58 protein-coding genes (2 of these 58 running past the window's edge) are annotated in these 55,383 nt (G+C 71.7%); 29 read left to right on the top strand and 29 right to left on the bottom strand.

Going from position 1 to position 55,383, the window contains the following annotated elements:
* On the top strand, positions 1-360 hold the 3' portion of the coding sequence (locus DVA86_RS26805; protein ID WP_208882113.1) for a gluconokinase. 168 nt of this gene lie to the left of the window's left edge; the window shows 360 of its 528 coding nt (coding positions 169-528); the start codon falls outside the window, past its left edge; its stop codon occupies positions 358-360.
* 29 nt (positions 361-389) lie between these two features.
* On the opposite strand, the gene DVA86_RS26800 is transcribed toward DVA86_RS26805, so the two are convergent.
* Both DVA86_RS26800 and DVA86_RS26795 read right to left on the bottom strand, forming a co-directional pair.
* Positions 390-890 (bottom strand): NUDIX domain-containing protein, encoded by a 501-nt coding sequence (locus tag DVA86_RS26800; RefSeq protein WP_208882111.1) that lies wholly within the window; start codon positions 888-890, stop codon positions 390-392.
* A 35-nt stretch (positions 891-925) separates the two neighbouring features.
* A complete protein-coding gene (locus tag DVA86_RS26795) occupies positions 926-2,281 on the bottom strand; it encodes an NsdA family TPR-like regulatory protein (protein ID WP_208882109.1) in 1,356 nt (451 codons plus the stop codon).
* A gap of 214 nt (positions 2,282-2,495) precedes the next feature.
* Between DVA86_RS26795 and DVA86_RS26790 the strand changes: the two genes are divergently transcribed.
* From DVA86_RS26790 to DVA86_RS26770, 5 genes are all read left to right on the top strand, one after another.
* Positions 2,496-3,245 carry a hypothetical protein gene (locus tag DVA86_RS26790; RefSeq protein WP_208882107.1) on the top strand — a complete coding sequence of 250 codons (750 nt, stop codon included), beginning with the start codon at positions 2,496-2,498 and terminating at the stop codon, positions 3,243-3,245.
* 70 nt (positions 3,246-3,315) lie between these two features.
* Complete coding sequence (locus DVA86_RS26785) at positions 3,316-4,227, top strand: phosphotransferase family protein (protein WP_208882106.1); 912 nt, start codon at positions 3,316-3,318, stop codon at positions 4,225-4,227.
* Positions 4,228-4,959, top strand: a complete 732-nt coding sequence (locus DVA86_RS26780) for a class I SAM-dependent methyltransferase (RefSeq protein ID WP_208882104.1) — start codon at positions 4,228-4,230, stop codon at positions 4,957-4,959.
* Positions 4,960-4,991: 32 nt separating this feature from the next.
* Positions 4,992-5,570, top strand: a complete 579-nt coding sequence (locus tag DVA86_RS26775; protein WP_208882102.1) for an HAD domain-containing protein — start codon at positions 4,992-4,994, stop codon at positions 5,568-5,570.
* A 20-nt stretch (positions 5,571-5,590) separates the two neighbouring features.
* Positions 5,591-5,869 (top strand): hypothetical protein, encoded by a 279-nt coding sequence (locus DVA86_RS26770; protein WP_208885633.1) that lies wholly within the window; start codon positions 5,591-5,593, stop codon positions 5,867-5,869.
* Between the two features lie 35 nt (positions 5,870-5,904).
* On the opposite strand, the gene DVA86_RS26765 is transcribed toward DVA86_RS26770, so the two are convergent.
* The 4 genes from DVA86_RS26765 to DVA86_RS26750 form a co-directional block, all read right to left on the bottom strand.
* Positions 5,905-6,177: a DUF397 domain-containing protein gene (locus tag DVA86_RS26765; RefSeq protein WP_208882100.1), complete on the bottom strand. Its 273-nt coding sequence runs from the start codon at positions 6,175-6,177 to the stop codon at positions 5,905-5,907.
* Positions 6,140-6,982: a helix-turn-helix domain-containing protein gene (locus tag DVA86_RS26760; protein WP_208882098.1), complete on the bottom strand. Its 843-nt coding sequence runs from the start codon at positions 6,980-6,982 to the stop codon at positions 6,140-6,142. Before DVA86_RS26760 ends, DVA86_RS26765 begins: the two co-directional genes overlap by 38 nt.
* Positions 6,983-7,094: 112 nt before the next feature.
* Entirely contained in the window at positions 7,095-7,247 is a 153-nt protein-coding gene (locus tag DVA86_RS26755) for an SCO1431 family membrane protein (protein WP_208882096.1), read from the bottom strand.
* Between the two features lie 180 nt (positions 7,248-7,427).
* Positions 7,428-8,945 (bottom strand): FAD-dependent monooxygenase, encoded by a 1,518-nt coding sequence (locus tag DVA86_RS26750; RefSeq protein WP_208882094.1) that lies wholly within the window; start codon positions 8,943-8,945, stop codon positions 7,428-7,430.
* A 38-nt stretch (positions 8,946-8,983) separates the two neighbouring features.
* On the opposite strand from DVA86_RS26750, the gene DVA86_RS26745 reads away from it, so the two are divergent.
* On the top strand, positions 8,984-9,691 hold the full coding sequence (locus DVA86_RS26745) for a TetR/AcrR family transcriptional regulator C-terminal domain-containing protein (RefSeq protein ID WP_245997210.1): 708 nt from the start codon (positions 8,984-8,986) through the stop codon (positions 9,689-9,691).
* 33 nt (positions 9,692-9,724) lie between these two features.
* Here the strand turns inward: DVA86_RS26745 and DVA86_RS26740 are convergent, their stop codons facing one another.
* Genes DVA86_RS26740 through DVA86_RS26730 form a run of 3 tightly spaced genes read right to left on the bottom strand, consistent with a single transcriptional unit; the run spans position 9,725 to position 13,265 of the window.
* Positions 9,725-10,924 carry an acyltransferase family protein gene (locus DVA86_RS26740; protein WP_245997208.1) on the bottom strand — a complete coding sequence of 400 codons (1,200 nt, stop codon included), beginning with the start codon at positions 10,922-10,924 and terminating at the stop codon, positions 9,725-9,727.
* The gene (locus tag DVA86_RS26735) at positions 10,921-12,288 is read right to left on the bottom strand and encodes a polysialyltransferase family glycosyltransferase (protein WP_208882090.1); all 1,368 of its coding nucleotides are present in this window, start codon (positions 12,286-12,288) and stop codon (positions 10,921-10,923) included. Before DVA86_RS26735 ends, DVA86_RS26740 begins: the two co-directional genes overlap by 4 nt.
* Entirely contained in the window at positions 12,288-13,265 is a 978-nt protein-coding gene (locus DVA86_RS26730) for a glycosyltransferase family 2 protein (protein ID WP_208882088.1), read from the bottom strand. The genes DVA86_RS26735 and DVA86_RS26730 overlap by 1 nt, the downstream gene beginning before the upstream one ends.
* Before the next feature lie 232 nt (positions 13,266-13,497).
* Here DVA86_RS26730 and DVA86_RS26725 point away from each other — a divergent pair, with 232 nt between their 5' ends.
* From DVA86_RS26725 to DVA86_RS26700, 6 genes are all read left to right on the top strand, one after another.
* Positions 13,498-14,985, top strand: coding sequence for a DUF6716 putative glycosyltransferase (locus DVA86_RS26725; protein ID WP_208885215.1), 1,488 nt, complete (start codon positions 13,498-13,500; stop codon positions 14,983-14,985).
* Entirely contained in the window at positions 14,982-16,421 is a 1,440-nt protein-coding gene (locus DVA86_RS26720; protein WP_245997206.1) for an acylneuraminate cytidylyltransferase, read from the top strand. The genes DVA86_RS26725 and DVA86_RS26720 overlap by 4 nt, the downstream gene beginning before the upstream one ends.
* 44 nt (positions 16,422-16,465) lie before the next feature.
* Positions 16,466-17,422 (top strand): N-acetylneuraminate synthase family protein, encoded by a 957-nt coding sequence (locus tag DVA86_RS26715; protein WP_208882086.1) that lies wholly within the window; start codon positions 16,466-16,468, stop codon positions 17,420-17,422.
* Positions 17,423-17,435: 13 nt separating this feature from the next.
* Complete coding sequence (locus DVA86_RS26710; RefSeq protein WP_425470933.1) at positions 17,436-18,617, top strand: hypothetical protein; 1,182 nt, start codon at positions 17,436-17,438, stop codon at positions 18,615-18,617.
* 664 nt (positions 18,618-19,281) lie between these two features.
* On the top strand, positions 19,282-20,505 hold the full coding sequence (locus DVA86_RS26705) for a sensor histidine kinase (RefSeq protein WP_208882082.1): 1,224 nt from the start codon (positions 19,282-19,284) through the stop codon (positions 20,503-20,505).
* Between the two features lie 131 nt (positions 20,506-20,636).
* A complete protein-coding gene (locus DVA86_RS26700) occupies positions 20,637-21,317 on the top strand; it encodes a response regulator (protein WP_208882080.1) in 681 nt (226 codons plus the stop codon).
* A 37-nt stretch (positions 21,318-21,354) separates the two neighbouring features.
* Here DVA86_RS26700 and DVA86_RS26695 read toward each other — a convergent pair whose 3' ends face one another.
* Complete coding sequence (locus tag DVA86_RS26695) at positions 21,355-22,473, bottom strand: DUF5937 family protein (RefSeq protein WP_208882078.1); 1,119 nt, start codon at positions 22,471-22,473, stop codon at positions 21,355-21,357.
* Positions 22,474-22,620: 147 nt separating this feature from the next.
* Between DVA86_RS26695 and DVA86_RS26690 the strand changes: the two genes are divergently transcribed.
* The gene (locus DVA86_RS26690; protein ID WP_208885631.1) at positions 22,621-22,932 is read left to right on the top strand and encodes a hypothetical protein; all 312 of its coding nucleotides are present in this window, start codon (positions 22,621-22,623) and stop codon (positions 22,930-22,932) included.
* A gap of 56 nt (positions 22,933-22,988) precedes the next feature.
* On the opposite strand, the gene DVA86_RS26685 is transcribed toward DVA86_RS26690, so the two are convergent.
* From DVA86_RS26685 to DVA86_RS26665, 5 genes are all read right to left on the bottom strand, one after another.
* Positions 22,989-24,125, bottom strand: a complete 1,137-nt coding sequence (locus tag DVA86_RS26685; protein WP_208882076.1) for a threonine aldolase family protein — start codon at positions 24,123-24,125, stop codon at positions 22,989-22,991.
* On the bottom strand, positions 24,125-25,327 hold the full coding sequence (locus DVA86_RS26680) for a hypothetical protein (protein WP_208882074.1): 1,203 nt from the start codon (positions 25,325-25,327) through the stop codon (positions 24,125-24,127). The genes DVA86_RS26685 and DVA86_RS26680 overlap by 1 nt, the downstream gene beginning before the upstream one ends.
* An 83-nt stretch (positions 25,328-25,410) precedes the next feature.
* A complete protein-coding gene (locus DVA86_RS26675) occupies positions 25,411-26,391 on the bottom strand; it encodes an ABC transporter substrate-binding protein (protein ID WP_208882072.1) in 981 nt (326 codons plus the stop codon).
* A 54-nt stretch (positions 26,392-26,445) separates the two neighbouring features.
* On the bottom strand, positions 26,446-27,216 hold the full coding sequence (locus tag DVA86_RS26670; RefSeq protein ID WP_245997204.1) for an ABC transporter permease: 771 nt from the start codon (positions 27,214-27,216) through the stop codon (positions 26,446-26,448).
* A complete protein-coding gene (locus DVA86_RS26665; RefSeq protein WP_208882070.1) occupies positions 27,213-27,896 on the bottom strand; it encodes an ABC transporter permease in 684 nt (227 codons plus the stop codon). The genes DVA86_RS26670 and DVA86_RS26665 overlap by 4 nt, the downstream gene beginning before the upstream one ends.
* Before the next feature lie 66 nt (positions 27,897-27,962).
* Between DVA86_RS26665 and DVA86_RS26660 the strand changes: the two genes are divergently transcribed.
* Complete coding sequence (locus DVA86_RS26660; RefSeq protein WP_208882068.1) at positions 27,963-29,084, top strand: ABC transporter ATP-binding protein; 1,122 nt, start codon at positions 27,963-27,965, stop codon at positions 29,082-29,084.
* 55 nt (positions 29,085-29,139) lie between these two features.
* Here DVA86_RS26660 and DVA86_RS26655 read toward each other — a convergent pair whose 3' ends face one another.
* From DVA86_RS26655 to folB, 4 genes are all read right to left on the bottom strand, one after another.
* Positions 29,140-30,498 (bottom strand): dihydrolipoyl dehydrogenase family protein, encoded by a 1,359-nt coding sequence (locus DVA86_RS26655; protein ID WP_208882066.1) that lies wholly within the window; start codon positions 30,496-30,498, stop codon positions 29,140-29,142.
* Between the two features lie 143 nt (positions 30,499-30,641).
* A complete protein-coding gene (locus DVA86_RS26650) occupies positions 30,642-31,130 on the bottom strand; it encodes a DUF3180 domain-containing protein (protein ID WP_208882064.1) in 489 nt (162 codons plus the stop codon).
* Positions 31,131-31,142: 12 nt separating this feature from the next.
* Positions 31,143-31,742, bottom strand: a complete 600-nt coding sequence (folK, locus tag DVA86_RS26645; protein WP_208882062.1) for a 2-amino-4-hydroxy-6-hydroxymethyldihydropteridine diphosphokinase — start codon at positions 31,740-31,742, stop codon at positions 31,143-31,145.
* Positions 31,739-32,098 (bottom strand): dihydroneopterin aldolase, encoded by a 360-nt coding sequence (gene folB, locus DVA86_RS26640; protein WP_208882060.1) that lies wholly within the window; start codon positions 32,096-32,098, stop codon positions 31,739-31,741. Before folB ends, folK begins: the two co-directional genes overlap by 4 nt.
* 490 nt (positions 32,099-32,588) lie before the next feature.
* On the opposite strand from folB, the gene folP reads away from it, so the two are divergent.
* Positions 32,589-33,461 (top strand): dihydropteroate synthase, encoded by an 873-nt coding sequence (gene folP, locus DVA86_RS26635; RefSeq protein ID WP_208882058.1) that lies wholly within the window; start codon positions 32,589-32,591, stop codon positions 33,459-33,461.
* Positions 33,458-33,913 carry a nuclear transport factor 2 family protein gene (locus tag DVA86_RS26630; protein WP_208882056.1) on the top strand — a complete coding sequence of 152 codons (456 nt, stop codon included), beginning with the start codon at positions 33,458-33,460 and terminating at the stop codon, positions 33,911-33,913. The genes folP and DVA86_RS26630 overlap by 4 nt, the downstream gene beginning before the upstream one ends.
* 284 nt (positions 33,914-34,197) lie before the next feature.
* Here the strand turns inward: DVA86_RS26630 and DVA86_RS26625 are convergent, their stop codons facing one another.
* Positions 34,198-34,926, bottom strand: a complete 729-nt coding sequence (locus DVA86_RS26625) for a thioesterase II family protein (protein WP_208885210.1) — start codon at positions 34,924-34,926, stop codon at positions 34,198-34,200.
* A 418-nt stretch (positions 34,927-35,344) separates the two neighbouring features.
* Here DVA86_RS26625 and DVA86_RS26620 point away from each other — a divergent pair, with 418 nt between their 5' ends.
* The 6 genes from DVA86_RS26620 (at position 35,345) to DVA86_RS26595 (ending at position 39,848) form a co-directional block, all read left to right on the top strand.
* A complete protein-coding gene (locus tag DVA86_RS26620) occupies positions 35,345-35,569 on the top strand; it encodes a hypothetical protein (RefSeq protein WP_208882054.1) in 225 nt (74 codons plus the stop codon).
* Positions 35,566-36,120 (top strand): hypothetical protein, encoded by a 555-nt coding sequence (locus tag DVA86_RS26615; protein WP_208882052.1) that lies wholly within the window; start codon positions 35,566-35,568, stop codon positions 36,118-36,120. The genes DVA86_RS26620 and DVA86_RS26615 overlap by 4 nt, the downstream gene beginning before the upstream one ends.
* 339 nt (positions 36,121-36,459) lie before the next feature.
* Positions 36,460-38,391, top strand: a complete 1,932-nt coding sequence (locus DVA86_RS26610) for an ATP-binding protein (protein WP_208882050.1) — start codon at positions 36,460-36,462, stop codon at positions 38,389-38,391.
* Complete coding sequence (locus DVA86_RS26605; protein WP_208882049.1) at positions 38,388-38,801, top strand: roadblock/LC7 domain-containing protein; 414 nt, start codon at positions 38,388-38,390, stop codon at positions 38,799-38,801. Before DVA86_RS26610 ends, DVA86_RS26605 begins: the two co-directional genes overlap by 4 nt.
* Positions 38,798-39,154 carry a DUF742 domain-containing protein gene (locus DVA86_RS26600; RefSeq protein ID WP_208882047.1) on the top strand — a complete coding sequence of 119 codons (357 nt, stop codon included), beginning with the start codon at positions 38,798-38,800 and terminating at the stop codon, positions 39,152-39,154. Before DVA86_RS26605 ends, DVA86_RS26600 begins: the two co-directional genes overlap by 4 nt.
* Before the next feature lie 124 nt (positions 39,155-39,278).
* Complete coding sequence (locus DVA86_RS26595) at positions 39,279-39,848, top strand: GTP-binding protein (protein ID WP_208885209.1); 570 nt, start codon at positions 39,279-39,281, stop codon at positions 39,846-39,848.
* Here the strand turns inward: DVA86_RS26595 and folE are convergent.
* The 6 genes from folE to dacB form a co-directional block, all read right to left on the bottom strand.
* Positions 39,835-40,440, bottom strand: coding sequence for a GTP cyclohydrolase I FolE (folE, locus tag DVA86_RS26590; protein ID WP_208882045.1), 606 nt, complete (start codon positions 40,438-40,440; stop codon positions 39,835-39,837). The two genes, DVA86_RS26595 and folE, sit on opposite strands and share 14 nt — an antisense overlap.
* A 127-nt stretch (positions 40,441-40,567) precedes the next feature.
* On the bottom strand, positions 40,568-42,601 hold the full coding sequence (ftsH, locus tag DVA86_RS26585; RefSeq protein ID WP_208882043.1) for an ATP-dependent zinc metalloprotease FtsH: 2,034 nt from the start codon (positions 42,599-42,601) through the stop codon (positions 40,568-40,570).
* A gap of 216 nt (positions 42,602-42,817) precedes the next feature.
* Positions 42,818-43,357: a hypoxanthine phosphoribosyltransferase gene (hpt, locus tag DVA86_RS26580; protein ID WP_208885208.1), complete on the bottom strand. Its 540-nt coding sequence runs from the start codon at positions 43,355-43,357 to the stop codon at positions 42,818-42,820.
* A 53-nt stretch (positions 43,358-43,410) separates the two neighbouring features.
* The gene (gene tilS, locus DVA86_RS26575; RefSeq protein WP_208882042.1) at positions 43,411-44,430 is read right to left on the bottom strand and encodes a tRNA lysidine(34) synthetase TilS; all 1,020 of its coding nucleotides are present in this window, start codon (positions 44,428-44,430) and stop codon (positions 43,411-43,413) included.
* Between the two features lie 143 nt (positions 44,431-44,573).
* A complete protein-coding gene (locus DVA86_RS26570) occupies positions 44,574-45,731 on the bottom strand; it encodes a zinc-dependent metalloprotease (RefSeq protein ID WP_208882040.1) in 1,158 nt (385 codons plus the stop codon).
* Between the two features lie 97 nt (positions 45,732-45,828).
* Positions 45,829-47,310: a D-alanyl-D-alanine carboxypeptidase/D-alanyl-D-alanine endopeptidase gene (gene dacB, locus DVA86_RS26565; RefSeq protein WP_208882038.1), complete on the bottom strand. Its 1,482-nt coding sequence runs from the start codon at positions 47,308-47,310 to the stop codon at positions 45,829-45,831.
* 110 nt (positions 47,311-47,420) lie between these two features.
* Between dacB and DVA86_RS26560 the strand changes: the two genes are divergently transcribed.
* On the top strand, positions 47,421-48,272 hold the full coding sequence (locus DVA86_RS26560) for a hypothetical protein (protein ID WP_208882037.1): 852 nt from the start codon (positions 47,421-47,423) through the stop codon (positions 48,270-48,272).
* A gap of 122 nt (positions 48,273-48,394) precedes the next feature.
* On the top strand, positions 48,395-49,192 hold the full coding sequence (locus DVA86_RS26555) for an FHA domain-containing protein (protein WP_208882035.1): 798 nt from the start codon (positions 48,395-48,397) through the stop codon (positions 49,190-49,192).
* A gap of 42 nt (positions 49,193-49,234) precedes the next feature.
* Here the strand turns inward: DVA86_RS26555 and DVA86_RS26550 are convergent, their stop codons facing one another.
* The gene (locus tag DVA86_RS26550; protein WP_208882033.1) at positions 49,235-49,768 is read right to left on the bottom strand and encodes a MarR family winged helix-turn-helix transcriptional regulator; all 534 of its coding nucleotides are present in this window, start codon (positions 49,766-49,768) and stop codon (positions 49,235-49,237) included.
* Between the two features lie 116 nt (positions 49,769-49,884).
* Here DVA86_RS26550 and DVA86_RS26545 point away from each other — a divergent pair, with 116 nt between their 5' ends.
* The 4 genes from DVA86_RS26545 (at position 49,885) to DVA86_RS26530 (ending at position 54,327) form a co-directional block, all read left to right on the top strand.
* Positions 49,885-50,958: a substrate-binding domain-containing protein gene (locus DVA86_RS26545; protein ID WP_222623370.1), complete on the top strand. Its 1,074-nt coding sequence runs from the start codon at positions 49,885-49,887 to the stop codon at positions 50,956-50,958.
* 174 nt (positions 50,959-51,132) lie between these two features.
* Complete coding sequence (locus tag DVA86_RS26540) at positions 51,133-51,765, top strand: AmiS/UreI family transporter (RefSeq protein ID WP_208882031.1); 633 nt, start codon at positions 51,133-51,135, stop codon at positions 51,763-51,765.
* A gap of 93 nt (positions 51,766-51,858) precedes the next feature.
* Positions 51,859-52,896, top strand: coding sequence for an aliphatic amidase (locus DVA86_RS26535; RefSeq protein ID WP_208882029.1), 1,038 nt, complete (start codon positions 51,859-51,861; stop codon positions 52,894-52,896).
* Positions 52,897-53,073: 177 nt separating this feature from the next.
* Entirely contained in the window at positions 53,074-54,327 is a 1,254-nt protein-coding gene (locus DVA86_RS26530; RefSeq protein WP_222623369.1) for an AAA family ATPase, read from the top strand.
* Between the two features lie 171 nt (positions 54,328-54,498).
* Here DVA86_RS26530 and DVA86_RS26525 read toward each other — a convergent pair whose 3' ends face one another.
* Both DVA86_RS26525 and DVA86_RS26520 read right to left on the bottom strand, forming a co-directional pair.
* Positions 54,499-55,206, bottom strand: coding sequence for a hypothetical protein (locus tag DVA86_RS26525; protein ID WP_208882027.1), 708 nt, complete (start codon positions 55,204-55,206; stop codon positions 54,499-54,501).
* Positions 55,190-55,383, bottom strand: the final stretch of a protein-coding gene (locus DVA86_RS26520) for an RNA polymerase sigma factor (protein WP_208882025.1). The gene runs 361 nt beyond the window's last position; the window shows 194 of its 555 coding nt (coding positions 362-555); its start codon lies off the right edge, out of view; its stop codon occupies positions 55,190-55,192. Before DVA86_RS26520 ends, DVA86_RS26525 begins: the two co-directional genes overlap by 17 nt.

Here is a 55,383-nt window from a genome sequence, read left to right as displayed (position 1 = left end):
GACCGCGTGCCGTGGCTCGACGCCATCGGGGCGTGGGCCCGCGGCCGTACGGACCGCGGGCTGGGCGGCGTCGTGAGCTGCTCGGCGCTCAAGCGCCAGTACCGCGACCGGCTCCGCTCCGCCGAACCCGGGCTGTACTTCCTGCATCTCACCGGCTCCCGCGAACTCGTCGCCGAGCGGCTGGCGGGGCGGCGCGGGCACTTCATGCCGAGCGGGCTGCTGGACTCGCAGTTCGCCGACCTGGAGCCGCTGGAGGCGGACGAGAACGGCGCCGCGCTGCCCATCGACGCGGACCCGCGCGCGCTCGCGGAGCGCGCGGTGGCGCTGCTGCGGACGGCCGCCCGTGTGTCAGAAGATTAATCTTCGACAGCTAAAGGAGCGGTCGGGGCCTACTGCCAACCGTTCAACGAGACCTCGGTCCCACCCGTGAGGTAGTTACGCAGGGCACTTGCCGTGGTCTTCACGAAGTTCTCCGGGATGGCGTCGACGTCGACCCAGCGCACCTGCGCGTGCTTGCGCGGTTCGCGATTCTCGGGTTCGCCGGTCCACTCATGGGCGGCGAAGATGACGGTGAGGAAGCCCTTCGGTGCCTCCACGCCCCAGGCGCCGTGGATGATGTGGGCAACCTTCAGGGATTCGGGCTTGACCGTCAGCCCCGTCTCCTCGTACAGCTCTCGGACCGCCGTCTCCGTGATCGGCTCACCGGGATCGCTCTTGCCGACAGGGAGGTCCCACATGCCCTGGGCGAACTTGGCGTTCTCGCTGCGCTGGAGGAGGACTACCCGGTTGGTGTCTTTGTCGTGGACGATGACGGCGGCGACCAGCAGGGTCATGGATTCCAGGGCGGGCTTGAGGGCTTTGGGCTGGTCCTCGGTGTTCGGCTGAGCCACGTCGCGTCCCTTCGTCGGCCAGGTTGGTGGCGATGCTATGCCAGTGCTTCGCGTGCACGGCGGGCGAGTTCGGCGGTACCGGGTACCTTGCGCCGCTGGTAGATGGCGAGGGGTGACCTCATCGCGGTGATCGCCTTGCGGGTGCGGTCGGAGGTCATGCCGTCCATGAGCGTCAGCGCTTGGGACCAGGCGGCGACTGCCTCGTCGGCGCGGGCCTGGGCGGCGAGGCTGTCGCCGAGGTCGGCGTAGGTAAGGGCATGGACACGCTTGTACTTCTCCGGGTCCCAGCGTGTCAGCGCGTCCCGGTGCTGTTGTTCGGTGCCTACGTGGTCGGCAAGGTCGGTGAGGGTGCGGGCGGTGTGGCTGGCGACGGTGCCGGGCGCTGGTCCGCTGACGCGGGAGTAGCTGGGCTGCGGGCCGTCGTCGCGAAGCAGGGCGTCTTCTGCGGCCAGCAGGGCACGGGCGGCTGCGGGTTTCGCACCGACGGCGGCGAAGGCGCGGGCGTGGGTGATGTGGAGCAGGGCTTCGGTCTGGCCGTCGATGTGGCCGATTCCCTGGGACAGGGCGGCTTCGGCCAGATCTACGCAGTGGTGCGGCTGCTTGAGGCTGAGTGATTGGTGGGCGAGGGCGCGCATCATCCAGGCGGCGTGGCCATGGGGGTCGGCTTCGCAGGCGAGCTGATAGCCGACCTGGTAGTAGCGCTGCGCCGCGCCCTCCTGGCCGAGGTCGTGGTGCTTCCATCCGGCGAGGTAGGCGAGTTCCGCTACGGCGGCGAAGGCTGCTCGGCGTAGTGGCTCGGAGGGGAATCGCCCCCGGAGCATGGGCGCGGCAGTGTCGGCGAGGTAGGCGGTGACGGTGGTCAGGCCGTGGCCACCGCCGAGGCGTTCATCGGCAGCGCTGAACGTGGCGGTGATCTGGCGTACGACCTCTACCTCTTCCAGGCCGATCGCGGCCGTGCCCGTGCGGGCGCGCAGCATGCGCGTCGTGGCCTCATGGTCGTAGGCGAGCGGCATGGCGACGCCGGCGGTCGTGAAGGCGGCCAGCGCGAGAAAGCGGCGGCGCTCGACATCGGCGCGGCCCAGGTCCGTGACCGTCAGAACCGGGTCGTGGTCCTCGGCTTGTTCGCTACCGGGTGCGCTCAGACCGATCTCGGCCTGAGTGACGACGCGCCCTGCACGACGGGAGAGCGCCTCGGCGAGGTATCCGCCGGTCCGGCCGGTGGGCTGGCGGGCACCGCCCACCCAGTGGGAGATGGCCGACTTGTTCGTCTGAAGGAACTCGCCGTTCTCGGCAGCGACGCGTCGTACGTCCTTCGCCAACGCCTCGTACGTGCAGCCGACCGCGTCGATGGTCTCGCGCAGGCGCCAGTTGGGTTCCCTCTGGGCTGCCACGTTGGCCTCCGTTCCGGGGGCTGTAAACCGCGTATACGGCGTCAACTGCCTCTCACCGTACCCACTGTGTGTGACGAAGGGTTCACTGAAGTACAGCCGCCCGGAATTGCTCGGCACGCTCCAGGCTCCCCCGCCGATCCTGGCGGCTTCCCGAAGAATCCTGCAACGACACCGGGTTCGGGCATTCGTATGCCCGAACAGAGACGGAGACACGGTGACCACCATCGACACCACGGCCATCACGGTCGAACTGCCCGAGGCGTTAGACGAGCGCTGGAGCCGACTGCCCGGCATGCACGTCGACGGCCGGCGCCTCACCATCGATCCCGCCGGCTACTTCTTCCGCTTCGAGTCCAGCACGTGGCTCGTCGCCGACTGGGAGCTGGTCAAGGCCCAGCTCCTGGACGTGGAGGAGACCACGGAGAGCGCCGTCGAGCAGCTCGCGCTCGACTTCATCAAGACTCACGCCGAGTCCACATCGGACGCGGCCAGGGTGCTTCGCACCGCCTACGGGGTGTACTCGTACCTGTTCCGCGACGAGCACCTCGCCAGCCTCGGCCTCCCGCAGATCACCTCCGGCCATCTGCAGATGCTGCGGGAGGCGGCGACGCTGATGGCGCTGAACAAGGTCGAGCTGGACGGGCACATCTCCAACGTCGGCCCCTGCTGGTTCTTCCCGGCCGCCACTTCCGTCGTCTTCGATCTGGACGATGAGACGGGGGGCATGCTCGACGAGGTCTACCACGGCGGCTGGTTCAACGAGCATCGCCGCATTGAGTCCATCAAGGCCCACGCCGCCCTCGGCGGACGGCTCGTGCACGGCTGCCAGTCCGTGCCGGACCAGTCCGGCGGCGTCGTGGCGCCCTACGGTGCCTCGATGGCCGCCTTCCGCGACGACCTCGCGGCCTTCAAGGCCGGATGGATCAAGCAGGTCTACACCCACCGCGTGAGCGATCCCACGTAACCCCCGACCAGGTGTCCGGGGCGGGCTGCCCCCTCGCCCGCCCCGGACACCACCGCACTGGAGCCTTCTGATGGACACGAATCTCAACGCCGAACTCCTGGACAGCTTGCTCACCATCTCCGGCCAACCCGCCCCGGCCCGTGAGGAGGTGCGTGTGTGGTCCATGTCCGGAGTCGAACGCCTGACCTTCCCCGACGGAACTACGGCGATCTTCAAGTACGCCAAGAAGCCGTTCGACTGCGAGGACCAAGCGCTGCGACTGGCGCACAATCTCGGCGTCCCCGTCCCGCAGGTCCTCGCCTCCGCCGTACAAGATGGCTGGCTGGGGATGCTGCTGGAAGACCTTGGCTCTCCCATCCGTGATGCTGAAGACCTCGACGGTGCCGCCGCAGCCGTGGTCCTGCACCACACCCGTAGCGCGGCCTCCCTGCCCGTCCTCGACCAGCAGGGGCTGCGTGCACTGCCGGGCCGTGCGCTCGACCACCTCGGCCAGCTCCGCAAAGAAGAGCGCTGGCAGGACGCGCACGACATCGAGGACGCTCTCGACGGGATCGCCCAGGCCGCCGATGCTCGTGCGGCGGGTACGACCGTGGCGCCCTTCGGCTGGGTGCACTCCGAGTTCCACCCCACCAGCCTCCACATCGGCCGGAGCGGTTGGCGCCTGCTGGACTTCGCCCGCGCCTTCACCGGCCCCGGCCTGCTCGACCTCGCGAGCTGGCACGGCACCCTCGACGCCCCCGACCCCGTACGTCTGCGCGCCTTTCTGGAGTCGTACGTGACAGAAGGCGGTACACCCGACGCCCTCGCCGAGCGGGCCGGGCTCGCGGCCGAGAAGTGGGCGCTGGGCTGGCACCGGATCTGGGCCGTGGAGTGGTTCATGGAGCAGGCCATCCGCTGGATCAACGAGCCGACTACGGACCCGGCGTACATCAAGGTCGTACGCCGCCACCTCACCGACGCCTTCCAGCTCCTGGAGGTGTAGATGCTCGCCCAGACCACCCCGTGGTACGCCCACGCCCTCCAACGCACTGCGGCCGGTCCGGCTGAACCGCTGCCCGTACCGGCCCGCATGGAGTGGACCACACGGCCAGGCAGCGGCCCCGGTGCCGAGATCCTCGGTCCCGACTTGGGTCGCAAGCGGGTGCTGGAACTCGGCTGCGGCCCCGGACACAACGCCGCCTGCCTAGCCGCCCTTCCCCAAGTTCTCGGCTCCGCTCGAGCAGGGGAGACCCCAACCGGAGCGCGGGTCACCGGCGTCGACCTGGTCGGCCTCCAGGTCCGCCGGGCCCGATCCCACTACGGACGCCTGGCCAACCTCACCTTCGTCGCCGGCCACGCCCTGCACTACCTCCAGGCTTCCGACCAGCCCTTTGACGCGATCTACTCGGTCTTCGGCGCCGTCGGCCTCGTCGCCCCCGAACTCCTGCTCCCTGGCATCGCGCACCACCTCAAGCCGGGCTGCCCGCTCGTCTTCTCGGTGCCTCACCCCTTGCGCGCCGGTAGGAGCCCTTCCGCCGACGACCGGCCCCGTCGCGACTCCGTCATCCTGCCTGATCGCCGCCGTCTGCCCCTCGTCCGGTGGGACTTCAACGCAGACCGCTGGGAGAAGCACCTCAATCGGGCGGGTCTCTGGCTCGCCTCGGCCCAGGAATTCCACGACGCCCACCAGAACCGCTGGCCCACCACCCTGCTGATCACCGCACGCAAGCTCTGACACCAGCCCCTGGCTTTCCCACGGAGGAACCGATGCGCGTGCCCTATCTTCTCCTCGACATCGATGGCGTCCTCATACCATTCCCCGACGACACAGGGACCGGCCCAGCCAGCCACGCCCACCACGATGTCGTCCCCTCCCATCGGGCCCCGGACGACCCGGTGACGATCTGGCTCAACTCCGCCCACGGCCCTCTGCTCATGGACGTAATCCGCACCGGCCTAGTCACTCCCATCTGGTGCACGAGCTGGCGCCAAGACGCCGCCACCCTGATAGGCCCCCTCCTCGGACTCCCGCCCTTCCCTCACGTCGATCTCCCGCGCCCACAGATCACCACCAGCCATCCCAACGGCTACCTGTGGAAACGCGACCACGTCGACGCCTGGCTCGGCGACGCCCCCGCCGCCTGGATCGACGACGACTTCACCAGCCTCGACCACGAATGGGCCGCGGAACGCGCCGCTCGCGGCTCGGCGACTCTCCTCATCCAGCCCGACCCGCACGTCGGCCTGCGGGCTGAACACCTGGTCGAGGTGCCTGCGTGGGTGGAACGGTTGCCTGGCCAACCCACGCTGGGGTCCGCCACTTCAAGCGGATTCTCAGCCGCATGAAGCACATGGGGGACCCTTGGATGGAGCCAGCAGCGGTCCCTTCGCTATCGACGGCGCCTTCGTTCTTCGCCCCCTGCCCACGCGCGTGGCATGAGCGTCTGAGCGCTTCGCGCGCGGGCTGCCTGCGCGCGCTTGCCGGGCTCCTCGTCTCGCCCCAGGTGACAGAGGATCTCGAAGACGCGCTCGCGATTGCCGAGCGCGAGCGGCGCAAAGCGGTCGGCAGGCTGGGGGAGGGCGTGTCGCACGAAGAGGTCGGCCGTCTGCTGGGGCTGGTCACGCACGTCGGCCGCACCGCCTAGGCGGTGCGGCCGGGTGGCCGGGTTTCGTGCGCGCGTTACGCGGTCGCGGCGGTGCGGACGAAGGCGGCGAACGCCTCCGGGGACACCGTGAGGTGCGGGCCGTCCGGGACCTTGGAGTCCCGGATGCCTATCGCTCCGGCGGCGGGCAGCGTCGCGATCTCGACGCAGGCGCCGTTGTCGTTGTTGCTGCGACTCGACTTGCGCCAGGCGGTGGCGCCGAGCGTGGCGCACTCGATGCACATGCCGTTGTCGTTGTTGCTGTAGCTGGACTTACGCCAGCGGGTCGTCTGTTCTGGGGCAGGGGTCATAGCGCTCCTCCAGTACGCGAGCGATAAGCCGCGCCGAGTCCTCGATGGAGAGTGCTGCGGCTCGTAGCAGATCGTAACGTAGGGAGTGCTCTGCGAACTCCTCTGTATTTGCGGTGGGTTGGGCGCCGCAGCCACCGCCGTAGACGATGCTGGGCTGGTCCACGTAGGAGAGGAGCTGGAATTCCCCGTGCAGCCCCGCCATGGCTCCGGTGCTGAAGGGGAGCACCTGGATCTGCACGCGCCGGGTGCCCACGTAGCTCAGCAGATGCGTCAGTTGCTCCCGCATTACTTCCGGGCCGCCGACCTCGTGGTGGAGCACTGCCTCGTTCAGCACCACCCAGAACAGCGGGGGTTGGTCGCGGGTGAGGACGTGCTGCCGGGCCATCCACGCCTCAAGCCGCGTGTCCAGGTCGTCGTGGTCGAGCACGCCGAGGACGGCCCGTGCGTACGCCTCCGTCTGGAGCAGTCCGTGCACCAACTGCGGTTCGTAGGCGTAGATCTGGGTCGCCGCTGCCTGTACCTCGGCCACCTGCCGATGACTGCGCGGTAACCGGCTGCGGCTCACGAGCGGCCACAGCCGCAGCAGGGAGCCGTTGGCGTCCAGCGCCCTGTCGGCCCGTTCGATGAAGTCCTTGGTCGGGTTCCGGTCCGCCGTCTCGATCTGGCCGATCAGCGAGCCGGTGCAGTAGAGCCGCTCACCGAGCTGGTCGAGGGTCAGTCCTGCCTCTCTGCGGAGGCGGCGCAGCTCACTGCCGAAGTAGTGGAGGGGCGAGGCCCCGGGGTCGAGTTGCTTGATGTTGGCCACAGGGACCCCCTGATGTCACAGACGTCACAGCGTGTGCCGTTGTCATCACGCCTGTAGCCCAGGGTATTTGACTGATTACAGTTGCCGCGTGCGGATGACCGAACCCGCCGGGCTACATCAACCCGAGCCGGGTGACCAGCACGGCGACGAGCACCAGCAGCGTCCACCCGAGGGCGTGCTCCAGCAGCTCGCGGTGCCCGTCGTCGTCGGGTCCGCCGGTGCGGGTGAGCGGGGCCGTCATCCTGGCCGCGAGCGTGTGGGTCATGGTCGTTCCTCGTGCTCCGTGGTGCGTGCGACGGTCTGCGGGCATACGGGTCCACGGCCGCTGCCGTCCCGGTTCGCCCCACCTTGCGCAACGGGCCGCCCCGGCGACCAGCCGTCGGCCCGCTTTGTGACCCTTCCCACGTGATACGCGGGCCCTTCGTCGGCCCCGTGCCGCGCCCGCTCAAGGGCGGAGCGTGTAGCCCGCCACCTCGGCCGGGTCCTCCGTGGCCAGCCCCACGTAGCCGTCAGGGCGGATCAGGAAGAGCGCCGGGCGGGTGCCGTACGCCTCGCGGGCGTGCGGCTCGGTCATCGTGACCGCGTACGTGCGGACCGGCAGCGGCACCGCGGGCACGGCGCCGTCGGCGGGCGCACCGCCCACGGCGAGCAGCGTGCAGTGCGGGCCGCGGAACGCGTCGAAGAGGCGCAGCGGCGTCCCGTCCGGCAGCGCGCACTCCGCGTCCGGGGCGCGGTCGCCCGCGCGCAGCGTGCCGTCCGGCGTGCCGCGAGTGTCCCGGCTGAGCGGTCCGGTGCGGTAGCCGAGGTCCAGCTGGAGCACCTCCCGGCCGCGCCGCCGCCCCTCCTCGCGGCCCGCGTCGGCGGCCCGGTGCAGCCGGGTGCTGAGGCCGAGGACGTCGGCGGCCACCTCGACGCGTTCGCGCTCGTACGAGTCGAGCAGCGCCTCCTCGGTGCCGGGGTCGGCGAGCGCCGCGGCCAGCTTCCAGCCCAGGTTGTAGGCGTCCTGGACGCTGGTGTTCAGCCCCTGCCCGCCCATGGGGGAGTGGATGTGCGCCGCGTCGCCCGCGAGCAGGACGCGGCCGTCCCGGAACCGGTCGGCCAGCGCGGCCCGCGCCACGAACGTGGACGCCCAGCTCAGGTCCCGTACGGCGGACGCGTCGAGCGGGGTCCGCTCCGCGACGAGCCGCCGTACGTCCGCCAGGCCGGTGCCCGGCCCGCCGGGCCCGCCCGGGTGCCCGTTCTCCCCGAGCTTCGCCGAGATCTGGAACTGGTCCGTCCCCGCGAGCGGGCAGAGGGCGATGCCGCCGCCCGGCGCCTTCGGCCACATGTGCCAGTGCTCGCGCGACAGTCCTTCGACGCGTGCGTCGGCGACCAACATCGGCTCGGTGGCGACCGTCTCGCCCGTCATGCCGATGCCGAGGAGCCCGCGTACGGTGCTGCGTCCGCCGTCGGCGGCGACGAGCCAGCGCGACCGTACGGACTCGCCGTTGCCCAGCCGGGCCGTGACGCCGGACTCGTCCTGGGCCAGCTCCGTCAGCGCGGTGCCGAAGAGTACGTCGCCGCCGAGCTCGCGCAGCCCCTCGTACAGCACCCGCTGGGTGCGCCACTGCGGCAGCATCACGCCCTCCGGATACGGGACGCCGGGCACGGGGCCGGGCGAGCGGACGGCCATGTCGTGCTCGCCGAGCTGACGGTCGTCCTCCCAGGTCATCACGCGCGGATAGGGGCCGCCCGCGGCGAGTACGCGGTCGATGACGCCGAGGTCGTCGAAGACCTCCAGGGTGCGGGGCTGGAGGCCCTTGCCGCGCGAGCCGGGGAACAGCCCGTCGGCGCGCTCGACGAGCAGCGCGGGCACGCCGCGGCGTGCGAGGTCGACGGCGAGGGTGAGCCCGGTCGGTCCGGCTCCGACGATGAGCACGGCGGGGCCGGAACCAGCGTCCTTAACGTTGTTAAGTGAGGTCATGCCGGAAGCATTGCTTTAACGGTGTTAAATTGTCAAGCGTGGACGATGAGAAGAAGACCGGGAAGCGCGGGAAGGCCGCGCCCGCGCGCAGACCGCCGCTCGACCGCGCCCATGTCGTGGACACCGCGCTCCGGCTGCTGAACGAGGTCGGCCTGGAGGGGCTCACGCTGCGCCGCATCGCCAAGGAGCTGGACGTCCAGGCCCCTGCGCTGTACTGGCACTTCACCGGCAAGCAGGCACTGCTGGACGAGATGGCCACCGCCATGTTCCGCACCGTTGCGGCGTCTGCACCGTCCGAGGAAGACGTCGGCGCGGACGGAACCGGCTGGCAGCAGCGGCTGACCGGGATGCAACGGGCGCTGCGGCGCGGGCTGCTGGCGTACCGCGACGGCGCGAAGGTCTTCGGCGGCACCCGCTTCACGGACTTCGGGCACGCCGCGCTGCAGGAGTCGTACCTGCGCACGCTCGTCGCCGCGGGCTTCACGCCGAGCGCCGCAGCCCGCGCGCTCTCCCTCGCGTTCGCCTTCACGCTCGGCTTCGTCACCGAGGAGCAGGGCGTGTACCCCGTGCCGGGCGAGCGGCGCGAGGGGTACGACGTGGCGGCGCGCGCCGAACGCATCGGCGCGGAGCACCCGTTGGCGGCTCAGGCCGGCGGTGACCTGTTCCTGAACTACGAGGAGCGTTTCGAGGAAGGCCTGGAGGTGCTCGTGGCGGGCATCGAGGCGAAGCTGCTGCCGAAACGCTGAACGGGGACGCCGGTCAGGGGTGTCCGGCCGCCGCTATCGCCCGAAGGCCTTCCTGAGCCGCGGCGTGAGCGGCTGTTCCACCAGGCGGTGCAGCAGCCAGGCCAGGATCAGCAGGCCGATGACCGTCAGCGGCAGGACCGCCCACGACGGCAGCCCGAAGTGCCGGTGCAGGAAGCGGACCGCGACCCAGCCGAGGTGCTCGTGCACCAGGTAGAACGGGTACGTGAGCGCGCCCGCGACCGTCAGCCAGCGCCAGTTGGCCCACTGGAAGCGGCCGAGGGCGATCGCGGCCACCAGCACGTAGCCGACCGTGACGACGGCGATGATGCCGAGCGAACTGCGGTACGCGAAGCCCGCGTCGGCGGCCGGGCGCCAGAGGCCGGCGACGGCGTAGTGCTGGCCGAGCAGCCAGCTGCTGATCACGATGGCCCAGGCCGTCGCGTCGTGCCCGAAGCGGTGCACCAGGTACAGGCCGACGCCGCCGATGAAGAACGGCGCGTACTCCGGCATGACGGCCAGCTTCAGCGGCTCCCAGCCCGACGCCTGCGCGAGCACCCCGGCCATCGTCCAGCCCGCGCAGAAGAACACGACGCGCTGCCGGGTGGCGCCGGGGATGACCACGAAGAGGGCGAAGAGCAGGTAGAACCGCATCTCGACCCAGAGCGTCCAGCAGACGCCCAGGACCCGGTCGGAGCCGACCGGCTCCTGGAGCATGGTGAGGTTCACCAGCATGTCGCTGGGCGACACCGCCTCGAAGATCACCCAGGGCAGGGCGAAGACGAGGGTGACGAGCACGACGGCGGCCCAGTACGCGGGCATCAGCCGGGCGATGCGGGAGGCGGTGAACGCGCGCAGGCTGCGGCCCCAGCCGCTCATGCAGATCACGAAGCCGCTGATCACGAAGAAGATGTGGACGCCCAGGCAGCCGTACGCGAAGAGCTGCGACATGGACGGGAACTGCACCGCCGGGGAGCTGCCCCAGGCGGCGGATATCTCGCCGCTGCGCCCGCCGAGGTGGTACGCGGCGACCATCAGCGCCGCGATCAGCCGCAGCCCGTCCAGGGCGCGCAGCCGGGCGGGTGCCGCTTTCCTCGGCGCGGGGACGACGGTGTGCGCCCCGGCCCGGGGAGCCGCGGCGCCCGCCGTCGCGGGCTTCATGGGTGCCGCGGGCGGCAGCGCTCCGGGCATGTTCGCGACGGTGCCGGAGCCCGCCGCGGCTATCGGTGCGCTCATCCCAGCGTGCCGCGCTTGATGGCGCGTGCGCGGCGGGCGACCCTGCGCACCACGGCGTTGCGGGGCAGGAACGACAGCTGCGACGGCACGGCGCCGGGCAGCCCCAGTGCGGTCAGTCTGCGGCGCTTGAAGTACGGCCAGGTGCGCTCGTTCAGCTTCGTCGAGAGAAAGCGTTCCGCTTCCGGCCGCAGATCCGGATAGATCTGCGCCTGCATGCAGAAGCCCACCGTCCGCACCAGCCCCGTCAGTTCGCTGCTCACCCGCTCCGCGTCCGGCGCCCGCCAGGACTCGACGGCGGCCGGGTCGTCGAGGTCCGGGAGGAGCGCGTCCACGAGCGTGACGGGGACGCGGTTGCTGTTCTGGTACGGCTTCAGCCGCTCCAGCAGCAGATCCGTGCCCGTACGGGCGACCCGCAGCCCGTAGAACGCCGACGCCGTCATGAGCGCCGTCGAGAAGCAGCCGACGACGAGCGCGGGGCGCAGCCGCTCGTACAGCACCTCGGCGAGCACCGGGTCGTCCAGCACGGTGAGTTCGACGCCCAGCTCCCCGGCCTCCTTCTCCAGTACGCGGGAGTGCCGCGCGGGCGCGACCGGGTGCGGCTTGAACACCACGCGGCGGTGGCCGAGGGCGACGGCGCCGCGCAGCATCCGTACGTGCAGCCGCTCCTCCTCGTCGGCGGACAGGATGTCGAGCGCCGACATGTACTGCCCGAGCAGCAGCGCCGGCGGCGGGCTCTTCGCGGCGCGCGCGGTGACGGACGGCGGTACGTCGGCGGTCAGTTCGGCCAGTACGGCCTTGAATGCGCTGGTCGGCACGGTCTCCGGGGCGACCCCGAACTCCGTGAGCAGCAGCGGCCGCAGCCCCGGCAGCAGGTCGAGATGGAGTACGCGGCGCACCCGGGTGCCGACGAGCGGGTCCAGCTTGTTGCGGGTCGGGCCGTAGCTCATCAGCCCGTCCGCGTACACGTCGACCGGCGCCTCGGGGAACATCTGGCACAGCGCGAGCGCCGGGTTGACCTGGATGGACTCGACGATCAGCTCGACCGGGTCCTGGTGCGGCTCGCCGAGGCCCCACAGCAGCCGCAGGTGGCGCTCCCACAGCGGCACGTCGTCGGCGCGCGGCGACCAGCCGCCGGGGTGGAACGGGCGGATGGCGTCGTTCCAGGACAGCACGCGGTCGAACCGGTCGCGCAGCCGCTCGAAGCCGGCCATCTTGTCGAGCGAGGGCGAGGTCTCGGGCGTGGCCGCGTTGTTGCTCACCAGGAGCACGCGGCGGTCCGCGGCGTCGAAGCAGCCCGCGTCCAGGGCGGCGGCCACGGTGGCCGCGCCGTAGAGGGACGAGGCGAAGAAGATCTGCGTACGCATCAGGCCGCGGCCTCCCCGGCGTTCACCGGGCGCCTGCGCAGCCGGCGCAGGCGGGACGCGCGCTGCACGTCCATCGAGTCGAGCGCTTCGGTGAGCACGTCGGCGGGCAGCCGCTTCAGTGCCGCGGCGCTCATCTGGCGCAGCTTGCGTGCCACTTGCGGTTCGAACCTTCCGCTGCTCAGGTGGTGGGAAATGATCGCGCAGTACGTGCGTACGGCCTTCTGCAGCAGCCGGTCCGCCTCCGCGTCCCGCGAGGTCTCCTCGACGACCTGGTCGAAGGCGCGGATGAAGTCGAGCTGCCGCACGTCGCCGATCTGGGTCAGCGAGGAGGCCACGCCGCGGCGGTAGAAGACGCCCAGCAGGCCGACCACGGCGAACGACTTCGCCTCCCGGTGCAGCCGCCAGATCCACGGCCGGTCCTCGGCGGTGCGCAGGCCGTGAGTGAAGTGCAGCAGGCCCTCGTCGAGCAGCCTGCGGTGGTAGATGCCCGCCCAGGCGTACGCGTAGTCGACGGAGGTCGTGCGGTCCGCGGGCAGGATGGCGTCGCGGGGGTTCAGGGCGACGCCGCGGCGGCCGTGCGGGACGCGGGAGAGCGTACGGGCGCGTGCTGTGCACTGGACGTGATCGGTGCGGACGAAGTCGCAGTCCAGCTCCTCGATGGCGGCGAGGAGTTCGCGGTAGTACCCGGGGGCGAGCCAGTCGTCACCGTCGAGGAAGGTGATGAATTCGCCGCTCGCCGCGTCCAGCCCGGTGTTACGGGCGGTGGCGAGGCCGCCGTTCTCTTCGTGCCGCACCCGCACCGCACCCGGAATTTCGCGCTCGGCGCGCTCCAGGATTTCCGGTGTCCCGTCGGTCGAACAGTCGTCGACGAGAATGAATTCGAAGTCTGCGCGTGTGTTGGCACGCAGACTTCTGAGGGTGTCGGGCGCATAGGACTGCACGTTGTAAAACGGCACGATGACGGAGAGCTTGACCACCCGCGAGACATTAGGTGGCCGACTGGCATCCGTCTTGACCTGCGGAGTACGCGGAGGTGAACACGGCGTGGCGGAATGGTTAACCCATCGCTCTCGCAAGGTGGTTGGCCGGACGTCGATCCGCTGTTAACCGTCTGTTGTATTTGCGTTGGGCCGGGAATCGAAATGCCTTCCTAGCGTCAGTGACGTGCCATCTCGTACTCCTGCCCCCTCCTCTCCTGTCCGGGTCGCCGTGCTCGCGGACTCCGACACTCGCTGGAAATGGGGCGTGCTCACCGCGCGTCGCCTCGTCCCGGAAGCCCGGATCGAGGGGCTGCTGCTGCGCGGCCGCGCCACCCCGACCCCGCGGCAGCTGGCGGAGGTGGGAGTCGAGGTCGACTCGGTACGCGAGGTGACGGGGACGCACTTCGTCCGTACGGCCTCCCGCGACGCGTACGACGTGGTGGTCCTCTCCTGCGTGGGCGGCGCCGTGCAGGCCATGGTGCACGGGCTGGCCGCCGCCGCACGGCAGACCGCCGCACCGCAGGAGCCGCCCGGGCGGCCGGAGGAGGCCGGGGCGCGCAGACCCGTGCTCGTCACCGGCTACGTGGGGATCGTCTACGAGAAGCTGGCCGACGGCCTGCTGCTCCGGCACGGCGCCGACGTGGTGCTCGCCAACTCCCGTTACGACGCCGAGCGGTTCCGCGCGGTGTACGAGGGTGTCGGCGCGGACAGCCGGAGCGTCGTCGAGTGTGCCCTGCCGTTCCTGGGCGGGACCGGGGCGTCGCAGGGAGGGCCGCGTCCGGGCGGGGGGCCGGACGCGGCGGACGGCGCGAGCGCCGGAGCCGCCGGGGACGCCCGGGAGGGTGCGGACGGCGCGGAGGGAGCGGACGCCGCGGACGGCGCCGGACCCCGCCCGTACACCGTGGTGTTCGCCGTCCAGCCGTCCGTGCCCGACAACCGCACCGACCGCGCGTACCTGCTGCGCCGCGCCGTCGAGCACGCCCGGCTGCACCCGGACCGCGAGGTGCTGATCAAGCTCCGCAGCAAGCCGGGCGAGCACACCACGCACATCGAGGAAGAGCCGTACCAGAAGCTCGCCGAACGCCTCCCCGGCGGCCTCCCGGCCAACTGCCGCCTTGTCTACGGCCACATGGGCGAGGTCCTCGACCGTACGGACCTGCTGGTCACCGTCAGCTCCACGGCCGCCCTCGAGTCCCTGCACCGCGCGGTGCCCACCGCCGTGCTCACCGACCTCGGCGTCCGCGAGGCGCTCGGCAACCACCACTTCCTCGGCTCCGGCTGCCTCACCTCCTGGGACCAGCTGGACGCCGGTGAGCTGCCCAAGGCCGACCCGGAGTGGACGGCGCGACAGGGCGTGTGCCCGGCCGACGGCACGACCGGGGGCACGACCGGGGGCACGACCGGCGGCAGCACGCCGTACGAGACCGCCTTCGACGCCGCCCGCGACCGCGTCGCCGCCCTGGTCGCGCGCGACAGCCTGCCGCTGCCCACGCCGTACTACACGCCGACCACCGCGCCCGGCTACCTGCCGCGGGTCCTCGCCCGGTACGGCTTTGCGCCCGACGGCACCCCGCTGCCCGGCGCCGCCGGCTCGGCGGAGGAGGCGACCGGGGTGCGCCGGGCCGTACGGAACGCCGTACGCGAGGCGGCGCGCGGCGCGTACCGGCACGGCGTCCAGCGCGTCGCCCCGGTGATCCGCCGCATGGGGGAGCTGTGAGCACGTCCGATGACCAGGCCGAACCGGCCACGCAGGCCGAAGCGGCCACGAAGGGAACCGAGATGGCACACCCGGAGCCGACGGCGCAGCAGCACCACACGGCAGCCGCACAGCGGCCGGGCGCGCACCGTACGGACGCGCACCGTACGGACGTCGGCGCGCGCCGCGTGCTCGCCGTGATCCCCGCGCGCGGCGGCTCGAAGGGCGTGCCCGCCAAGAACCTCGCCGAGGTCGGCGGCGTGCCGCTGGTGTCCCGCGCCGTACGGGCGTGCCGCGCGGCGCGGCTGGTCACGCACGTCGCCGTCTCCACCGACGACTCCGCGATCGCCGCCGCGGCGCGCGCCGCGGGCGCCGAGATCGTGGAGCGCCCGGACGACATCGCGGGCGACCTGGCCACCAGCGAGGCCGCCGTCCTGCACGCGATGGACACCCACGAGGCCCGGCACGGCCACCCCGTGGACGCGGTGCTGCTGGTGCAGTGCACCAGCCCGTTCATCGCGGCCGAGGACATCGAGGGCGTCACGGCGGCGGTCGTCGAGGGCGGCGCGGACAGCGCGCTCACGGTGGCGGCGTTCCACGGCTTCGTGTGGCGCGAGGGCGACCCGGCGGAGGCACAGGCGGAGAGCGTGACGGCCGCCGCCCGTACGGAGGCCGGCGCGGTCCGTACGGACGCGGGTGGCGCCCGTACGGAGGCCGGCGCGCACGGCGTCAACCACGACAAGTCGTTCCGCCCGCGCCGCCAGGACCGCCCGCAGGACTTCCTCGAGACGGGCGCCGCGTACGCCATGGACGGCCCCGGGTTCCGCAAGGCCGGACACCGCTTCTTCGGCCGCACCGAGGCCGTCCGTACGGACCCTGCCCGCGTGCTGGAGATCGACGACCCGCACGACCTCGCCCGTGCCCGCGCCCTCGCGCCGCTCCTCGACACGGGCTCCGACACGACCGCGCCGGCCGCGCCGCGACCCACCCGCGCCGACATCGACGCGGTCGTACTCGACTTCGACGGCACCCAGACCGACGACAGGGTGCTCGTCGACTCCGACGGACGGGAGCTGGTCGCCGTGCACCGCGGCGACGGCCTCGGCATCGCGGCGCTCCGCCGCGACGAGCTGAAGCTGCTGATCCTGTCCACGGAGCAGAACCCGGTCGTCGCCGCACGTGCGCACAAGCTCAAGATCCCCGTGCTGCACGGCATCGACCGGAAAGACCTCGCACTGCGGCACTGGTGCGAGGAGCAGGGCATCGCGCCGGAGCGCGTGCTCTACGTCGGGAACGACGTCAACGACCTCCCGTGCTTCGGCCTCGTCGGCTGGCCCGTCGCGGTCGCGAGCGCACACGACGTCGTACGCGGCGCAGCCCGCGCGGTCACCTCCGCACCCGGTGGTGCGGGCGCGATCCGCGAGATCGCCTCGTGGATCCTCGGCCCCTCCCTCTAACCCCCCAGCCCTCAGCTCCTCTAGCAGAAAGAACCCCTCTCATCATGACTTCCAGCCACCGCCTCCGGACCCTGGGCGACAAGACCGCCGGACCCGGCCAGCCCGTCTACGTCACCGGTGAGATCGGCATCAACCACAACGGCGAACTCGAGAACGCCTTCAAGCTGATCGACGCCGCCGCCGAAGCGGGCTGCGACGCGGTCAAGTTCCAGAAGCGCACACCCGAGATCTGCACCCCGCGCGACCAGTGGGACATCGAGCGCGACACCCCCTGGGGCCGGATGACGTACATCGACTACCGGCACCGCGTCGAGTTCGACGAGGACGGCTACCGCGCCATCGACGAGCACTGCCGCAAGGCGGGCATCCACTGGTTCGCGTCGCCGTGGGACACCGAGGCGGTCGCGTTCCTGGAGAAGTTCGACCTGCCGGCGCACAAGGTGGCCTCCGCGTCGCTCACGGACGACGAGCTGCTGCGCGCCATGCGCGCCACCGGCCGTACGGTCATCCTCTCCACCGGCATGTCGACGCCGAAGCAGATCCGGCACGCAGTCGAGGTGCTCGGCAGCGAGAACATCCTGCTGTGCCACGCCACTTCGACGTACCCGGCCAAGGCCGAGGAGCTCAACCTGCGCATGATCCACACGCTGCAGGCCGAGTTCCCGAACGTGCCGATCGGCTACAGCGGTCACGAGACCGGTCTGCAGACGACCCTCGCCGCCGTCGCGCTCGGCGCCACCTTCGTCGAGCGGCACATCACCCTCGACCGCGCCATGTGGGGCTCCGACCAGGCCGCCTCCGTCGAACCGCAGGGCCTCCAGCGGCTGGTGCGCGACATCCGCACCATCGAGGAGTCCCTCGGCGACGGCGTGAAGAAGGTCTACGACAGCGAGCTGGCCCCGATGAAGAAGCTGCGCCGCGTCAAGGGCGTCATCGCGGAGGCCGAGACGGAGGGCCAGGGCGACGGCCAGGACGCCGCGCGCGAGCCCGCGACCGTCTGATACGGCCGACGCGTTGAGCCACGCCGACACACCCCCCGAGCCGGACCCGGCCGCGCCGCGCGCCCGCGCGCGCCGCGCCGGTCCGGCCCGCGGGGACGGTCGCGCCGCAGCGACACTCGCGTTCGTGGAGAGCCCGGTCCAGCTGCTGAACGTACTGGAGTGGGCGCACACGGACGCCACAGCGGGGGACGGGCCGGGGGAGCCCACCGCCTCCGCCGGGACGTCCGGTGAATTCGACCCGCTCGACTCGCTCGATCTCGTGGTGCTGCCGCCGAACGACCCGATGACCCGCGGCCAGCTGCGCCGCATGGCCGAACTCGCCCGCGACGAAGGGCACTCCGTGCAGTGGGCGGAGGCGCGCGGCGGCGCCGCCGCGCCCGTCAAGACCATCGCATCGCTCGCCCGGCCGCTGCGCCGCGCGTCCCGGATCGTCATCGGCGACCCGTTCTCGCGCTACGTACAGCTGCTGCTCAACCTCACCGCCGCCCGTACGGTCGTGGTGGTCGACGACGGCACCGCCACCATGGAGTTCGTCGCCCAGCTCGCACGCGGCGAACGCCTCACCCGCTGGCACCGCAAGGGCGTCGGCGGCCCCGCCGCCGTGCTGTACGCGCCCGTCTCGCACCGCGCGCGCCGCCGGCTCACGCCGGGGGAGGGGCGGCGGGTCGAGGTGTTCAGCTCCATGCCGGTGGACGAGACCGTCACCGAACTCGGCGTCACCGTCACGGCGAACGACTTCGCCTGGACCCGCGCCCGCTTCGGCCCGCCCCGCCTCACCCGCGGCACCGACCTGGTCGGCACGTCGCTGGTGGAGACGGGAGTGGTCGACATAGAGCGCTATCTGGAGGCCGTCACCCGGCTCGCCCGCACCCACGGCGCCACCCGCTACTTCGCGCACCGGCGCGAGAGCACCGAGAAGCTGCACCGGGTCGCGGGCGAGGCCGCCCTGGAGGTCGTACGCCCGGACCTGCCGCTCGAACTCGTCGCCAGGCGCGGCCCGATCGGGCACACGATCCTCAGCTTCCCCTCGACCGTCGTGCACACGCTGCCGCTCGCACTGGCCGGCACCGAGGTGAAGGTCGCCGTGTGCGACGTGGACCCGGCGTGGCTCACGGAACAGGCGTCACCCCGGGCACAGGGCTTCCTCTCGGGTGTCACGGGCACGGCCCGCGCGGCGCACCGCCTGCCGTCGTGAGGGAGCCGTACGCGTACGTGGTGGGCTAGCGCCTGTCGTCAAAGTCCCGCCTTGCCCACGACGCCCTGCACGCACATCTTCCCCCTGGGCCTTGACGGCCCGGGAGGTGCCCCCTGCGTTGTCGCACCGCCCGAGTAGCCCACTACGAGGACGGCACTCCGCCTTGCAGCTGCACGCACCGGACGCCGTGGGCACCGCCTTCGGCGGACGGCGCTACTTTGACGACAGGCCCTAGTCTTCTGAGTCGGGAATTCCGTTCAGATGTGTAGGGTTGCCTGGTGGCGCGTATTGGGCGGCCGAAGGCCGAGTTGATTCTGTCGGAGGAGGAGCGGGCGGCACTGGAGGGGTGGGTGCGGCGCCGTTCCACGCCGCAGGCATGGGCCGCTCCCGTTTCTTTTTTTTACTGTTCCGCCCTCCGTCGCTGTCCACACCTAACCCTTCGTCGGCGGCGTCCGATGTGTTGACGGGACAGGTCTCCGCTTGTGTCCCCGCCCGCGCCACCGTCCTCGTCCACGCCGACACCGTACGGGCTGTGCGCCCCAGGTCGGCGGCCGGATCCCGGGCTTCGAGGGCCGGGCCTCCACCTTGGGGAGTATGTGAAGGGTCCACGGATCGGCCGTCCGGTTGACCCTTGAACGTACCCGGCGTGCATACGCTGGGTGACGTGCACCGCATCTATGACTTCATCCGCAGACATCCGACCTGGGTGGACAGCTTCTGGGCCGTCCTGCTCCTGGCGATGTCCGCGGTGTGGATCATCGCGAGCACCCAGGCGGACTTCGAAGGCGAGGCGCTGGGCACGAAGGAGCAGGTCGCGGCGGTGCCGGTCGCGGTGGCGCTGAGCCTCGTCATCGCCCTGCGCCGCATAGCGCCCGAGAAGATGCTGCTGTTGTCCTGCGGCGCCGGGGTCGCACAGCTCATCGCGAACGTGCAGGTGTTCATCGGGAACTTCGCCTTCCTGGTGATCATCTTCACCGTCGCCTCCCGCAACGTGCAGTGGGCGTCCCGGCTCGCCCTCGCCGGCGCGTGCGTCGCCCCGACCATCGCCGGTCTCCGCTGGCCCAGCCCGAACCAGAACGCCGTCGAGGACGTGCTCAGCACCGTCCTGCTGACCGCCTGCTTCGTGCTCGCGTGGGTCCTCGGCGACTCGATGCGCACCCGGCGGGCGTACTACCACGAGCTGGAGGAGCGCGCCGCCCGGCTGGAGAAGGAGCGGGAGGCGCAGGCCAAGGTCGCCGTCGCCGCCGAGCGCGCCCGGATAGCGCGCGAGCTGCACGACGTCGTCGCGCACAACGTCTCGGTGATGGTCGTCCAGGCCGACGGCGCCGCGTACGTCCTGGACGCGGCGCCCGACCAGGCCAGACAGGCGCTCGAGACGATCTCGGGCACGGGCCGGCAGGCGCTCGCCGAGATGCGCCGGCTGCTCGGGGTGCTGCGCACCGGCGAGCAGTCCAAGGAGAGCGGCGAGTACGTGCCGCAGCCCGGCGTGGAGCAGCTGGCCGACCTGGTCGACCAGGTGCGGGGCACGGGCCTCACGGTCGCGTTCAAGATCCAGGGCACCCCGCGCCCGCTGCCCAGCAGCGTCGAGCTGACCGCGTACCGCATCGTGCAGGAGGCGCTCACCAACACCCGTAAGCACGGCGGCCCGCACGTCGGCGCGAACGTGCAGCTGACGTACGGCGACGGCGAGTTGGCGCTGCTCGCCGAGGACGACGGGCGGGGCGCACAGCGCGACCTGTACGAGGACGGCGGCATGGACGGCCTCGGACACGGCCTGATCGGCATGCGGGAGCGGGTCGGGATGGTCGGCGGAAACCTGGAGGCGGGGCCGAGACCGGGCGGTGGCTTTCGGATCAGCGCGGTGCTGCCGCTGAAGAGCGTGCACTGACCCCCGGCACCTCGAACGCCGGCAGCGGTCGGCAGCCGCACAGATCAGCAGCCGCACAGAACCGAGACGGCCCGGACCGGGGGTCGCAGACTCGCAGATTCGCAGAGAACCGAGAGAGGCAGGCCCACCGCATGTCCATCCGCGTGATGCTCGTCGACGACCAGGCGCTGCTGCGCACCGGATTCCGCATGGTGCTGGCGGCGCAGCCGGACATGGAGGTCGTCGCCGAAGCCGGGGACGGGCTGGAGGCGCTGGACATCCTGCGTGCCAAGACCGTGGACGTCGTCCTGATGGACGTCCGGATGCCGAATCTGGACGGGGTGGAGGCCACCCGCCGCATCTGCGAGGGCGGCGAGGGCGGCCCGGGGCAGCCGAAGGTGCTCATCCTCACCACCTTCGACCTGGACGAGTACGCGTTCACCGCGCTCAAGGCGGGCGCCAGCGGCTTCATGCTGAAGGACGTGCCGCCCAGCGAACTGCTCACCGCCATCCGCGCCGTGCACAGCGGTGACGCGGTGGTCGCGCCGAGCACCACCCGGCGGCTCATCGACCGCTTCTCGACGGTGCTGCCCGCGACCAACCCGGAGCCGCTCAGCCACGGGCTGGAACGGCTGACGGAGCGGGAACGGGAGGTGCTGACCTTCGTCGCGCAGGGGCTGTCCAACGGCGAGATCGCCGCTCAGCTGGTCCTGTCGGAAGCCACCGTGAAGACCCACGTCGGACGCATCCTGACCAAGCTGGAGCTGCGCGACCGGGTGCAGGCCGTCGTTCTCGCGTACGAGACGGGGCTGGTGCGCGCGGGCGGCCGCTGACCCGGCGGACGGGCGCTGCGCGGGCGGGCGGCGCGGCTCAGCGCAGGATGCCCTCCAGGAAGTCGCTGCCCAGCCGCGCCGCGACCGTCAGGTCCAGCTGGTGGAGCACGTACCGGCCGCGCCTGCGGGTCGTGATCAGCCCGGCCTTCTTCAGCACCGCCAGATGCCGCGAGACCTCCGGCGCGCTCACCCCTTCCGCTTCCGCCAGCTCCCCGGTGGTGTACGGCGCGCGGGCCAGGAAGCGGGCGAGGCGCATCCGCATCGGGTGGGCGAGGGCCTCCAGCCGCAGCTGTACGAGCTGCACCGAGGCGGGCCGGGACAGTTCGGGCGAGGCGACGGGGTAGAGCACGACGGGCCGCCAGCGCTGCGCGTCCAGCACGAGCAGGTGCGGCCAGCCCATCGAGCTGGGCACGAAGGTGATGCCGGGCCCGACGTCCGGGTCCAGCGCGGTGGCCTGCCCCTCGCTCAGCTTGTCCACGCGGATACGGCGGCCGTCCCCGTCCAGGGTCAGCGCGGACGAGACCGCGGCCAGCGCGTCCGCGAGCCCCTTTCGCTGCAGCAGCTCCGTCTTGTGCCGCGCGTCGGCGGCCAGCTGGCCGCGCAGCCGCTGCCAGGTGTCGGCGAAGAACGCCTGGTCGCAGTCCTCGAAGAGGCGGCGTATCCAGGCGCGTACGGCGGGCGGGTCGGCCAGCAGCCGGCGCGTGTACTGCTCCTGGCGCGGCCCGCGTGCCGCGGCCATCTCCAGGGCGCGCCTCCGCTCGCGCTCGTCGGCGAGCGGCGAGGGGCCGCCGGAGCGGTACGCGGCGGAGCAGCTGAACTCCAGCGCGGCCGAGACGAACCGTTCGTCGTCCAGCCGGTCCATGAGGTCCAGTTCCTCGGCGAGCGTCGCGCCGGGCTGGCCGCCATGACCGCGTACGCCCGCCGCCGGCAGCATGACGTCGGAGAACGTGGGGCTCCACAGGAAGTCCGCCTCGTGCAGTCGGTCCGCCAGCTCCGGCTTGAGCGCCGCCGACGTCGCGGTCGTCCAGCCGTGCAGACCGGGGTGGTGCCCCGGCTCCGCGAGCGCGTGCAGGGCCATCCCCAGCTCCGCCAGCGGGGAAGGGCTGAAGACGATGCGCTCGTGGGGCAGGCCCGTGATGTCGATATCGACGCTCATGCGGCCATTCTGCCGGTGCGTACGCGGGGTGCCGCCTCGTTTGACTGCCTCCGTCAATCGGTGCGACGAGCCACCGGGGCCCGGCGCACGGTGGGGAAAAGCCGCAGGCCGTCCGGCCGCGGCAGCCGTCCACACCGGGAGAGCACCATGAGCGTGTCCCAGCAGTACGCACTCGACGTCCACCGCGCGGCGCAGCACGGCACCCCGCCGCCGCCCGCACCCGGCACGCACGACTGGCGGACCGTACGCGAGCTGCGCGAGGCGCATCTGGAGTCGCGGCGCGTACGGGTGCGGGCACCGCGCCCGCCGCGTCGGCGTCCGTTGCGGCGCGCGGCCGGTGTGCTGCGGGCGCTCCGGGCGCTCCGGTTGCTGCGTGCGCCCCGGCAGAACGGGGGCAGGGGCCCGGCGGAGGGCGGGCCCCTGCCCCACTGCGGCGGCTCGCAGGCACAGTGCTCCTGACGGTCGGCCGTGCTGTACGCGTGGGTCGCCGCCGACGACGCCGGAGACAGCCGGTGTCAGCGGACGCGGGCCATGAACTCCCGTACCGCTTCCGCGACGTCCTCCGCCGTCCAGGACAGGCCGGGTGCGCCCACCGTCACCTCGGTGACGGCGACACCGGGCGGCCCGGCGTCCGACCAGGTCCGGAACAGACCCGTCCCGGTCTCCTCCGCGGCCCGCACGGACGCCTCGGTCAGCACCTCCGCGTCGTACGGCAGCCACACCAGGAACTGGTGCGTGTGCGGCTCCTCCGGCCGGATACGGGACCAGGGCGCGGCTCCGCCCCCGAACGCCTCGCGCAGCGCGACCGCGACGACCTTCGCGTGTGCCACGTACTGCGGCAGCCGCGGCAGTTCGCGGTCCAGGCCGACCAGGGCGGACAGCGCGGCGGGCCACTGCTGGAACAGCTGCCCGCCGTACCGGTGCCGCCAGGCCGTCGCCTCCTCGACCAGCGCCGCCGAACCGGCCAGCGCGGCCCCGGACAGGCCGCCCAGCGACTTGTAGAACGACACGTACACGCTGTCCGCGAGCGCCGCGATCTCCGGCAGGCCGCGCCCGTAGAACGCGGTGCACTCCCACAGCCGCGCGCCGTCGAAGTGGACGACGGCGTCCCGTTCGCGTGCGGCCTCGACCGTCGCGGTCAGTTCGTCCCAGTCGGGCAGGACGAAGCCCGCCTCGCGCAGCGGCAGTTCGAGGGCGAGCGTGCCGAACGGCTCCGCCACCTCGCGTACTTCGTCCTCCGTCGGATTGCGCGCCTCGCCGGTCGTGTGCACGACGCGCAGCCCGGTGAGCTGGGTGAGGGCGTCCCGTTCCCACTGCTCGGGGTGGGCGAGCGGGTGCATCGCGACCGTACGGCTGCCCGTACGCTCCGCCCAGCAGCGCAGCGCCACCTGCTGGGCCATGGTCCCGGTGGGGAAGAAGGCGGCGGCCTCGGTGCCGAGCAGACCGGCGGTGCGGCGCTCCAGCTCGGCGACGACGCCGTCGCCGTACATGTCGGTCCACTCGCCCAGGTCGTACGACTCCGGGGCCTCGTCCGCCAGCCTGGCCAGCCGCTGGGCGAGGGTGCCGGAGACGGGGCCGTCGGCGAGCTTCCGTTCGGCACCGGCCCACGCGGCGACGCGCCGCCGGGCAGCGGCGTCCTGGTCGTCGGCCATCAGGAGATCGCGCTCCGCAGCTCCGTGATGTCGAGGGCCTCGGCGTCGTCCTGCTGACCGAGGTCGATGACCTTGCCCGCCTGGTGGTGGGCGGTCGTACGGCTGGGGGCGGGGACGCCGGGGCCGTGGGCGGCGGGGCCGGTCTCCGGGCCGGACTCGTGGGACGGGTCGGACTCGCCGTCTACCGGGCCGGTGTCGGCGCCGGGTCCGGGGTCCGGCTCCGCGACGGTCTCAGGGGCGCGTTCCGCTTCCGGCTCCGGCCCGGGTTCCGCTTCCGGCTCCGGTTCCGCTTCCGCATCCGCCTCCGGCTTGGCCCGGTCCGCGGGCCCGGCGGGCGCGGCTTCGCCCTCCCGCCCCGCACCGGCAGCGGCGCCGCCGGAGGACGGCCGCGGGTCGCGCTTGGCCGCGCCGAAGAAGTCGAACCGCCCGCTGTCGCCGCTCCGCGGCTGCCGCGGCAGCCCGCCGGCGGGCACGAAGGGGCTCGCCGCCGCGCCGGGGCGCCGGGCGGCCCGTTCGGCCTCGACGCGCTCGGCCTCGGCCCGCGCCGCCTCGGCGGCTTCCGCCTCCGCCTCCGCCTCCGCCTCGGCTCGCAGCTCCTGCTGCCGCTCCGCGTTCCGCTTGAGGTGCTTCAGCGCCTCTTTCGCCTGCAGGTACGTGAGCGGGGTGGGCGCCCCGGACGCCTTGCGGTGGTCGGCCGCGCCCGCCGTCAGAGCCCGTGCGGGCTCGCCGGACTCCAGCTCCAGCAGCCGCCTGCCCTCCAGCGCGCTGGCCCGCCCGGCCTCCGCGTGCGCGTACCGGCGCAGCAGCGCCGCGTGCTCCGTACGCAGCCGGGCCAGCTCCGCGCGCTTGGCGTGCAGCTTGGTCTCCAGGCGCGTACGCATCTCGCGGGACTCCTCGAGGTCCCCCTCCAGGTCGGCCTGCCGCTCCTCGGCGCGCCACTCGACGCTCGCCTGCCGCGCCTTCAGTTCCGCGACGCGGCGGCCCGCGCCCCGGTCCCATGTCCGGGCGAGCACGGCACCCGCCACGCCGGTCAGCGCCGCCGCGGCGGCGAGGCCGCGCAGTACGAGCGTGTCCGCGTCGCCGAAACCGGGATCGCATATCAGCCAGGTCGCGCCCGCGAAGACCAGCCCGGCGGCCCCGACGGCGACCGGGGGCAGGAGCCGGTGCAGAGACGGCGAATGGCGATGGCGTCCACGTGGCATGGCCTGAAATTTACCGTGTGTGCCCCGTTCCGCGACAGCGTGCAAAGGCATTGTTACTCCCCCTCAATGCTCCGAGGGTGCGGTCAGTCGTCCAGCAGACCCTTCGACTTCAGGTACTCCTCCGCTGCGGCCTCGGGCTTCTCCCGCTCGGAATCCACCTTCCGGTTGAGACTCATCAAGTCGTCTGTCGTGAGCACACGCGTGAGCTTGTTGAGCGCAACGGCGATGCCCTTGTCCCCGGCGTCCTTGACGTTGACGACTGGCAGCACGTTGTCGGCGTTCTGCAGCTTCTTGTCATCCTCCAGAGCGACCAGGCCGAAGTCCTGGAGGGTGGCGTCGGTCGTCGTGGTCAACAGCATCTGGTCAGTGCCGTTCTTCACCGCCTGCTTGGCCTGGACCGTCCCCACTCCCTTGGGATCGACGGACGTGATGTCGATGCCATACGTCTCGCGCAGGCCGGGTCGGCAGAAGCGGCGTTCCTCGCATTCGTCACCGGCTGCGAGCCGGACCTCGACGTCTTTCGCGCCCAGGTCCGACAGTGTCTTGAGGTCGTGTTTGGCCGCGAACTTCTTGGTCACCGCGAAAGCGTTCTGGTCCACCGCCGCGCCGTGCTCCAGCACCTGCAGTCCCCGTGGTTCAGCCAGCTTCCGCAGGGCGGCCACCGTGCTATCCGCGTCGCTGGACGCAACCGGGTTCTCCGCGGCTTCGTCGGCCCCGTTAGTCTTCGCGTTGAGGAACTCGGCGAGAGTCGCCGCGTACTCCGGTACGACGTCGATCTGGCCCTTTTCGAGGGCGGGCTCATACAGTTCGCGGTTGTTGAGCGTCTGAATCGAGGTGCCGTAGCCCGCGTCGGACAGCACCTTCGCGTAAAGGTTCGCCAGAATCTTCGATTCTGTGAACCCGGCCGTCCCGATGGTCAGTGATCCCTTGCCATCGCCGTCCGAGGCACCGCCGCCCTCCTCCTCCAGACTGCCCCCGCAGCCGACGAGGCCGACGGACAGCGCAGCCACAGTGCTGACCACCAGGACTGCACGCACCCCGCAGCGCCTACGGGTGGAGTTCATTCGAGAGTTCACAGCTTCACCACCCAGGCGTTCGAGTACGACAAGCAGACATGTTCACACCGGCTTTCTCTCACTGACGGGCAGCGCTCCAGCTTCGTTGTATGTCGACGGTCCTTGTCCAGCCCTGCGCCAGCGGCGCTCCGCCTTCGTCCGCCTCCGCGCCGGGTCGAACACTTGGCTTACCGCCACCAGCACGCCCTCCGCCGCCAGCGCCAGCATCGCGACCAGCGCCGCACCCGCCACCACCTGCGCGGTGTCATACGTGCGGAAACCGGCAGTGATGATGCGTCCCAGCCCCCCACCGCCGGGCAGCGCGGCCAGTGTCGCCGTCGCCACGACCTGAACCACCGCGGAACGTATCCCCGTCATGATCAGCGGGAAGGCGAGCGGCAGTTCAACCCTCCGCAGCAAGTGCCACCCGGACATGCCCATCCCGCGTGCGGCCTCTACCACGTCGTGATCGACCTCCCGCACACCGACATAGGCGTTCGTCAGCAATGGCGGGACTGCGAACAGGACGAGGGCGATGATCGTGGGCCAGTCACCGTGTTCGCCCAGGGGACTCAGCGTGAGCAGCACCAGCACGGCGAAGGTCGGTACAGCCCGGCCGATGTTGGAGATATTGATGGCGAGCGCCCCGCCACGGCCGATGTGACCGAGCCATGCCGCGGCCGGTAGGGCGATCGCGCACGCCAGGCCCAGGCTGGTCGACGTGAGGACCAGGTGCTCCGCGATGCGCTGCCACGCCCCGTTCTCACCGGACCAGTTGGAGCCGGTGGACAGCCACTGCCATAGTGCCGGGATCGTCTCCCAGGAGGAACTCAAAGTACCTTCCCCCGTCCTGCGCGGTGCCGCGACCACGGTGTGATCAGCCACTGCAAACCGAGCAGGAGTAGATCGGCCAGCACGGCCAGCACCACGCAAATCGCCGAGGCGGTGAGCACCTCGGCTTTGAAGAAGTTCTCCATGCCGCTGTAGATGAGGTTCCCCAGGCCGCCGTAGCCGACGATGGCGCCGACTGTGGTGAGCGAGATCGCTGACACCGTCGCGATGCGCACCCCCGCCATCAGGGCGGGCAGCAACAGCGGCAGCTCTACGCCCAGGAGCAGCTGACGCGGCCCATAGCCCATCCCGCGGGCGGCCTCCCGTACTTCTTCCGGCACAGCCTCGAAACCGGCGATGAGATTACGGACCAGCACGGTCAGGGAGTAGAGCACGAGCCCCGTGACCACGATCCCGGCCGAGATGCCGAAGACGGGCAGCAGCAGGGCGAACATCGCCAGAGAGGGGATCGTATACAGGACCGTGGTTAGCCCCAACACCGGTCCCGCACCCCAGCGCCGCGCGGCCAGCGCCAGCGGGAAGGCCACGACGAGCCCCAGGACGACGGACGAGAAGGCGATCCCGACATGCTGGACGACCGCGTCGAGCAACTCGTACCTCCGGCTGCGGACGTACTCGCCGCAGATCCAGTCGTTGGCCGCCAGGCACCCCGTCGCGGTCACTGGTCCCCGTCCATCGCGTCACGTGATCGTTCTCGATAACCTATCGAACACCTGCCATCATGGAGTGTGATTCGTTTCGAACAGGTCAGCAAGCGCTACCGTGACGGCTCCATGGCCGTGAACGATCTCACCTTCGACGTGGCAGAGGGCGAGTTGGTCACGCTGGTCGGTCCGTCCGGGTGCGGGAAGACCACAACGGTCAAACTGACGAACCGCCTGATCGAGCCGTCGAGCGGCCGGATTTTCCTCGACGGTGACGACATCGCGACGGTCGATCCCGTCACGCTGCGCCGCCGGATCGGCTACGTAATCCAACAAGTCGGCCTCTTCCCGCACAAGACAGTCCTGGAGAACACGGCCACCGTTCCGCACCTGCTGGGCTGGCGGCGCGAGGAGAGCCGGGCGCGCGCCGCCGAACTGCTCGAGCTGGTGGGCCTGGACCCCTCAGCGCACGGCAGCCGCTATCCCGACCAACTCTCGGGCGGTCAGCGGCAACGTGTCGGCGTCGCACGCGCACTCGCCGCCGATCCCCCGGTGCTGCTCATGGACGAGCCGTTCGGCGCCGTGGACCCGCTCGTACGGGAGCACCTTCAGAACGAGTTCCTGAGGTTGCAGGAAGTCATGCGAAAGACGGTCCTCTTCGTCACTCACGACATCGAGGAGGCTGTACGCCTCGCAGACCGGATGGCCGTTTTCGGGAACGGCCGAATCGAACAGTTCGACCCGCCCGCCAAGGTGCTGGACGCACCGGCCACACCGTACGTGGCCGAGTTTGTCGGAGCGGACCGCGGACTGAAGCGACTCTCGGTGACGCCGATACAGCGGACAGACTTGGAGCAGCCGCCGACGGTCCGTCTCGACGACCAGCCGGACACCGCGGCGACGCGCATGCACGTGAGCGACGCACGCTGGGCCGTTGTGCTGGACGACGAGGGCGAGTTGCACGGCTGGGTATCGGCCGAGTCGCTCGCTTCGGTGCCGCCGGACGAAGACGCCACCGTGGAGCGGTACACACGGCGGATGACCGCGTGGCTTCCCCTGGAAGCCACGCTCAAGCAAGCCTTCAGCACCATGCTTCAGCACGACGCGGGATGGATAGCCGTATTGGACGGCGACCTCTTCGCGGGCGTCCTCACGCCCGCCGCGCTCCACGAGGCGCTGCGACGCTCCGTCGAAGAGCATTCGTAACGACGACGTTCCGGGGGGTGCCGTCCGCAGGGGCAGCTCATCGGAGTCGCGCCGGTCATAGATTGAGGCGTTCGGCTGCCTTGAGATACGCCTCGCTGTAGGTGGGGAACTGGGCGATGCCGTCGAGAAGGGTGCCGACGGGGATCTGGGCCCGGATGGCGAGTGCGGCCTGGTGGATCCACTCGCCGGCGAGCGGTGCGGTGGCCCAGGCGCCGACCAGCACGCGCCGGTCACGGTCGGCGAGCAGGCCGAGGGTGCCCGTGGGTTCCGTTTCGAAGGTCCAAGGGCGGGCGAGTGAGGCGGTGAGATCGAGTTCGCTGGTGACCAGATCGATGCCCTGCTCCGCGGCCTGGGCGGTGGTCAGGCCGACGGCGGCGATCTCCGGTTGGGCGAAGACGACGCGGGGGATGGCGGTGTAGTCGGCGCGGCGCGGCGTGCCGAGGATGGTGTCGGCCACTACCCGGGCCTGGTACTGGGCGACGTGTGTGAACAAGGCGGTTCCGGTGACGTCTCCGAGCGCCCACAGGCCGTCGTCAGTGACACGGCAGTGCTCATCGATCTCCAGGGCTCCGCGATCGTTGACCTGGACGCCCACGGTGTCGAGACCCAGTCCGGTGGTGTGGGGGCCTCGGCCGGCGCCCAGGACGATCACGTCAGTGCGCACGCTGCCCCCGTCGTCCAGTTCGACGACGGTGTCGTGGCCTTCCCGGCGGACGGCGGTGGCCTGACAGCCGAGGCGCAGGTCGATCCCGTCCTTGCCAAGCCGGTCGGCGACCAGCTCGCTCAGGCGGGGTTCCTCGCGGTCCAGCAGGCGCGGGCCGCGTTGGACGAGGGTGACGTGGGTGCCCATGTGCGCGAGGAACTGACCCAGTTCCACGCCGACCGCGCTACCGCCGACCATCACTGCACGCCGGGGAATCTCCCGCAGCGTGGTGGCCTCCCGGTTGGTCCACACCTCCGCGCCGTCCAGGCCGTCGATGGGTGGGCGCAGCGCCCGTGATCCGGTGGCGATCACAAGGTGCTCAGCGGTCAACTGCTGTCCACCCGCCTCGATGCGCCAGGGGTTGCGTCCGGTGACCCGTGCACTGTCTTTGATCACGGTGACGCCCTGCCTGCGGTAACCGTCGACCTGGGCGGCGTCGTCGAGGTGGCGGATCATGTAGTTGCGGTGATCGCGCAGAGCCGGCCAGTCCAAGTTGGGTGCGGACAAGCCGGCGGCGCCCGCGGCTTCGGCGCGGGCCTCGACCGAGCGCAGCAGAGTCTTGGAGGGGATGCAGGCCCAGTAGGCGCATTCGCCGCCGATGAGTTCGCGTTCGACCAGGGCTGCCCGCAGGCCGCCCGCGGCGAGGCGGGATACGGCGGTCTCGCCGCCAGGGCCGGCTCCGATGACGACCGCGTCGAGATCCGTGAGCACGATGGCTTCCTTTCCCTCGGGGCGGAGGGGGTCAGAGGGTGCGGACGACAATGCCGCGGGCCCACCCTGCCTCGGTCACCGCGGCCACCTCGGCACCGAAGTCGCGACAGGCGGGGAAACCCCGTAGGCGGGTGAAGCGGCCACTACGCCGTGGCCGCCGTCGGGTTGTCGTCGTCCTCGTCGTCCGGGAGTTTGCACACCCGTTCCAGGAAGACCGCCGCCGCTATCACCGCGATGCCCGTCAGGACGGACAGGCCCGCGTACAGGGACTGCTCACGGCGGGCCGGCAGGTCGAGGTCGTTGAGCAGCAGGAACAGGCCCGTGCCGCCGTACATGCCGGACACCAGGGCCGCCACGAGGGCGCTCGCCTGGCCGAAGACGACCGCGCGGGCGGCCATCATCGGCTCGACACCCTTCGCCCCCGGCACCCGCTCGCGCTGGGCCTTGAGCCGCGAGCGCAGGGACAGCGCGGTCGCGAGCAGCACGGTGGCGATCACCGCCAGCACGATCGGTGCCGCGACGGGCACGCTCGGCAGCGCGTCGAGGGCGTCGAGCATCCGGGCGCCCGCCCAGGACAGGACTCCGGCCACGCCGAAGAGCCCGGCCAGCGTCCTGATTCGCAGTTGTCTCACGAGTCACCAACGTTAGTCGGGCATGCTCAGTTCCAGGTCCGCGCGTGGGGAGACGCCGGTATGGCCGACCTTCGCCAGCAGGTCGGCCACCGGGCCGCGGCCCGGGACCTCCGCGGCCGGGTCGATGTCGTGCCACGGCACGAGCACGAAGGCCCGCTCGTGCGCGCGCGGGTGCGGCAGCGTGAGGGTGGGGTCGTCGGAGACGACGTCCTGGTACGCCACGATGTCCACGTCGATCGTGCGCGGCTCGTACGGCTGGGTGCCGCGGACCCGGTCGAGAGCCTCCTCGATGGCGTGCCCGCGCTCCAGCAGGGAGGACGGCGGCAGCGTGGTCTTCACCAGGACGACCGCGTTGAAGTACGACGGCTGGCTCTCCGGCTCGACTCCCCACGGCACCGTCTCGTACACAGGTGAGACCGCCTTCACCCGCAGCCCCGGGGTGTCCGCGAGCGCGTCCACCGCGCTCTGCAGGCGTTCCATCCTGTCGCCGAGGTTGCTGCCGAGCGCGATCACCGCGCGCTGCGGGTTGTGCAGGGTCGTATCGGCCGCGTCCACCTTGTGCACCACGGAAGCGGGCACCGGCTGTACGGTCGGGTCGCTGTTCGGTGTCATGCGCGGCTCCGCTTGATAGTGATGGTCACGTCGTCGAAGGGGACGGTGATCGGGGCGTCCGGCTTGTGGACGACCACCTCCACCTCCCGTACCGCCGCGTGCGCGAGACAGGTGTCGGCGATGCGCTGTGCGAGGGTCTCGATCAGGTCGACGGGCTCGCCCGCCACGACCGCCACGACCTCTTCCGCCACGACGCCGTAGTGCACGGTCCTGGCGAGGTCGTCGCCGTCCGCGGCGGGCCGCGTGTCCAGGCCCAGGTCGAGGTCCACGATGAAGGTCTGTCCCTCTTCGCGTTCCCGCTCGAACACGCCGTGATGCCCGCGTGCCCTCAGGCCGCGCAGTGCGACGCGGTCCACGCGGCATCACTCCCGTCCATCGTCCTTGCCGGGCCGTACTGGTCCGCACGGTCCGTGCCGATCCCTGCTTGGTCCTTGCTGGTCTGTACCGGCTCTGTACTGGTCTGTACTGGGCCTTGCTGGTCTGTACGGCCTGTGCCTTTCCCGGTCGCGGGCCGCCCGCCCGGCGCGCCCGCGGGCACGCCGACCTGTCGAATCTACCTGCGGGCACCGACAGCCCCCGCCCCCGGGGGGGCGTCCGCGGACCGCCTCCGGGCGCCGCGCGCGGTGCGCCCGTACGGCCGCCACGCGCGCCGCCTCCGGCTGCGGTCCCCGCCGCTTACCCGCAACCGTCCGGCGGCACTCCCCCATTCCCGTACGGCCCGTTCCCGTACGGGTGGCCGCGCGACGCGGACATGCCGGAGGGGGCTCGAAGGGGTGGGCGGCGGCGCCTCGCGCTGACGCGGTGGCCGGGCCGTACGCGTGGCGGCTCGGCACTACGCTGGACCACATGAGTGCGTTGCGCGGCCGGGTCGCCGGTCTGCCGGACCAGGACCGGTGCGCGGTGATGGGCGTGGTGAACGTCACGCCCGACTCGTTCTCCGACGGAGGCCGGTGGTTCGATGCCGAAGCCGCGATCAAGCACGGCCTGGATCTGGCCGTGCAGGGGGCCGATCTGGTCGATGTGGGCGGCGAGTCCACGCGGCCGGGCGCCGCCCGGGTGGACGAGGCGGAGGAGTTGCGCCGGGTGCTGCCGGTCGTACGCGGGCTGGCGGGCGACGGCGTGCCCGTCAGCGTCGACACGATGCGGGCCCGCGTCGCCGAACAGGCCCTCGCCGCGGGCGCGATGCTGGTCAACGACGTGAGCGGCGGGCTGTCCGACCCCGACATGGTGCCGACCGTCGCCGCGGCCGGAGTGCCGTTCGTGGTGATGCACTGGCGCGGGCAGTCGATCGACATGAACAACCGCGCGTCCTACGACGACGTCGTCCCCGAGGTCGTCGACGAACTGCGCGCCTCCCTGGAACGCGCCGTCGCGGGCGGCATCGCCCCGGAGCGGATCATCGTGGACCCCGGCCTCGGCTTCGCCAAGCGCGCCGAACACGACCTGGCGCTGCTCGCCGCGCTGCCGCGGCTGCGCGCCGAACTGGGCCGGCCGCTGCTGGTGGCCGCCTCCCGCAAGCGGTTCCTCGGCCGCATCCTGGCCACTCCGGAGGACGCGGCTCCGCCGCCCGCGCGGGAACGGGACGCGGCCACGGCCGCGGTCTCCGCGCTGGCCGCGCGGGACGGCGCGTGGGCGGTGCGGGTGCACGAGGTACGCGCGAGCGCGGACGCCGTACGGGTCGCCCGCGCCGTCGAGGGCGCCACCGGGGGAGCCGCGTGAGCGGGGCCCGTACGGACGTCGAGGCGGTGGAGGCGGCGAACACCGCGCTCTACGAGGCGGTCGAACGCGGCGACCTGGACGCCATGGGTGACCTGTGGCTGGACGACGGGGTGAGCGTCGTCCACCCGGGCTGGCCGGTGCTCACGGGGCGCGGCGAGGTGCTGCGTTCGTACGCGCTGATCATGGCGAACACGGACTACATCCAGTTCTTCCTGACCGACGTGGAGGTCGCCGTACAGGGCGACACCGCGCTGGTCAGCTGCACCGAGAACATCCTGAGCGGCGGCCCGGCCGAGGAGGACGGCTCGGTGGGGCCACTGGTGGGCGGCCTGGTGGTGGCGACCAACCTGTTCCGCCGGGTGGAGGACGGGAGTTGGAAGGTGTGGTCGCACCACGGGTCGCCGGTCCTGGTGGAGGGCGAGGAGGAGGACGGCGAGGAGGAGGAGCTCTGAGCCGCGCTCCGCTCCAGTCCGTTTCGGCCGCCCCGCCAAGCCCGTCCGGCGTTTGAGGACGGGCTTGGCGGGGCGGCCACCGCTCCCAACCCCTCCGACAGCCGAGAACGGACCGGAGCGGCCACTCACTCCAGCCCGTCCGGCGTTTCAGGACGGACCCGAGCGGCCACGGTCCGCCCCGGGCCGACATACCGCGGCCCAGCGCGCCAACACCCCGCCCAGGGCCGTACTCACACGCGGACGGGCTGGAGGTGGCCGTGGAGGGCCACGTCGCCTCGCGGCGGTCATCTCCACCACTCCCTGACGTGTGCAGAAGCGGTCCTCGCGGTGGCGCGGGACCGGCAGCCGGAACTGTCCGCCGTGTGCCGCTCCCAGGCACGCGCCTCGTCGGGCGTCACCTTCGGGTCGTCGTCCCCGATCAGCGTGACGATGGGGCAGCCGAGCGGCGGCTGCTCGGGGCGGTGCCGGTACGTCTCGACGGCGCGGTAGTCGCCGCGTATCGCGGGCAGGATCATGCGCAGCAGCTCCTCGTTGGCGAGGATCTCCGCGTCGGTGCCGCTGAGCTCCTTCATCTCGTCGATGAGGCCCTCGTCGTCGCGCAGATGAACGTTCTCGTCGCAATACGTCGAGGGTGCGCGCCGTCCCGAGGCGAACAGGCCGAGCGGAACGATGCCGCGCTGCTCGATCCGGGCCGCGGCCTCGTAGGCCGGCATGGCGCCCATGCTGTGACCGAAGAGCGTGAGCGGGCGGTCGGCCCAGCCGGTCAGCTCCTCGGCGACCAGGTCCGCGAGGGTGTGGATGCTGTCCACGGACGGCTCGGCGCGGCGGTCCTGCCGTCCGGGGTACTGGATGGCCAGCACGTCCACTTCCGGTGCCATCTCCTTGGCGACGGGGAAGCAGAACGACGCGGAGCCGCCCGCGTGCGGAAAGCAGACGAGCCGCGTGGGGACTTCGGGCGCGGGCCGGAAACGCCGGGCCCAGACGTTGGATTGCGTTGCTGTTCCGGCGGGAATCGAGGGGGAGTTGTGGCGGGCCGGAATGAACTCATGGCCGTTGCCAGAGAACCCACCAGCCCGGCACCGCCATGCGATTCCCTGAGGAACTGATGAACACGACCGGCATCAAGCGCGAAATGATCGCGGACTTCGTCGTCGAATCACTGGCCCGGTTCGAACCGCCCTGGCCGTCAAGAGGGGCCTGGCCATTCCCGTACGGCCGCGCCGCCGGAAGCGCAGCCGGACGTGAGGCCGTACGCCTGGCCGCGCAGCCCGTGCCAGGGCTGGGCGGGGGGCCGCGACGGCTTCGTGATGGAGAGCGCCGAGCGGCGCGGCGGTGCTGCGGCCTGGGGAACGCGCTCGGCACGGTGCCGCTGTCCGCCACGGGCCATCTCATGGGCGCCTCGGGGGCGGTGGAGGCCATAAGGCCACCAGGATGGCGCTCAACCAACGGGTGGCGCCGCCCACCGTCGGACCGCGGCACCCCGACGGCGCGCTGGGCGACGTGGCACACGTCCTCCTCGAGGAGTCCGGCGGCACGACCGAGGACCGCACGGCGGCGTGCCTGAACTTCACGCGCCGCTGGTTCTACGGACCGGCCGCCGCGCGCGCCCGGCCGCCGGGAGCCCGGCGCGGGCGACCCGCATCCGTGGGCCCGTGACCGTCGCGGCGGCCATCCTCGCGCTGGCCCGCGGCGGCGAGGGCGACGCCGCCATAACGTGGTGCGAGCGCCTGCACGCCGAAGGGACGCGCCGGGACGCGGGCACCTGGCAGGCCCTGCTCGACTGCGTGCGTGCGGACACCTCGCTCCGGCACGGGGACCTGAGCGCGGCGGCCGAGCAGGCGCAGACGGCCTTCTCGCGGCTGACGGCGGCCAGTTGGGGCGCGCTGATCGGGTATCCGCTGAGCGTCCTCCTGGCGGCGAACACCGCGCTGGACAACCGTCGCGTCACCGCGGAGCACCTGCGCCAGACGGTGCCCGAGGCGATGTTCGAGACGGTGTGGGGGCTGCGCTGTCTCCGGGCCCGCGGGCACTGCCATCTGGCCGTCGGCCATGTCCTGTCCACGGTCGGCGACTTCCGCGAGCGCGGGGACCTGTCGGAGACGACGCGCGGTTCGACCCAAGCTCGGCGTCAACCGCCGCAGCAACCTGCCGACGGAGCACGCGAGTTGGCGGGCGAGGGTCGGAGCGTGACGGCGTACGGCCACTGAGGGGGGCGGGGGTGCGGGACTTCGGAGCCCCGGGCACAGGGCGGCGGGGACGGGCAGCAGTCCGGTCCCGCGGTCCTGCCGCCCTTGTCCACGGCCCGCATACGGCCGTCAGCCGGGCCTTGGACACGGCCCGTGCTGACGCTGCGTAACCACGGCTCAAAAACGGGGAGAGCCGGGCAACGCCCTGAGCACCGAAAACCTCAGGACTCGTCATATTAGGGAGATCCACACCAGCGGCCGCCCCCTAAATGACGGCCAACTCGCCTATATTGGTGCGGCATTGATCGGCCACAGACCATTTCCTGTCCGGACCTGACCTGTCCACAAGGACCGTGAATAATGACGCCCGATATATCGCCCCCGAACCGCCCGCCCGGTTCCAGCGAGCCGCTCGACCCCGGCAAGCAGGCCGCCGGCACGGGGGTCGGCCCCGGCACCGCCCTTGCCCTGCTCGCCGCGGTGCTGGTGACCGCTCCCGCCTGCCTGCTGGCCGTGTACCTGGCCCCGCAGTCACTGCGTCCCGAAGTCGCCTGGGGAAGCGGCGCGGCGGCAGTGGCACTCTGGGCGGCCGTGGCCACCGCGGCTTACCACCTGCTGACCGCCCGCCGGCTGCGGCAGACCGTCGCCGACCACCAAGCCGCGGCCGTGGCCGCCGAGGCGGACGCGTTGCAGTTCGCCGAGGTGACCGTGCCCGCCTTGGTGGAACGGTTGCGTGACGGGGCGTCAGCCGACACGGCGCTCGCGTCGGTGTCGACGGGGGACGACGCGGCGCGCAAGCGGGTGCTGAGCACGCTGGCCACCGAGGTGCACCGCAGCGAGACCATGCGGGCCGCCGCGATGTCCGCGTGCGCCAACGCCGCGGGCCGCGTCCAGGCGCTGACCACCAGCATGGCGGCGGACCTGCGGGAGATGGAGCACAAGCACAGCGACGAGGACGTGCTCGGGGACCTCCTGCACCTGGACCACCGTACGGCGCAGGCGGGACGGCTGGCGGACTGCATCGCCGTCCTCACGGGCGCCCGTTCGGGGCGGCGCTGGGCGAAGCCGATCGTGATGGAGAGCATCCTGCGCGGTGCGATGGGCCGGATCAGCGGCTATCAGCGCATACGGCTGCACTCGACGAGCACCGCGGCTGTCGCCGGGCACGCCGCCGAAGGCGTCATGCACGCCCTCGCCGAACTCATGGACAACGCCGCCAACTTCTCCCCGCCCACGGCCGAAGTGCACGTGTACGTCGAGGAGGTTTCGGCCGGTGTCGTCATCATGGTCGAGGACGGCGGCCTGGTGATGGGCGAAGTCGCGCTCCGCCGGGCCGAGGAGGCCGTCTCCCCGGTGAACTGGGAGCTGGCCGCGCGCTCCGGCACCCGGCTCGGACTCCCGGTCGTCGGCCGGCTCGCGAAAAAGCACGGGCTCTCCGTGTCCTTCCGGCCGTCCGCGCACGGCGGCACCGGGGTGCTGCTCATGATCCCGCAGGAGCTCATCACCCGCGCCGGCGGGCGTGAGGCGGGCACGCGCCCGCGCGCACGAGCGGGCTCCGGCACGAGCGGCACGAGCGGTACGAGCAGCGCGAGCGGTACGGACACGGGCGCGCTCTCCACCCGTACGCCCTCGGACGCGCCACCGCGCACGGAACCGGCCGAGCCGGAGCCGGCGGACACGGCGCCCGCAACCCGAACGGTCATACCAGCCACGCCAGATGCGGCATACGCTTCGGTCCCGCCCGAGGACGACGCCGCGCCTCCGCTCGACACGGACACCATGCCCGTACGGGTCACCGCCGCCCTGCGCGCCGCCGCCAACGCCCAGAACATCCGGGATGCCCGCAAGGCCGCCGACGCCGAAATCGACGCCCACGCCGACGAGGCCGTGGAGATCCCGGTCGGCAACCGCACGGCGGGCGAGCCGCCCCCCGAGCACGGCAACGCCGCCGACAGCACCGAGGACCACGGCACCGTCCAGTACGGCGAGAGCGGTCTGCCCAAGCGGCCCCGCGGCCGCACCCTGGCCGCCGCCAGGCGCCCGACCGACCCCGCCGCGGCCACGGCCTCCAGCGAGGCCCGCGAGACCCGCGGCCGGGAAGCCAGGGAGGCACGAGAGACCCGCAGCAGCCGTACGCCGGAGGAGTCCGGCTCGCGGTTCGGCGCCTTCCGCCGGGCCGTCAGGGAGGGCGCCCAGCCCGCGGACGACGGGAGCGCCGCTGCCGGCACTCCGCGCACCTCCCCCGCACCCCCCGCCCATTCCTCTTCGCGCCCGGAGGACGAAGCCGAATGATCACCGACAGCAAGCTCGACTGGCTGCTGGAGAACCTCCTGGAGAAGACCCCGGGCACCCGGCACGCACTCGTGCTGTCCCGCGACGGGCTCAAGCTCTGTCGTACGCCCGAACTGAGCGAGGACCAGGCCGACCAGCTGGCCGCCATCTCGGCCGGCATCCAGAGCCTGTCCCACGGCGCCTCGTTCGAGTTCGGGGACGGGAGCGGCGGCGTACGGCAGGCGATGACCGAGTTCTACGGCGGCATCCTGTTCGTCGTGGAGGCGGGCGAGGGCGCCCATCTCGCCGTGATCGCCCACGAGGACTCCGACGTGGGCCTCGTGGGCCACAACATGAACGAGCTCGTGGAGCAGCTGAGCGACTACCTCAGCGCGCCCCCGCGCCGCTTCGGCGAGGAAGTCGCCACATGACCCGCTCGGTGCGCGACGAGGACCCGGACCGGCTCTACACCCTCACCGGCGGCCGCAGCCGCTCCAACGCCAAGGAATTCGACCTGGTCACCCTGGTGGTCAGCGAATGCGATCCGGTGGCCGGCATGCAGTCCGAGCACGCCACCATCCTGCGGATCTGCCGCTCCCCTACGGCGGTGGTGGAGCTCGCCTCCGACCTGAACCTGCCCGTCAGCATCGTCCGGATCCTGCTGGGCGATCTGCTGGCCGCGGGCCGGATCACGGCCCGCCATCCGCAGACGGCCACCGGCGCGGGCAGTTTCCCCGATCCCGACATCCTGAAGCAGGTGCTCGTTGGACTCCGCAACCTCTGACCGCTCGGCCGACGGCACCGGAAGCCGTACCGCCTACGTCACCGGCACAGGCACCGGCACAGGCACAGGCACAGGCACAGGCACCGCCGTCGGCCTCGACCCGGCGCCGGGCGAACGGGCGCCGCTGAGCAGCTCCGCCACCAACGGCCTCAAGATCGTGATCGTGGGCGGCTTCGGTGTCGGCAAGACCACGATGGTGCGCTCCGTCAGCGACATCCGGCCGCTCAACACCGAAGAGACGATGACCCAGGCCGGCGAGGGCGTCGACGACCCCAGCGCGGTCGCGGACAAGACCACCACGACCATCGCGTTCGACTTCGGCCGGATCACCCTCAACGAACGCGCGGTGCTCTACCTGTTCGGCGCCCCCGGCCAGGAACGCTTCTGGTTCCTGTGGGACCGCCTCTTCAGCGGGACCCTCGGCGCGGTCGTTCTCGTCGACACCCGCCGGCTCGCCGACTCCTGGTACGCGATCGACCGGCTGGAGCACCACGGCACGCCGTTCATCGTCGCCAGCAACGACTTCGGCGGGCAGCACCACACCACCGCGCAGATACGGGAGGCCCTGGACCTGCCCGACGACATCCCGCTGGTCCACTGCGACGCGCGCTCACGGGAGTCCAGCAAGGAGGTGCTGATCACCCTCGTCGACTACCTCTACGCGCTGTCGACGGCCCGGCTCAGCGCGCCATGATCAGGCTCATGGCCTCGGCCCGCGTGGTGGCGTCCCGCAGCTGACCGCGTACGGCCGAGGTCAGGGTCTTGGCGCCGGGCTTGCGGACGCCGCGCAGCGACATGCACATGTGCTCGCACTCGATGACCACGATCACGCCGCGCGGTTCGAGGATCTTCAGCAGCGAGTCGGCGACCTGCGTCGTCAGCCGCTCCTGCACCTGCGGGCGGCGCGCGAACACCTCGACCAGCCTGGCCAGTTTCGACAGCCCCGTGATCTTCCCGGTGGCCGCGGGGATATAGCCGACGTGCGCCACACCGTGGAACGGCAGCAGGTGATGCTCGCACTGGCTGACCACCTCGATGTCCTTGACCAGGACCATCTCGTCGTGGCCCAGGTCGAACGTCGTGGTCAGCACGTCCTCCGGACGCTGCCGCAGGCCGGCGAAGAGCTCGCGGTACGCCCGCGCCACCCGCGCCGGCGTCTCACGCAGCCCCTCACGGTCGGGGTCCTCACCGACGGCGAGCAGCAGCTCGCGGACCGCGTTCTCGGCCCGCTTCTCGTCGAACTCGGCTATGGAGCCCTCAACGTCCACCGTCACCGGGTCGGTCATCAGTTCCTCGTTCCTCAGACGCACATGCACGCCACATAGGTCGCGCCCCACAGGCTAGAACCTGTGGGGCGCGGCCGGAATTCCACACTGTGTGCAGCGACACTGCACGGGCCTGGGGCCCGGGGCGTCAGCCCTCCGGTCGGGGCTCCTCCGCCAGCTCGATCTTGTCGCTCACCGGGTCCGTCGGACCGATCTCCTTGCCCTTCTCCGGCGTGGGCGTGGAGCCGTTGGTCAGAGCGGCCGCGGGGACCGAGACCGGAGGCCGGGTGGAGGGCGTACGGCGCGAGGAACCGGTCCAGGCCGGCCGCGGCGGACGCTTGACCACCGTGGAGAAGATCTCGGCGATCTCCTCCTTGCCGAGGGTCTCCTTCTCGAGCAGCTCCAGCACGAGGTTGTCCAGCACGTCCCGGTTTTCCACCAGGATTTCCCAGGCCTCGTTGTGCGCCGTCTCGATCAGCTTCTTGACCTCCTCGTCCACCAGCCCGGCGACCTCCTCGGAGTAGTCGCGCTGGTGGCCCATCTCCTTGCCGAGGAACGGCTCGGAGCTGTCGGAGCCGAACTTGATCGCGCCCAGCCGCTCGGTCATGCCGTACTGCGTGACCATGGCACGGGCCGTCGCGGTGGCCTTCTCGATGTCGTTCGACGCACCGGTGGTCGGGTCGTGGAAGACGAGCTCCTCCGCCGCGCGCCCGCCCATCGCGTACGCGAGCTGGTCGAGCATCTCGTTGCGCGTCGTGGAGTACTTGTCCTCGTCCGGCAGGACCATGGTGTACCCGAGGGCACGGCCTCTGGAGAGGATCGTGATCTTGTGGACCGGATCCGAGTTCGGCGAGGCCGCCGCGACCAGGGCGTGTCCGCCCTCGTGGTACGCGGTGATCTTCTTCTCCTTGTCGGACATGATCCTGGTCCGCTTCTGCGGACCTGCCACGACCCGGTCGATCGCCTCGTCGAGGTAGTGGTTGTCGATCAGCTTCCTGTCGCTGCGCGCGGTGAGCAGCGCGGCCTCGTTGAGCACGTTGCTCAGGTCGGCGCCCGTGAAGCCGGGCGTACGCCTGGCGACTGCGCCGAGGTCGACGTCCTCCGCGACCGGCTTGCCCTTCTGGTGAACCTTGAGGATCTCCAGCCGGCCCTGCATGTCCGGGCGGTCCACCGCGACCTGGCGGTCGAAGCGGCCGGGCCGCAGCAGCGCCGGGTCCAGGATGTCCGGGCGGTTGGTGGCGGCGATCAGGATGACGCCGCCCTTGACGTCGAAGCCGTCCATCTCGACCAGCAGCTGGTTCAGCGTCTGCTCGCGCTCGTCGTGACCGCCGCCCATGCCGGCGCCGCGGTGGCGGCCGACGGCGTCGATCTCGTCGACGAAGACGATCGCGGGAGCGTTCTGCTTGGCCTGCTCGAACAGGTCGCGGACCCGGGAGGCACCGACACCGACGAACATCTCGACGAAGTCGGAGCCGGAGATCGAGTAGAACGGGACGCCCGCCTCGCCCGCGACGGCGCGCGCCAGCAGCGTCTTGCCGGTGCCGGGCGGGCCGTAGAGCAGGACGCCCTTCGGGATCTTGGCGCCGACCGCCTGGAACTTCGCGGGCTCCTGCAGGAACTCCTTGATCTCCTCGAGCTCCTCGCACGCCTCGTCGGCGCCCGCGACGTCCGCGAAGGTCGTCTTCGGGGTGTCCTTGGTGATCAGCTTCGCCTTCGACTTCCCGAAGTTCATCACTCGGGAGCCGCCGCCCTGCATCTGGTTCATCAGGAACAGGAAGACGACGATGATCAGGACGAACGGCAGCAGGGAGAGCAGCATCCCGACGAACGGGTTCTGCTTCGACGGCGACACCGTGTAGCCGTCGGGGATTTGCTTGTTCTCGTATTTGCTCTGGAGCGTCTTCGCGAGATCGACGCCCTGGTCGCCGATGTAACTCGCCTTGATCTTGTCGCTGTCCTCGACCTTGACGCCGTCCTTCAGCTCGAGCTTGACGATCTGCTCGTCGCCCGTCGTGAGCTGCGCGGACTTGACCTTGTCATCGTTGATCGCCTGGGCCACCTGGCCGGTGTCCACCGTCTTGTGACCCTCGGAAGAGCCCACGACCTGCATCAACACGACCACGGCGAGGACGGCCAGCACGATCCACATGACCGGCCCACGGAAGTATCGCTTCACGTCCATCCACACGAGGCGAAGTACGCCCCGTCCCTCCTGCCACAGTGAGTTGAAAAAGCCTGACCCTCGGACGGTACCCCAGCATTGTCACCCGGCGCCGCCGAGGACGGTCAACCGCTCCGCCCTCGCCTCGTCCAACGGCGGGGCGGGCGAAACCGTTCCCGGATGCCGGAAAGCTGTCCGTACGCTCCCCGCGAACGGGGCCGAACCGCGTGGAAACGTTCAGCCGCCGTACACGTGCGGTGCGAGCGTCCCCACGAACGGCAGGTTCCGGTATTTCTCCGCGTAGTCCAGACCGTAACCGATCACGAACTCGCTGGGGATGTCGAAGCCCACCCACTTCACGTCGATCGCCACCTTGGCGGCGTCCGGCTTGCGCAGCAGCGTGCAGACGTTCAGCGAGGCGGGCTCGCGGGAGCCCAGGTTGGACAGCAGCCAGGACAGCGTCAGACCGGAGTCGATGATGTCCTCGACGATCAGTACGTGCCGCCCCTTGATGTCCGTGTCCAGGTCCTTGAGGATCCGCACCACTCCGGACGACTGCGTTCCGGCGCCGTACGAGGACACCGCCATCCAGTCCATCGTGACCGCGCTCGACAGGCTCCGTGCGAGGTCCGCCATCACCATGACCGCGCCCTTGAGCACGCCGACGAGGAGCAGGTCCTTCCCCGCGTACTCGGCGTCGATCTTCGCGGCCAGCTCGGCCAGTTTGGCGTCGATCTCTTCCTTGGTGATGAGCACCGACTCCAGGTCGGTGCCCATGTCTTTCTCGTCCACCCGTGCCGCTCTCGCTCGAAGTCGGTCCGCCGACGCTGTCAGCTCTGCCGGACGACCAGTCTGCCACCCCGCCTGAGGGCTTCCACTCGGCCGGGCAGATTGATTGCCTGCTGCCCGCGCCAGGCGGTGATCAGCCGGTCCATCTCCTCGATGTGCCGGGCGAAGAGGGATCCGGCGGGCGCTCCGGCGGCGATGGCCGTACGGCGCAGCACACGCCGTCTCACGGCGGGCGGCAGGGAGTAGAGGCGGGCGATGTCGAGCTCGCCGGGGAGCGCGGGGTCGGCGCGTACGGAGCGTTCGGCCTCGTCGGTCCAGGCGTCCAGGGCGTCCGCGTCGTCGCGGGAGAGCTGGGCGGTACGGGCGAGGGCCTCGACGACGCCCTTGCCGAGCGCCTTCTCCAGCATCGGCAGCGCCTCGTGCCGGACCCGGGAGCGGGTGTAGGCGGGGTCGGCGTTGTGCGGGTCGTCCCAGACCGGGAGGGACTGCACCATGCAGGCCCTGCGGGTGGTCTGGCGGTCGACGGCGAGGAAGGGGCGGCGGTAGCGGCCGTGCGCCCCGGAGATGGCCGCCATGCCGGACAGCGAGCGGGTGCCGGAGCCGCGCGCGAGGCCGAGAAGAACGGTTTCGGCTTGGTCGTCACGGGTGTGCCCGAGCAGAACGGCCGCCGCGCCGTGCCGCTCCGCGGCGGCGTCCAGGGCGGCGTAGCGCGCGTCGCGGGCGGCCGCCTCGGGGCCGCCGCCGCGGCCCACGGACACGGTGACGCAGTCGACCGGGTCGAGCCGGAGGGCGGTGAGCCGGGCGGTGACGTCGAGGGCGCGGTCGGCGGAGCCGGGCTGCAGACCGTGGTCGACGGTGATCCCGCCGGCGCGGACGCCGAGGCGGGGGGCCTCGAAGGCGAGGGCGGAGGCGAGCGCCATCGAGTCGGCGCCGCCGGAGCAGGCCACGAGCGTGAGAGGAGGTCCGGACGGCGCGGGAAGCGCGCGGTGGTCATTGAGGATGTCGTGCAGAACGCGGCGGACCGCCAGGCGTATCGCGGCGACCGCGGGATGGGGACCCATATCCGATTCACTTCCTCGGGGAGAGGGTTGGTCACGCTGAGTGTGTCGATGGTGACAGAGACGGGTTGCGTCCCTGAGCATCGCACGCTGACCCGTCGCTCACGGTCCCTCGGATGGGTGATTGGAGAGGTTTCCAGTCGTCATCAGCCCGCCTTCCGGTGCACCCTCGCGATCCAGTCCGCGGGCTTGCTGATCTCCGCCTTGGTGGGCAGCGTGTTCGGCGACGTCCAGACCCGGTTGAAACCGTCCATGCCGACCTCGTCGACCACGGCGCGTACGAACCGCTCGCCGTCCCGGTACTGCCGCAGCTTCGCGTCCAGGCCCAGCAGCTTGCGCAGCGCCTGGTCGAGCCGGCCGGCGCCGCTGGCCCGGCGCTTCTGGAACTTCTCGCGGATCTCCGCCACGGTCGGCACCACCTCCGGGCCGACGCCGTCCATCACGTAGTCCGCGTGGCCCTCGAGGAGGGACATCACGGCGGTGAGGCGGTTCAGGATCTCGCGCTGGGCGGGCGTCTGGACCAGCTCGACGAAGCTGCGGTCGCTCGCCTCCTCGCCCTCCTCGCCGGCCGGCCTGGCGCCGGTCAGCGACTGGGCGGCCTCGCGCAGCCGCTCCAGCAGCGTGGACGGGTCGACGTCCGTCTCCTGGAGGAACGACTGGATTTCGCCCCGGATGTGGTCCCGCAGCCATGGGACGGCCGTGAACTGGGTACGGTGCGTCTCCTCGTGGAGGCACACCCAGAGCCGGAAGTCGTGCGGTGCGACGTCGAGCTCGCGCTCCACGTGCACGATGTTCGGCGCGACCAGCAGCAGCCGGCCGCCGCCGTCCGCCGCGGCGGGCAGCTCGCGGGTCGCCGGGGCAAACGTCTCGTACTGCCCGAGCACGCGCGAGGCCAGGAACGACAGCAGCATGCCGACCTCGACGCCCGTCACCTTGCCGCCGACCGCGCCCAGCACCGCGCCGCCCGGCATGCCGGCGCGCCGCTCGCGCATCTTGCCCAGCAGCGGGGACAGCAGCTCGCGGAATCCGGCGACGTTCGCCTTGACCCAGCCCGCCCGGTCCACGACCAGGACAGGGGGTGGGGTCTCCCCGCCGAAGGTAGGGGAAGCGTCGTCGACCCGGGTCGGCTCGAGCCGGGTGAAGGAGCGGACGTGCTCCTCCGACAGCTTCGCGTGCCGCCGTAGCTCCGCGACGACCTCACGCGCCTCGTCCCGGCTCACTTCGGGGCCCGGCCGCACAAGTCGGGTCGCGGTCGCGACCGCGAGATTCCAGTCGACCATCTCCACACCACCGAGGCTCGTCATGACTTCACGGTACGTGCCACGGCGTGCGGACGGGAGCGGACCGTCTGACGCGACCGTACGGGGGCGGGGCGCGCGGGACGTGTGAGGCGGAGCGGAGTCAGCGGCAGCCGCAGTTCGCGAGGGACGACGCCAGCTTGTCGAGGGCCTTCTGCGCGCCCTGCCGGTCGGTCGTACCGGTGGTCATGAACGCGAACACGAGCAGCCGCCCGTCCGCGTCCACGACGCTGCCCGCCAGCGTGTTGACGCCGGTCAGGGTGCCCGTCTTGGCGCGTACGAGGCCGGCGCCGCGCGCCGCGTCCGCGTACCGGCTGTCGAGCGTGCCGGAGAAGCCCGCGATGGGGAGGCCGGTCAGCACCGAGCGCAGCTTGGGGCGTTCCGGGTCGGCGGCCAGTACGAGGATGCGCGTGAGCAGCTCCGCCGGGACCTTGCCGGCGCGGTCGAGGCCGCTGCCGTCGGTGATGTGCGTGCCCTTCGTACGCAGTCCGAGCTTCGCGAGGCGCTTGCGTACGGCGTCGCCCGCACCGGCGAAGCTGACCGGCGCGCCGTCGGCGACGGCGGTCTGCCGGGCGAGTGCCTCGCCGATGTCGTTGTCGCTGTGCGTCAGCATCCGCTCGACCAGGGCGGACATGGGTGCCGAGTGGTGGACGGCCAGCCGGTCCGCCTTCTTCGGCGCCTTGGTCTCGGCGGGCTTGCCGGAGACGTCGACGCCCGCGTCCGACAGGCTCTCCGCGAACGCGTCGGCGGCGTCGCGCGCCGGGTCGGCGGAGCGCGGGGCGGGGCCGCGGCTGGTGTCGTTCAGCCGGGCCTCGTTGACCATGAGCGGGGTGACGGGGGCGAGGTTCTCGTTCGGGCCGATGCCGTGCCGTACGGGGCCGGAGTAGAGGGAGGTGTCGTAGCCGAGCGAGACCTTGGGCCCGGACTCGCTCTTGGACTTGTCCTTGTCCCCGGTGAGCGCCTTCGCCGTCGCCTTCGCCAGCTTGTCCAGGTCCTCCGCGGTCATCGTCGGGTCGCCGCCGCCGACCAGTACGACGCGGTCGCCCTCCCCCCGTACGGCCCGGGTCGCGATCCGGTGGTCCGCGCCGCGTGCGGACAGGGCCGCGATCGCCGTGGCCAGTTTGACGGTGGAGGCGGGCGTGACCGCGCGGTCGGGGGCGGCGTCGAACAGCCGCTTGCCGCTGGCCACGTCCACCACCGAGGCGGTGCGTACGGGTCCCAGCGCGGGGTCCTTGAGCAGCGGCCGCAGGGAGTCCGCGAGGCCGGTGGCGGTGGGGGGCGGCGGCGCGTTGTCGGCGCCCCCCGTGGAGGGGCCGCCGTCCTTGCCGTCGTCGCCGAGTGCGGTCAATACGCCGGGGGCGCTGGGACCCGTACGCACCGCCTCGGTGGTGGACGTGGCCAGCGGCAAGCGGCTGTTCGACGCCGCCCCCGACGGACACCGCCCCCGCCCTCGACCCGGGCGCGCTCGCCGCCCGAATCCCGGCCGTCGGCGCCGCGGGTGACGCGCTGCGCAGGTGGGGCGGCGCGCGGACGCTCGTACGGCACCGGCCGCTGCTGGCCGGTACGGCGGCGGCCGTCCTCGCACTGGCCGTCGCGCTCCCGCTGACCCCGCTCCTCTCCGGGGACGGGGACGGGGGCGGGGGCGGCAGGCCGGACGGCAAGTCGCCGCCGCACCGGGGCCCTGATACGGCGAAGGTGTCGCCGGTCATCGGCGACGCCCGTACGGCCGACCCGTGCGCGCTGACCGAGCCCGCCGCGCTCGGCCGCTTCGGTGAGACCGAACTCGACCGGGACTACGGCAACTTCGACCGCTGCGACGTCCTGGTGGACCTCGGCGAGGACAACGGGGTGGACGTCACCGTCGACCTCAACGCCGGCCCGGCACCCGAACTCGCCGACCCGGACCGGTCCGTGGGCCGCGTCAGCGTCGTCGAGGACCCGCCGGAGGGCGGCGAGTGCGAACGTACGCTGCTGCTGTCCGGCGACACGGACAACTTCATCACCGTCAGCGCGGAGCAGACGGAGTCCGGCCGCGCGCCCGTGTGCGACATGGCCGACGTGGCCACGGACAGCGCCGTACGGACGCTGAACAAGGGCAGGCTGCCCCGCCGTTCACCGCCCCTCCCCGCCGCGTCGATCGCTCACCAGGACACGTGCGCGCTGATCGGCCCGCGCGCGCTGGAGATCGTGCCGGGCATCGACGCGGGCGATCCCGACGTGGGCTTCGGCGGCTGGGACTGCGACCGGGAGAGCACCACCAGCGACCTGTACCTCGACGTGCGCTTCGACCGCGGCCCGCCGCTGAGCGCGGAGGACGGCGCGCCCAACCGGTTCAGCGGGTACCGCGCGTTCGTCGAGCCGGACGGCGAGGGCGACGAGACGTGCCTGGTACGGGTGGTGTACCGCACGTACGCGGATCAGAACGGCCAGGTGGCGATCGAGATGCTGTACCTCGTCATCGGCGGCTCGCGCCCCACCGCCGAACTGTGCCGCATGGGCGGCGACATCGCCCGCGAGGCCGCCAAGGCCCTGCCCCCACCGCGGTGAGCGAGGAACGAGCGAGCCGAGCCGAGGCGAGCCCAGAGAGGGCCGTGAGGGGTCCCAGACGTGGTGCGGCACTCTGTGGGTACGAGGGGGCGGCGCGCCCGTATGTCATCAAGGAGGTCGCGGTGAACAGTTCGGACAGCCTGGCGCGCGGTGTCGCCGCCGCCAGCCCCGGCACGCTGCACGCCCGTTCCGTCGCGGGCGACATCCGGGTCCCGCCGAGTGCGGGGCGCACCGTACGGTTCGGGCGCGGTGACGAGCCGGACGTCGATCTGTGCGTGGGCGAGGACGACCTGCGGGTGAGCCGCCGGCACGGCGAACTCACGTACAGCAGGCGCCAGTGGTGGCTGCGGAACACCGGGCAGCAGCTCGTACGGCTGCCGCGCGGCAGGCTGATGCACACCAGCACCGAGCCGGTGCCGCTGGCGGCGGGCTACACGCCGCTGTTCGTGCAGGGGTCCGGGCACCGGGAGCACCTTGTCGAGCTGTACGTGACGAGCCACGACCAGCAGCCTCTCGTACCGCGGCGGCGCGCCGACACGCTGCCGCCGAAGCGCTGGCCACTGGACGAGGACGAACGGCTGCTGCTGGTCGTGCTGGGGCAGCGGTACCTGCGGTACGAGGAGGCGCCCCGGCCGCTCTCGTACCGCCAGGCCGCCGAGCAGCTGAGCTACCTCCGGGAGGGCAGCGGCTGGGGCGAGCGCCGGATCGAGCACAGGATCGTGGCCGTACGGCGCCGCCTCAGCGACGGGGGCTTTCCGCAGCCGCTGCTGCAGGACCGCGAGGCGGGCGGGCCGTGTGACAACAACCTGCTGCACAACCTGCTCAAGGGGCTGGTGGAGTCGACGACGCTGGTGCCGCCGGACCTGGATCTGATCGACGACCCGGAGGAGCTCGAGGACCTGGACGGGCTGAACGTCTGACGGCCGCCGCCGGTCCACGGCCGCCGCAGGCAGGCGCCCGCGCTAGTCGGCTCCCGTCGGGAGGCCGCCGCGCTCGTCCCGCTCGCCGCGCTCGTCCCGCTCGCCGCGCTCGTCCCGCTCGCCGCGCTCGTCCCGCTCGTCCCGCTGCGCGGCCGGGCCGCTCTGTGCCGCCAGCTTGCCGAGCAGGGCCAGGGTCGCGTCGGGGTCGCCGGTGCGGTCGAGCAGTTCGCGTTCCACGGCGTCGATGCGGGCGGCGATCCGCCGGTACGCCGCGCGGCCGCGCGTGCTGAGGTAGACGCGGACCTTGCGCCGGTCGTGCTGGTCGACCTCGCGGTAGACGACCGCGTTGGCCACGAGTCGGTCGACGACCCTGGTCAGCGTGGGTCCGGTGGTCATCGTCTCTGCCGCCAGGTCGAGCATGGCGAGGCCGTGCCGTCCCGCGAGCGCCTCGACCACCAGCCACTGGTCGAGCGAGAACCCCTCGGCTTTGAGCAGCAGTTCCACCCTGGCGGTGACCGCACGGGCCGCTCTGGTCACTGCGAGTGTGAGCGGCTCCGCCGCGGTGCGGTCAGGCATGGGCCGCTGTCCTCCCTCTTGCGGAACCTCTGGCCAATTGTAAGACTTCCAAATGAAAGTAAGTCAACTACGCGGAGACTCGTCGGCCTCGATGCGCCGGCCGCGCGGAGTCGCTCATGACCTTCGGCGTTGCGCAGTGCCGCCAGGACCCCTGGCGCGTGGCGATGGTGATCCCCCTGCAGGGCCCGGCCGGGCTGTTCGGGCCGTCCTGTGAGGCGATCGCCCAACTCGCCGCGCACGAGCTGAACCGCGAGGGCGGCGTGCTCGGCCGCGAGGTGACCCTCCAGGTCCTGGACGGCGGCGCCGACCCCGCGCTGGTCGCGGCCGAACTCGCCGCGCTCGTCGAGTCCGGCCGGGTGGACGCCGTCAGCGGCTGGCACATCTCCTCCGTACGGAACGCGCTGGCGCCCGTCGTCGCGGACCGCGTCCCGTACGCGTACACGTCGCTGTACGAGGGCGGCGAGCGCAGGCCGGGCATCTTCTGCACCGGCGAGACGCCCCGTGTGCAGATCGAGCCCGCGCTGCGCTGGCTGCGGGACAACCTCGGCGTACGGCGCTGGTTCGTGGTCGGCGACGACTACGTGTGGCCGCACGTGTCGACCGCCGCCGTACGGAGGTTCGCGCACGAGCTGGACCTGCGGATCGCGGGGGAGGCGTTCGTCGGGCTCGGCGCGGGCGACATGGACCGGCTGATCCGGCAGGTCGAGGTGGCCGACTGCGACGGCGTGCTGATGCTGCTGGTCGGGCAGGACGCGGTGGAGTTCAACCGGCGGTTCGGCGGCCGCGGGCTGCACGAGCGGCTGCTGCGCTACAGCCCGCTGATGGAGGAGAACATGCTGCTGGCCAGCGGGTGTGCGGGGACCCGGAACCTGTTCGTGTCGGCGGCGTACTTCCGTTCGCTGGTCAACGCCGACGCCATGGACCTGATCGGCCGCTACGTCGGGCTGCACGGCGCGGGCGCGCCCACCCTGAACAACGCGGCCGAGTCCTGCTACGAGGGCCTGCACGCGCTCGCCGGGCTGGCCCGCCGCGCCGGCAGCGCGGAGCTGCCCGAGCTGAACGCGGCGGTCGACGGCGTCGCATACCACGGGCCGCGCGGGACGGTGGAGTTCCGCGGTCAGCAGGCCAGCCAGCGGGTGCACCTCGCGGTGGCCGACGGATACGACTTCGACGTCATCACCCGGCTGTAGCGGCTCCCCGGGATCCCCCTCCGCCGCTTCGCTCACCCTGCGGTGGCCGACGGCTGCTCCGCGTACGGCTGCGCGGAGCGTTCGGCAAGACCCCTTGACGGGCCGGACCCTGGACACTTACTTTCACTTGAAATTATTCCACCTGGTGAGCAGTAGTGGAAACGGAGGCATCTCATGGCCAACGTCGGTCTGCTCTACGTCGGTGCGGTGCTGTTGATCAACGGGCTGATGCTGCTGGGGAAAGTGCCCACACGGGCAGCCGCCCCGCTCAACCTGTTCGTCGGGGCCCTGCAGTGCGTCACCCCGACCGTCCTGATCATCCAGGCGGGCAGCGACGGCGACGCGATCCTCGCCGCCTCCGGGCTGTACCTCTTCGGCTTCACGTATCTCTACGTCGGGATCTCCAACCTCGCCGGGCTGGAGCCGGAGGGCGTCGGCTGGTTCTCCTTCTTCGTCGCAGGTGCCGCACTTGTCTACGCGGGACTGTCGTTCTGGCGCGACGGCGACCCGGTGTTCGGCGTCATCTGGCTCTGCTGGTCGCTGCTGTGGTCGCTGTTCTTCCTCGTACTCGGCCTTGGCATCGCCCGGTTGACCAGGTTCACCGGCTGGACGACGACCCTGCTGGCCCTGCCCACCTGCACCCTGCCCGCCTTCCTGGCGATGACCGGCGGCTACCGGTCCGACGGCGGGCTGGCCCTGATCGCCGCCGTCGTCGGGGTGCTCCTCGTCGCGCTGGCCGCGCTGCTCGCCGGCCGCGGACGCACCCCCGTACGGGCGTCGGCGCCCGCCGCGCCCGCTGCCACCTGAGCACGGCAGCGCCCCCGAACTCCGCCCCGGACCGCCCGGATTCACCCCACTCCCGCACCACAGCAGTTCCCGCCCGAATCCAAGGAGTACGCAATGCGACACGGTGACATCTCCGCGAGCCCCGACACCGTCGGCGTCGCGGTCGTGAACTACAAGATGCCCCGGCTGCACACCAAGGCCGAGGTGCTGGAGAACGCCCGCAAGATCGCCGACATGGTGGTGGGCATGAAGACCGGGCTGCCCGGCATGGACCTGGTGGTGTTCCCCGAGTACTCGACGCAGGGGATCATGTACGACCCCGAGGAGATGTACGCGACCGCCGCCGTCATCCCCGGCGAGGAGACGCAGATATTCTCCGCCGCCTGCCGCGAGGCCGGCACCTGGGGCGTCTTCTCGATCACCGGCGAGCAGCACGAGGACCACCCGCACAAGCCCCCGTACAACACCCTGGTGCTGATCAACGACCAGGGCGACATCGTTCAGAAGTACCGCAAGATCCTGCCCTGGTGCCCGATCGAGGGCTGGTACCCCGGCGACACGACGTACGTCACCGACGGCCCCAAGGGCATGAAGATGTCGCTGATCATCTGCGACGACGGCAACTACCCGGAGATCTGGCGCGACTGCGCGATGAAGGGCGCCGAGCTGATCGTCCGCTGCCAGGGCTACATGTACCCGGCCAAGGACCAGCAGGTGCTCATGGCCAAGGCCATGGCGTGGGCGAACAACTGCTACGTCGCGGTCGCCAACGCCGCCGGATTCGACGGCGTCTACTCCTACTTCGGCCACTCCGCGGTCATCGGCTTCGACGGCCGCACGCTCGGGGAGACCGGCGAGGAGGAGTACGGCATCCAGTTCGCGCAGCTGTCCCTCGCCTCGATCCGGGACGCCCGCGAGCACGACCAGTCGCAGAACCACCTGTTCAAGCTGCTGCACCGGGGCTACTCCGGGGTGCACGCGGCAGGTGACGGCGACAAGGGCATGGCGGAGTGCCCCTTCGACTTCTACAAGCTCTGGGTCACCGACGCCGAGAAGGCGCGGGAGAACGTGGAGTCGATCACCCGGAACACCGTAGGCGTCGCGGACTGCCGGGTCGGCACGCTGCCCGTGGAGGAGACGCTGCAGGCCTGACACCGGCGTGCCGGCGGCGCGACACCGCCGCCGGCACGCGCGGCAGGCGGCGATGCGCAGTACGCGATGCGCGGCACGTGATGCGCGGCGCCCGATGCGCCGCAGTTGATGTGCAGTGACCGATGTGCGGGGCCCGTTCCGCGGGCCCGCTGGAACCGACACCGGAGGGAAGCCGCCGTGCCGTACCTGACCGACATGTACCACGACCAGAACCGGCGCAGGAACGGCGACGAGCCCGCGGCCCCGGGCGACGTACACCCGGACGCTCCGGGTGCTCCCGACGGTACGGGCGCTTCGGACGGCCCGGGCGGCCCGGAGCAGCCGACGCCCGGCGGCTTCGACCCGGAGCGGCTGTCCGGGCGCCTGCGGTCCCGTGTGCTCGGCCAGGAGCCCGCGGTCGCCGCAGTCGTACGCGCCGTCGTCCTGGCCACCGCCGGCGCCACCGACCCGCAGCGGCCGCTCGCCAACCTGCTGCTGGTCGGCCCCACCGGGGTCGGCAAGACGGAACTCGTCCGGCAGGTGGCCGCCGAACTGCGCTCTGGCCCGGACGACTTGTGCCGCGTGGACATGAACTCCCTGGCACAGGAGCACTACGCCGCCTCGTTCACGGGCGCGCCGCCCGGCTACGCGGGCAGCAAGGAGGCGTTCACCGTCTTCGACCGGACCACCGTGGAGGGCGACCCGTACCGGCCGGGCATCGTCCTCTTCGACGAGGTCGAAAAAGCGCACCCTACGGTGCTGCGCGCCCTGCTGCACGTCCTCGACAACGGCACGCTGCGGCTCGCCAACGGGCAGCAGACCATCTCGTTCCGCAACAGCTTCGTCTTCCTCACCTCCAACCTCGGCAGCGCCGAACTCGCCCGCCGCCGCGACGCCCGCTGGCGGCGGGCGGCCGACCGGCTCGGCGCGCGCTCCGGCGCGCTCACCGCACGGCTCGCCGCCAAGGGCAACAAGGACGTGCTGACGGCGGCGCTGCGCGGCTTCTTCGACACGGAGTTCCTCAACCGCATTGACGAAACAGCGGTGTTCACGGAGCTCGACACCGCCACCGCCGAACGGATCGCGGCCCTGGAGATCGAGCTGCTGCGGCAGCGGCTCAGCCGCCGCTCCGTACGGCTGGACGCGGACGCGTCGGTGACGGCGCTGCTGGCCGAGCGCGGCTTCGATCCGGTGTACGGCGCCCGCGGCCTGCGCCGTACGGTCCGTACGGTGCTCGCCGCACCGGTCGCCGACGCCGTCCTGCGCGTACGCCCCTCCGGCGGCGAGCCCGTACACCTGCGGGTGCGGGCGGGCGCGGACGGGGAGATGCGGGTGACGCCGCAGGACACTCCGGACGGCACGGCGGGACGGGAGGCGCCGGACGCGACGGAAGGGCGTGAGGCGCCGGACCGGGAGGGCGCGAGGGACCGGGCGGAGGCAACGGACGCGTAGCGCGCGCCACTTGCGCCCGCCGCCCTCCGTCTGCGGCGCTCACCCGCCTGGGGTGGCGTCCCTCCCGTACGGTGTCGCTTCCGTAAGCCTGCCCGTACGCCCGCGGAGCAGCACCGCGGCCGCGGCCGCCGCCGCATGTACGTACGCGCGGACACGTACGTACGTCCCGCCTCACAGCACGGCCGTCAGCTCCTCTATCCGGTCGGTGAAGTCCGGGTCTGGGAGCGGCAGTTCCATGTCGTCCACGAAACCGATCGCCGCCGGCACGTACGCCAGCACCGCCGTCGCCGCCGGCGAGAACCGCGGGTCGTCGCCCCGCAGCACGTCCAGGAGCCGCAGCCCCGCGAGCAGGTCGCGGCCGTCCGCGTGCTCCGTGCTGATCCGTACGTGCTCCTCCAGCCCCGCCTGGCAGTGCCACAGGTCGGCCTCGCGGCCCTCGCCGAGCGCCATGTGGTGCAGATAGAGGCAGCAGGCCGCCGCCACGTCACCGGCACCCGCGGCGAACTGCCACCAGAAGCGCGCGCTGTCCTCCCGGTTCGCCAGCCGCAGCACACACCCCAGGACGAGGGCGCCCTCGGGCTCGGGAAGCCGCTGGGCGAGGAACGTGTGCAGCTTGTGCAGGTCCCTGCCCAGCACCGTCTCGCACAGCACCCGCAGCAGCCGGTGGAAGGAACGCTGCGGCAGCGAGTCGCGTTCGGCGGCCCGTACGGCCGCGTCCCGCGCCGGCTGCATCTGGTCGTCGAACGACAGCGCGCCGTCCCACATACGGCGGGCGATCCGCGCCTTGATGCGCTGCTCGGCCCGCTCGACGTCGGCACTGCCGTACGGGCGGCGCTCGACACGGGCCTTGGCCAGCGCGCGGTCAATGGGCGCGGTCATCGGCTGACTCCTCGTTGTCGTCGTGGTCCTCGTGGTCCAGGCCGAGTGCTTCCCGCAGCCGGTGCTTGGCATAGCGGGCCGTGGAGCGGACGCCCGCCGGGGTGATGCCCAGCAGGTCGGCGGTCTCCGACGTGCCGTAGCCCAGGCAGAACTGCATGACGATGACGTCGTGCTGCC

The sequence above is a fragment of the Streptomyces armeniacus genome (genome assembly GCF_003355155.1).
Classification (GTDB): domain Bacteria; phylum Actinomycetota; class Actinomycetes; order Streptomycetales; family Streptomycetaceae; genus Streptomyces; species Streptomyces armeniacus.
Note: the sequence above shows the minus strand (reverse complement) of the source record. Positions and strands in the feature narration are given on the sequence as shown.

Excerpts from the sequence above, each read along its gene's own strand:
- DVA86_RS26785 (WP_208882106.1), top strand. The coding sequence starts at position 3,316 with ATGGACACGAATCTCAACGCCGAACTCCTGGACAGCTTGCTCACCATC.
- DVA86_RS26780 (WP_208882104.1), top strand. The coding sequence starts at position 4,228 with ATGCTCGCCCAGACCACCCCGTGGTACGCCCACGCCCTCCAACGCACT.
- DVA86_RS26775 (WP_208882102.1), top strand. The coding sequence starts at position 4,992 with ATGCGCGTGCCCTATCTTCTCCTCGACATCGATGGCGTCCTCATACCA.
- DVA86_RS26770 (WP_208885633.1), top strand. The coding sequence starts at position 5,591 with ATGGAGCCAGCAGCGGTCCCTTCGCTATCGACGGCGCCTTCGTTCTTC.
- DVA86_RS26765 (WP_208882100.1), bottom strand. The coding sequence starts at position 6,177 with ATGACCCCTGCCCCAGAACAGACGACCCGCTGGCGTAAGTCCAGCTAC.
- DVA86_RS26755 (WP_208882096.1), bottom strand. The coding sequence starts at position 7,247 with ATGACCCACACGCTCGCGGCCAGGATGACGGCCCCGCTCACCCGCACC.
- DVA86_RS26750 (WP_208882094.1), bottom strand. The coding sequence starts at position 8,945 with ATGACCTCACTTAACAACGTTAAGGACGCTGGTTCCGGCCCCGCCGTG.
- DVA86_RS26740 (WP_245997208.1), bottom strand. The coding sequence starts at position 10,924 with ATGAGCGCACCGATAGCCGCGGCGGGCTCCGGCACCGTCGCGAACATG.
- DVA86_RS26735 (WP_208882090.1), bottom strand. The coding sequence starts at position 12,288 with ATGCGTACGCAGATCTTCTTCGCCTCGTCCCTCTACGGCGCGGCCACC.
- DVA86_RS26715 (WP_208882086.1), top strand. The coding sequence starts at position 16,466 with ATGACTTCCAGCCACCGCCTCCGGACCCTGGGCGACAAGACCGCCGGA.
- DVA86_RS26700 (WP_208882080.1), top strand. The coding sequence starts at position 20,637 with ATGTCCATCCGCGTGATGCTCGTCGACGACCAGGCGCTGCTGCGCACC.
- DVA86_RS26695 (WP_208882078.1), bottom strand. The coding sequence starts at position 22,473 with ATGAGCGTCGATATCGACATCACGGGCCTGCCCCACGAGCGCATCGTC.
- DVA86_RS26690 (WP_208885631.1), top strand. The coding sequence starts at position 22,621 with ATGAGCGTGTCCCAGCAGTACGCACTCGACGTCCACCGCGCGGCGCAG.
- DVA86_RS26685 (WP_208882076.1), bottom strand. The coding sequence starts at position 24,125 with ATGGCCGACGACCAGGACGCCGCTGCCCGGCGGCGCGTCGCCGCGTGG.
- DVA86_RS26680 (WP_208882074.1), bottom strand. The coding sequence starts at position 25,327 with ATGCCACGTGGACGCCATCGCCATTCGCCGTCTCTGCACCGGCTCCTG.
- DVA86_RS26675 (WP_208882072.1), bottom strand. The coding sequence starts at position 26,391 with ATGAACTCCACCCGTAGGCGCTGCGGGGTGCGTGCAGTCCTGGTGGTC.
- folK (WP_208882062.1), bottom strand. The coding sequence starts at position 31,742 with ATGACACCGAACAGCGACCCGACCGTACAGCCGGTGCCCGCTTCCGTG.
- folP (WP_208882058.1), top strand. The coding sequence starts at position 32,589 with ATGAGTGCGTTGCGCGGCCGGGTCGCCGGTCTGCCGGACCAGGACCGG.
- DVA86_RS26620 (WP_208882054.1), top strand. The coding sequence starts at position 35,345 with ATGGCGCTCAACCAACGGGTGGCGCCGCCCACCGTCGGACCGCGGCAC.
- DVA86_RS26610 (WP_208882050.1), top strand. The coding sequence starts at position 36,460 with ATGACGCCCGATATATCGCCCCCGAACCGCCCGCCCGGTTCCAGCGAG.
- DVA86_RS26605 (WP_208882049.1), top strand. The coding sequence starts at position 38,388 with ATGATCACCGACAGCAAGCTCGACTGGCTGCTGGAGAACCTCCTGGAG.
- DVA86_RS26600 (WP_208882047.1), top strand. The coding sequence starts at position 38,798 with ATGACCCGCTCGGTGCGCGACGAGGACCCGGACCGGCTCTACACCCTC.
- folE (WP_208882045.1), bottom strand. The coding sequence starts at position 40,440 with ATGACCGACCCGGTGACGGTGGACGTTGAGGGCTCCATAGCCGAGTTC.
- ftsH (WP_208882043.1), bottom strand. The coding sequence starts at position 42,601 with ATGGACGTGAAGCGATACTTCCGTGGGCCGGTCATGTGGATCGTGCTG.
- hpt (WP_208885208.1), bottom strand. The coding sequence starts at position 43,357 with ATGGGCACCGACCTGGAGTCGGTGCTCATCACCAAGGAAGAGATCGAC.
- tilS (WP_208882042.1), bottom strand. The coding sequence starts at position 44,430 with ATGGGTCCCCATCCCGCGGTCGCCGCGATACGCCTGGCGGTCCGCCGC.
- DVA86_RS26570 (WP_208882040.1), bottom strand. The coding sequence starts at position 45,731 with ATGACGAGCCTCGGTGGTGTGGAGATGGTCGACTGGAATCTCGCGGTC.
- DVA86_RS26550 (WP_208882033.1), bottom strand. The coding sequence starts at position 49,768 with ATGCCTGACCGCACCGCGGCGGAGCCGCTCACACTCGCAGTGACCAGA.
- DVA86_RS26545 (WP_222623370.1), top strand. The coding sequence starts at position 49,885 with ATGACCTTCGGCGTTGCGCAGTGCCGCCAGGACCCCTGGCGCGTGGCG.
- DVA86_RS26540 (WP_208882031.1), top strand. The coding sequence starts at position 51,133 with ATGGCCAACGTCGGTCTGCTCTACGTCGGTGCGGTGCTGTTGATCAAC.
- DVA86_RS26535 (WP_208882029.1), top strand. The coding sequence starts at position 51,859 with ATGCGACACGGTGACATCTCCGCGAGCCCCGACACCGTCGGCGTCGCG.
- DVA86_RS26525 (WP_208882027.1), bottom strand. The coding sequence starts at position 55,206 with ATGACCGCGCCCATTGACCGCGCGCTGGCCAAGGCCCGTGTCGAGCGC.